Origin of the sequence: Flavobacterium supellecticarium, from assembly GCF_004801375.1 — a bacterium.
Taxonomy (GTDB): domain Bacteria; phylum Bacteroidota; class Bacteroidia; order Flavobacteriales; family Flavobacteriaceae; genus Flavobacterium; species Flavobacterium supellecticarium.
Window position 1 is genome coordinate 57,672 of record NZ_SSNZ01000003.1, and the last position, 57,671, is coordinate 115,342.

Annotated in this window: 49 protein-coding genes (2 of these 49 cut by a window edge); 26 read left to right on the forward strand and 23 right to left on the reverse strand. The window is 39.6% G+C overall.

Going from position 1 to position 57,671, the window contains the following annotated elements:
- The 4 genes from E6C50_RS09435 to gldJ all read right to left on the reverse strand — a co-directional run.
- Nucleotides 1-105, reverse strand: partial view of an RNA polymerase sigma factor gene (locus E6C50_RS09435; protein WP_230978990.1) — the start only. The gene continues 402 nt to the left of window position 1, outside the view; 105 of the gene's 507 nt are visible here — the first part of the coding sequence; its start codon is at nt 103-105; the stop codon falls past the left edge of the window.
- A 2-nt stretch (nt 106-107) separates the two neighbouring features.
- Nucleotides 108-962 carry an alpha/beta fold hydrolase gene (locus E6C50_RS09440; RefSeq protein WP_136402989.1) on the reverse strand — a complete coding sequence of 285 codons (855 nt, stop codon included), beginning with the start codon at nt 960-962 and terminating at the stop codon, nt 108-110.
- A gap of 98 nt (nt 963-1,060) precedes the next feature.
- Nucleotides 1,061-2,344 carry a UDP-N-acetylmuramoyl-tripeptide--D-alanyl-D-alanine ligase gene (locus E6C50_RS09445; protein ID WP_136402990.1) on the reverse strand — a complete coding sequence of 428 codons (1,284 nt, stop codon included), beginning with the start codon at nt 2,342-2,344 and terminating at the stop codon, nt 1,061-1,063.
- A 71-nt stretch (nt 2,345-2,415) separates the two neighbouring features.
- A complete protein-coding gene (gene gldJ, locus E6C50_RS09450; RefSeq protein WP_136402991.1) occupies nt 2,416-4,092 on the reverse strand; it encodes a gliding motility lipoprotein GldJ in 1,677 nt (558 codons plus the stop codon).
- Between the two features lie 240 nt (nt 4,093-4,332).
- Between gldJ and porU the strand changes: the two genes are divergently transcribed.
- The 9 genes from porU (at nt 4,333) to E6C50_RS09495 (ending at nt 16,337) form a co-directional block, all read left to right on the forward strand.
- Nucleotides 4,333-8,199 carry a type IX secretion system sortase PorU gene (gene porU / locus E6C50_RS09455; protein WP_136402992.1) on the forward strand — a complete coding sequence of 1,289 codons (3,867 nt, stop codon included), beginning with the start codon at nt 4,333-4,335 and terminating at the stop codon, nt 8,197-8,199.
- A 40-nt stretch (nt 8,200-8,239) separates the two neighbouring features.
- Nucleotides 8,240-9,412 (forward strand): type IX secretion system outer membrane channel protein PorV, encoded by a 1,173-nt coding sequence (gene porV / locus E6C50_RS09460; RefSeq protein WP_136402993.1) that lies wholly within the window; start codon nt 8,240-8,242, stop codon nt 9,410-9,412.
- A gap of 76 nt (nt 9,413-9,488) precedes the next feature.
- On the forward strand, nt 9,489-9,971 hold the full coding sequence (cdd, locus tag E6C50_RS09465; protein WP_136402994.1) for a cytidine deaminase: 483 nt from the start codon (nt 9,489-9,491) through the stop codon (nt 9,969-9,971).
- Nucleotides 9,972-10,222: 251 nt separating this feature from the next.
- Nucleotides 10,223-11,221 carry a pyruvate dehydrogenase (acetyl-transferring) E1 component subunit alpha gene (gene pdhA, locus E6C50_RS09470; RefSeq protein WP_136402995.1) on the forward strand — a complete coding sequence of 333 codons (999 nt, stop codon included), beginning with the start codon at nt 10,223-10,225 and terminating at the stop codon, nt 11,219-11,221.
- A gap of 6 nt (nt 11,222-11,227) precedes the next feature.
- Complete coding sequence (locus E6C50_RS09475; RefSeq protein ID WP_136402996.1) at nt 11,228-12,856, forward strand: pyruvate dehydrogenase complex dihydrolipoamide acetyltransferase; 1,629 nt, start codon at nt 11,228-11,230, stop codon at nt 12,854-12,856.
- Between the two features lie 88 nt (nt 12,857-12,944).
- Entirely contained in the window at nt 12,945-13,907 is a 963-nt protein-coding gene (locus E6C50_RS09480) for a M28 family peptidase (RefSeq protein WP_136402997.1), read from the forward strand.
- 32 nt (nt 13,908-13,939) lie between these two features.
- Nucleotides 13,940-14,617, forward strand: coding sequence for an SDR family NAD(P)-dependent oxidoreductase (locus tag E6C50_RS09485; protein ID WP_136402998.1), 678 nt, complete (start codon nt 13,940-13,942; stop codon nt 14,615-14,617).
- A 20-nt stretch (nt 14,618-14,637) separates the two neighbouring features.
- Nucleotides 14,638-15,237 carry a SprT-like domain-containing protein gene (locus E6C50_RS09490; protein WP_136402999.1) on the forward strand — a complete coding sequence of 200 codons (600 nt, stop codon included), beginning with the start codon at nt 14,638-14,640 and terminating at the stop codon, nt 15,235-15,237.
- 38 nt (nt 15,238-15,275) lie between these two features.
- Nucleotides 15,276-16,337 (forward strand): mannose-1-phosphate guanylyltransferase, encoded by a 1,062-nt coding sequence (locus tag E6C50_RS09495; RefSeq protein WP_136403000.1) that lies wholly within the window; start codon nt 15,276-15,278, stop codon nt 16,335-16,337.
- Nucleotides 16,338-16,392: 55 nt separating this feature from the next.
- On the opposite strand, the gene E6C50_RS09500 is transcribed toward E6C50_RS09495, so the two are convergent.
- The 7 genes from E6C50_RS09500 to gcvP form a co-directional block, all read right to left on the reverse strand.
- Nucleotides 16,393-17,157, reverse strand: a complete 765-nt coding sequence (locus E6C50_RS09500; RefSeq protein ID WP_136403001.1) for an ABC transporter ATP-binding protein — start codon at nt 17,155-17,157, stop codon at nt 16,393-16,395.
- A 2-nt stretch (nt 17,158-17,159) separates the two neighbouring features.
- The gene (locus E6C50_RS09505) at nt 17,160-17,903 is read right to left on the reverse strand and encodes an MlaE family ABC transporter permease (protein ID WP_136403002.1); all 744 of its coding nucleotides are present in this window, start codon (nt 17,901-17,903) and stop codon (nt 17,160-17,162) included.
- Between the two features lie 72 nt (nt 17,904-17,975).
- The gene (locus E6C50_RS09510; RefSeq protein WP_136403003.1) at nt 17,976-18,824 is read right to left on the reverse strand and encodes a glycosyltransferase; all 849 of its coding nucleotides are present in this window, start codon (nt 18,822-18,824) and stop codon (nt 17,976-17,978) included.
- Nucleotides 18,824-19,348 (reverse strand): class I SAM-dependent methyltransferase, encoded by a 525-nt coding sequence (locus E6C50_RS09515; protein ID WP_136403004.1) that lies wholly within the window; start codon nt 19,346-19,348, stop codon nt 18,824-18,826. Before E6C50_RS09515 ends, E6C50_RS09510 begins: the two co-directional genes overlap by 1 nt.
- A 2-nt stretch (nt 19,349-19,350) precedes the next feature.
- Nucleotides 19,351-20,412, reverse strand: coding sequence for a 3-oxoacyl-ACP synthase III family protein (locus E6C50_RS09520; protein ID WP_136403005.1), 1,062 nt, complete (start codon nt 20,410-20,412; stop codon nt 19,351-19,353).
- Nucleotides 20,413-20,536: 124 nt separating this feature from the next.
- Nucleotides 20,537-20,917, reverse strand: coding sequence for a group III truncated hemoglobin (locus E6C50_RS09525; RefSeq protein WP_136403006.1), 381 nt, complete (start codon nt 20,915-20,917; stop codon nt 20,537-20,539).
- Between the two features lie 59 nt (nt 20,918-20,976).
- A complete protein-coding gene (gcvP, locus tag E6C50_RS09530) occupies nt 20,977-23,826 on the reverse strand; it encodes an aminomethyl-transferring glycine dehydrogenase (RefSeq protein ID WP_136403007.1) in 2,850 nt (949 codons plus the stop codon).
- A gap of 192 nt (nt 23,827-24,018) precedes the next feature.
- Here gcvP and E6C50_RS09535 point away from each other — a divergent pair, with 192 nt between their 5' ends.
- Nucleotides 24,019-24,834, forward strand: coding sequence for a UbiA prenyltransferase family protein (locus tag E6C50_RS09535; RefSeq protein WP_136403008.1), 816 nt, complete (start codon nt 24,019-24,021; stop codon nt 24,832-24,834).
- 45 nt (nt 24,835-24,879) lie between these two features.
- On the opposite strand, the gene E6C50_RS09540 is transcribed toward E6C50_RS09535, so the two are convergent.
- From E6C50_RS09540 to E6C50_RS09575, 8 genes are all read right to left on the reverse strand, one after another.
- Nucleotides 24,880-25,329, reverse strand: a complete 450-nt coding sequence (locus tag E6C50_RS09540; protein WP_136403009.1) for an SRPBCC family protein — start codon at nt 25,327-25,329, stop codon at nt 24,880-24,882.
- Complete coding sequence (locus tag E6C50_RS09545) at nt 25,326-25,760, reverse strand: hypothetical protein (protein WP_136403010.1); 435 nt, start codon at nt 25,758-25,760, stop codon at nt 25,326-25,328. The genes E6C50_RS09540 and E6C50_RS09545 overlap by 4 nt, the downstream gene beginning before the upstream one ends.
- A 4-nt stretch (nt 25,761-25,764) precedes the next feature.
- On the reverse strand, nt 25,765-26,151 hold the full coding sequence (locus E6C50_RS09550) for a hypothetical protein (protein ID WP_136403011.1): 387 nt from the start codon (nt 26,149-26,151) through the stop codon (nt 25,765-25,767).
- A 17-nt stretch (nt 26,152-26,168) separates the two neighbouring features.
- The gene (locus tag E6C50_RS09555) at nt 26,169-26,519 is read right to left on the reverse strand and encodes a hypothetical protein (RefSeq protein WP_136403012.1); all 351 of its coding nucleotides are present in this window, start codon (nt 26,517-26,519) and stop codon (nt 26,169-26,171) included.
- Between the two features lie 61 nt (nt 26,520-26,580).
- The gene (locus tag E6C50_RS09560) at nt 26,581-27,084 is read right to left on the reverse strand and encodes a GbsR/MarR family transcriptional regulator (RefSeq protein WP_136403013.1); all 504 of its coding nucleotides are present in this window, start codon (nt 27,082-27,084) and stop codon (nt 26,581-26,583) included.
- Nucleotides 27,085-27,173: 89 nt separating this feature from the next.
- Nucleotides 27,174-29,201, reverse strand: a complete 2,028-nt coding sequence (locus E6C50_RS09565) for a M3 family metallopeptidase (RefSeq protein WP_136403014.1) — start codon at nt 29,199-29,201, stop codon at nt 27,174-27,176.
- A 97-nt stretch (nt 29,202-29,298) separates the two neighbouring features.
- Nucleotides 29,299-29,781, reverse strand: a complete 483-nt coding sequence (gene purE / locus E6C50_RS09570; protein WP_136403015.1) for a 5-(carboxyamino)imidazole ribonucleotide mutase — start codon at nt 29,779-29,781, stop codon at nt 29,299-29,301.
- Between the two features lie 18 nt (nt 29,782-29,799).
- Complete coding sequence (locus E6C50_RS09575) at nt 29,800-30,957, reverse strand: 5-(carboxyamino)imidazole ribonucleotide synthase (protein ID WP_136403016.1); 1,158 nt, start codon at nt 30,955-30,957, stop codon at nt 29,800-29,802.
- Nucleotides 30,958-31,178: 221 nt separating this feature from the next.
- Between E6C50_RS09575 and E6C50_RS09580 the strand changes: the two genes are divergently transcribed.
- Nucleotides 31,179-32,726 (forward strand): T9SS-dependent choice-of-anchor J family protein, encoded by a 1,548-nt coding sequence (locus tag E6C50_RS09580; RefSeq protein ID WP_136403017.1) that lies wholly within the window; start codon nt 31,179-31,181, stop codon nt 32,724-32,726.
- Between the two features lie 51 nt (nt 32,727-32,777).
- On the opposite strand, the gene E6C50_RS09585 is transcribed toward E6C50_RS09580, so the two are convergent.
- Entirely contained in the window at nt 32,778-33,317 is a 540-nt protein-coding gene (locus tag E6C50_RS09585) for a hypothetical protein (RefSeq protein ID WP_136403018.1), read from the reverse strand.
- Nucleotides 33,318-33,436: 119 nt separating this feature from the next.
- Between E6C50_RS09585 and E6C50_RS09590 the strand changes: the two genes are divergently transcribed.
- The 9 genes from E6C50_RS09590 (at nt 33,437) to E6C50_RS09630 (ending at nt 44,900) form a co-directional block, all read left to right on the forward strand.
- Complete coding sequence (locus E6C50_RS09590) at nt 33,437-33,967, forward strand: phosphoribosyltransferase (RefSeq protein WP_136403019.1); 531 nt, start codon at nt 33,437-33,439, stop codon at nt 33,965-33,967.
- Nucleotides 33,968-34,015: 48 nt separating this feature from the next.
- The gene (locus E6C50_RS09595; protein ID WP_136403020.1) at nt 34,016-34,588 is read left to right on the forward strand and encodes an adenylate kinase; all 573 of its coding nucleotides are present in this window, start codon (nt 34,016-34,018) and stop codon (nt 34,586-34,588) included.
- A 146-nt stretch (nt 34,589-34,734) separates the two neighbouring features.
- Nucleotides 34,735-35,958: a hemolysin family protein gene (locus E6C50_RS09600; protein ID WP_230978994.1), complete on the forward strand. Its 1,224-nt coding sequence runs from the start codon at nt 34,735-34,737 to the stop codon at nt 35,956-35,958.
- Between the two features lie 43 nt (nt 35,959-36,001).
- On the forward strand, nt 36,002-37,003 hold the full coding sequence (obgE, locus tag E6C50_RS09605; protein ID WP_136403022.1) for a GTPase ObgE: 1,002 nt from the start codon (nt 36,002-36,004) through the stop codon (nt 37,001-37,003).
- Between the two features lie 191 nt (nt 37,004-37,194).
- The gene (locus E6C50_RS09610; protein ID WP_136403023.1) at nt 37,195-39,342 is read left to right on the forward strand and encodes a S46 family peptidase; all 2,148 of its coding nucleotides are present in this window, start codon (nt 37,195-37,197) and stop codon (nt 39,340-39,342) included.
- A gap of 161 nt (nt 39,343-39,503) precedes the next feature.
- On the forward strand, nt 39,504-41,741 hold the full coding sequence (locus tag E6C50_RS09615; protein ID WP_136403024.1) for a hypothetical protein: 2,238 nt from the start codon (nt 39,504-39,506) through the stop codon (nt 41,739-41,741).
- Nucleotides 41,742-41,785: 44 nt separating this feature from the next.
- Nucleotides 41,786-42,799 carry a hypothetical protein gene (locus E6C50_RS09620; protein ID WP_230978991.1) on the forward strand — a complete coding sequence of 338 codons (1,014 nt, stop codon included), beginning with the start codon at nt 41,786-41,788 and terminating at the stop codon, nt 42,797-42,799.
- Between the two features lie 47 nt (nt 42,800-42,846).
- On the forward strand, nt 42,847-43,542 hold the full coding sequence (locus E6C50_RS09625) for a tetratricopeptide repeat protein (protein ID WP_136403025.1): 696 nt from the start codon (nt 42,847-42,849) through the stop codon (nt 43,540-43,542).
- 2 nt (nt 43,543-43,544) lie between these two features.
- A complete protein-coding gene (locus tag E6C50_RS09630) occupies nt 43,545-44,900 on the forward strand; it encodes a UDP-N-acetylmuramate--L-alanine ligase (protein ID WP_136403026.1) in 1,356 nt (451 codons plus the stop codon).
- 101 nt (nt 44,901-45,001) lie between these two features.
- On the opposite strand, the gene E6C50_RS09635 is transcribed toward E6C50_RS09630, so the two are convergent.
- Nucleotides 45,002-50,758 carry a TcdA/TcdB catalytic glycosyltransferase domain-containing protein gene (locus E6C50_RS09635; RefSeq protein WP_136403027.1) on the reverse strand — a complete coding sequence of 1,919 codons (5,757 nt, stop codon included), beginning with the start codon at nt 50,756-50,758 and terminating at the stop codon, nt 45,002-45,004.
- A gap of 466 nt (nt 50,759-51,224) precedes the next feature.
- Between E6C50_RS09635 and radC the strand changes: the two genes are divergently transcribed.
- Nucleotides 51,225-51,923, forward strand: coding sequence for a RadC family protein (gene radC, locus E6C50_RS09640; RefSeq protein ID WP_136403028.1), 699 nt, complete (start codon nt 51,225-51,227; stop codon nt 51,921-51,923).
- Here the strand turns inward: radC and E6C50_RS09645 are convergent.
- On the reverse strand, nt 51,915-52,328 hold the full coding sequence (locus E6C50_RS09645) for a Fur family transcriptional regulator (RefSeq protein ID WP_136403029.1): 414 nt from the start codon (nt 52,326-52,328) through the stop codon (nt 51,915-51,917). The two genes, radC and E6C50_RS09645, sit on opposite strands and share 9 nt — an antisense overlap.
- A 279-nt stretch (nt 52,329-52,607) precedes the next feature.
- Here E6C50_RS09645 and E6C50_RS09650 point away from each other — a divergent pair, with 279 nt between their 5' ends.
- Genes E6C50_RS09650 through E6C50_RS09670 form a run of 5 tightly spaced genes read left to right on the forward strand, consistent with a single transcriptional unit; the run spans nt 52,608 to nt 56,483 of the window.
- Nucleotides 52,608-53,237: an ABC transporter ATP-binding protein gene (locus tag E6C50_RS09650; RefSeq protein WP_136403030.1), complete on the forward strand. Its 630-nt coding sequence runs from the start codon at nt 52,608-52,610 to the stop codon at nt 53,235-53,237.
- Nucleotides 53,234-54,484, forward strand: coding sequence for an ABC transporter permease (locus E6C50_RS09655; RefSeq protein ID WP_136403031.1), 1,251 nt, complete (start codon nt 53,234-53,236; stop codon nt 54,482-54,484). The genes E6C50_RS09650 and E6C50_RS09655 overlap by 4 nt, the downstream gene beginning before the upstream one ends.
- A complete protein-coding gene (locus E6C50_RS09660; protein ID WP_211089533.1) occupies nt 54,477-55,022 on the forward strand; it encodes a hypothetical protein in 546 nt (181 codons plus the stop codon). Before E6C50_RS09655 ends, E6C50_RS09660 begins: the two co-directional genes overlap by 8 nt.
- A 9-nt stretch (nt 55,023-55,031) precedes the next feature.
- Nucleotides 55,032-55,721, forward strand: a complete 690-nt coding sequence (locus E6C50_RS09665; RefSeq protein ID WP_136403032.1) for a YjjG family noncanonical pyrimidine nucleotidase — start codon at nt 55,032-55,034, stop codon at nt 55,719-55,721.
- An 18-nt stretch (nt 55,722-55,739) separates the two neighbouring features.
- Entirely contained in the window at nt 55,740-56,483 is a 744-nt protein-coding gene (locus E6C50_RS09670) for a hypothetical protein (RefSeq protein WP_136403033.1), read from the forward strand.
- Here the strand turns inward: E6C50_RS09670 and E6C50_RS09675 are convergent.
- Nucleotides 56,480-57,671 carry the 3' portion of a replication-associated recombination protein A gene (locus E6C50_RS09675; RefSeq protein ID WP_136403034.1) on the reverse strand. Its footprint extends 86 nt past the window's final position, so only the last 1,192 of its 1,278 coding nucleotides appear in the window; the start codon falls outside the window, past its right edge; the stop codon is at nt 56,480-56,482. The genes E6C50_RS09670 and E6C50_RS09675 overlap by 4 nt on opposite strands.

A 57,671-nucleotide genomic window follows, 5' to 3' on the forward strand; every position in this document is an offset into this window, starting at 1 on the left:
TTCCATATGGTTTCCGGTATATCCCAAACAGATCCGGTGTATTTTGGCCGAGTAGGTCGCATATAATTCCCGGAATTGACTGTCTTGCTGTTGTTCTGTCGACACGCTTATTTTTGATTTAGAAAGTTGTCTATTGCGCTGTAAAACCATTCCGGAGCGTCGTACATTATAAAATGCTTACTGTCGGCGACCTTAATCGTTTTGTTTTTTAAAGCGGCATATTGCTCGTTATAGATTTTTTCGCTGTTTTCTTTTGTGTTAAAGATACTGGTTAAAATCAATACCGGACTTTTGATTTTTGCAATATCCGTGCGAAGGTCGGTTAACGACATTTCCACAATGGTAGATCCCAATGTTGTACGATCGCTGGCAAAGCTCCATTCGGCGATCTGTTTGGCTCTTGCCGTATCGCGAACCTGATACAGCATCATTTGAGTCATATTGGCAACATAGTTGTCGTTTGGAATGGATTTGAAATTATTGATCACCGCTTCTTTGTTAAAACGCGGATCATCTTTTAAAGAGGCTACCGTTGTTTCCGGTTTGGTCAGCGCCGAGATAAACGGAACACCGTCTACGCAAACGATTTTGCCAAAAAGATCCGGTTGCGAACTGCTTACCCATAGTGCCATAAAAGCACCCAGACTATGACCGATCAGCATTGGTTTTTTTAGTTTGTTGGTTTTGATATATTGAATCAGTTGATCGTGTACGGTTTGTAATACCGGATCCTGAATCGGTTTTACACCGGCAAAACCAGCGAGCGTCAGGATATGCAATTGATAGTTGTTCTTTAAATGATCAGCGGTTTCGTTCCAAACAGCGCCACTGCAGGAATAACCCGGAATAAGAAGTATCGGTTGTCCTTTGCCAATCACTTTTACGTCGAAAGCCTGTTGTTGCGCAAAGCCAAATGAAAGGTTGAAAAGTAGGAATAAAGTAAGAATTGCATTTTTCATCATAACTGCGTTTTAAGATTTGTTTTCTTTTGATGCAGTTGTGATACGATTGTTACAAAAAGAGATAAAAAAAAATCGCTGCAAAAAATGCAGCGACTGTTTTATAAGAGTTCCAGTGTTCGTTCGAGCGCCATTCCACGAGAACCTTTTATCAGGATCGTATGGGCTTTTGGAATCTCGTTTTGAAATGAATGGGTAAAATCGTCAAAACTTGAAAAGAAATGCAAATGTGGCTGATCAATTTTTGACGCAAAGAAATCCTTACCGATAAAATAGGTTTTGATTTCCGGCGTATGACTCACCAATGAAACGATGTTCTGATGTTCTTTCAGGCTTTCCGTTCCCAATTCAAACATATCGCCCAAAATGGCAATTTTCGAGCCGTCTTCGAGTTGCGCAAAGTTTTCCAATGCTGCGGTCATACTACTCGGATTGGCATTATAGGCATCCAGAATGATATGGTTTCCGTTTTTCTCGATTAGCTGCGAGCGGTTATTGCTCGGGATATAATTTTCGATGGCCGTTTTGATGGCTTCAGTAGGAACATTAAAATAGTTTCCAATACTGATAGCTGCATTGATGTTGTTGGCATTGTAAATCCCGATTAGATGCGATTGTATTGTAATGTTTTCCACGCCGATTTTTACCATCGGATTAGCCGAAACGGATTGAATCACAACATTACTATTTCCTTTTTGTGAAAAGGTATAACGGGTAATATTTTTTGTTTTTTCGTCCTGAATCGGATCATCCAGATTGACAAAAGCGGTTTTTTCGTTTTGTTCCAAATACTGATACAATTCGCTTTTTCCTTTGATTACGCCTTCCGTTCCACCGAAACCTTCCAGATGGGCTTTCCCGAAATTGGTAATATAACCGAAATCTGGTTGGGCGATTCGGCATAGCATTTCGATTTCTTTCTGATGATTGGCACCCATTTCAACGATTCCGATGTCGGTGTCTTCGTTAAACGATAAAAGCGTAAGCGGAACACCGATATGGTTGTTTAGGTTACCAACGGTTGCTTTGGTTTGATATTGCTGTGATAACACTGCATTGATCAGTTCTTTTGTAGTGGTTTTACCATTACTGCCGGTAAGCGCAATAATCGGTAAGCCCAATTGGATACGGTGGTAGTTGGCCAATCCCTGTAGTGCTCTTAGGCTATCGGGAACCAAAAGCATTTTGTTTTCGTCGGTAAAGTATTTTTTATCGTCAATTACAACAAATAAGGCCCCTTTGGTAAGCGCTTCGGCGGCAAAGGTGTTCGCGTCGAAGTTGTCGCCTTTAAGGGCAAAAAACAACGAATTAGGTTCTATTTTTCGGGTGTCGGTACAAATGCTGGAACACTGTAAAAAACACTGGTAAAGTTCTTCTATTTTCATGTGGTGAAAGTACTAAAAAAATAAAAGCCCTAAAATAGTTTAGGGCTTTTAAAGTATGTATGAAAATTTAATTATCCTCTGGCTTTTTTCTTACCTGATTTAGGACCTACTTTAGACATTGCACATCGGAATCCGATATAGTCTGTAGCCATATCCTGCGGGTAATATCTTCTTGATGCAGGATCTAACCAGTAAGCTCTGTCTCTCCAGGATCCACCTTTGTAAACTCTACTGTCGTCGTTTACTAAAGTTGTTCTCTTATCAGAGTGGTCATATTTACGAACAAGGTTACCAAGACTGTCTTTTGTTACCGAGTGTTTCGGTGAATCGTACATTCTGTTTTTGTCGTCTTTTTTCTCGTCAGTTCCTTCTTCTTCATTTCCGAAGTTGTAGAAACGAGTCGATTGTTTATCACCATCTCTGTAGTTTCTGTTATCACTCTTCGAGAAGTTTTGTCTTAAATACGTTTCGTTGTCGTCGATCGGCACCTGAGCAATTTGTCCCGGGAAGTTACGTGCTACGATTCTACCGTTACTTAGCGTGTCATACGCAATGTTTTCAGTAGTAACCATTTCTACTTTACCGTCTTCACCGATTTTGTTTTTCATATAGATGTTACCTCTATAGTAGTTGAAGTCATTCGCTTCATCATCTACAATTGGTCGGTAAACATCGGCAACCCACTCGGCTACGTTACCAGCCATATCGTATAAACCGAAATCATTTGGCGGGTATTTTTTAACTTCGTTAGTGATGTCAGCGCCATCATCAGACCATCCGGCAATTCCTCCGTAGTCTCCTTTTCCTTGTTTGAAGTTCGCTAACTGGTCACCTCTGTATTGTCTTTTTCCAGAACGGGTGTATTGTCCGCTCCAAGGGTATTTTTTCTTCCCTTTGTACGTGTTGTACTCACGGATTCCTCCTAATGCAACAGCAGCATATTCCCACTCTGCTTCAGTTGGTAATCGGTATTCCGGTAAGATGATACCTGTCGTTCTTTGGGCGTAAACGTTTTTGGCATCTTCTTTTGCGGCTAATTTATTTCGTTGTCCTTTGTAAACAAGCTCTTCGTTTCCTCCATAAGTTGAAGTAGGGGAAGCTAAATACGATTCCGTACTAAAAGTGCTCTCTGCTTTTGCTTCCGTAATTTTAGCGTCTTTTTTCAGGTATCCTTCGCGCTCCAGAATGGCCTCATTCACACGGTCTGTTCTCCATTTGCTAAACTCAACTGCCTGAATCCAGTTTACACCAACTACAGGGTAGTTTGCATAAGCAGGGTGTCTAAGGTAGTTGTTTGTCATTGTTTCGTTATATCCTAAACGATTTCTCCATACCAAAGTATCCGGTAAAGCACCAACATAAATGTTTTTGTAGTTTTCATCTGTCGGTGGGAAAATGGTTTTTAACCAGAATAGGTACTCCGTATACATAAAGTTCGTTACCTCGGTTTCATCCATGTAAAACGACTGTACGTGTTGTTGGTTTGGAGTGTTGTTCCAATCGTGCATCGGGTCATCTTGCACTTTACCCATAGTGAATGTTCCACCTTCTACGGCAACCATTCCAGGAGGGGTTTCTTGCTTTTTGTACTTCGCATTGTATTGGAAACCACCTTTCTTATCGTTGATTTTCCAACCAGTAGCTGCAGAAGTTCCTTTTGACCCCGATTTTTTACTACAACTAGTAAAACCAATCGATAGCGATAATGCTGCCATCAATTGTAAAGCCATAATTCTGTTGATTTTCATACTTTCAGTTAGGTATAATTTTAGTGCCGCAATATAATCATTAACCGTTAAACGGCAACAATTTTTTTGTGATTTATTAAAACTAATTATAATTTTTTGTTAAATCTAATATAAAGAACGCCAGTTGTATTCAGATATTGTGTAAGCGACCTTTTTATTTATATGTAGTTTGAAATTAGTTTTTCCAAAAAATATTTTTTCTCTTTGTAATATCTCTGTAATTAATACGTTTTGATCTTGATGAAAAAATATATACTCTTTATCTTTTTGTTTACGAGTCTGCTATCGTTCGCGCAGCAGAAAGAGCATATTGTAATTGAATGGAAACCGGCTGCAGGAATACAGTATGAGACCGTTAATTATAAGGTGCCGCAATTTGCGGCGGAGAACTTCGAGTTTAATGCCGATCTGAAGAGCATTCGTTTTAAAAAAGCAATTCCGGTTACTGGTACTATCGATACCCGATCATTGAAAATTTCGAATGTGGTTTACGAATCCATTAGTCGTAGCGATCTTAATGATCTTTCAGTGGCGTCTTTGCCGGATAAACTGAATGAAAAACTGGAGCATTTTATCGCAAGAGATGAACAAAAAGCAGTGCTGATTTTTTCTCCTATTATTAAGGTAGGCGAAATGTTTAAAAGAGTGGTGTCGCTGGATGCCGAATTTTCCAATGGTGGTTCATCCCGAATGGCTTCTCTGAATATGAATGTGGCTGCGGTTACGAATTCGGTGCTGGCCTCGGGTGATTTTTATCGTTTTTATGTCGAAAAATCAGGAGTTTATAAAATATCAAGGGCTTTTTTACAGCAACTCGGTATGAATACCGGAGTGGATCCGAGAAATATTAAAATCTACGGGAATGGTGGGCGCATGTTGCCACTGTTGAACAGTACGCCTTATCCGGATGATCTGGAAGAAAATGCAATTCAGGTGATCGGTGAAGGGGATGGCGATTTTGGAGAATATGATTATATCATTTTTTATGCCGAAGGCCCGGAAGGTTGGAATAAGGAGAGTCTTACGAATGTGAATCTGTATGCCGATCGTTCGCATTATTATATTACGGCAAAAGGTGGTCCGGGTAAACGGATCAATACCAATGTGCAACCGTCGCAGGCTACAACGGTGACCTATAATCAGTTTGATGATTATCAGTTTCACGAAGTGGATAAAGTCAATATCGGCCGATTGGGGCGAAAATGGTTTGGAGAAATGTTTGCCATTGAAAACGAACAGACGTTTAAATTTCAGATTCCAAATCTTGTGACTTCTGTTCCGGTAAAAATCCGGGTGAATATGGCTTCGGCTTCCTATGGAAATTCTTCTTTTCAGGTAAAAGCAAACGAGCAAAGTGTTGGTACAGTCAATTTTAATGCGCTGAGTCCGGATGTGCATGTGGCAGCCTATGAGACCTTACTTGAAAATACTTTTTCGGCTACGTCCGGAGATATTTCAGTAAAGCTGACATATGATAACGGAGGAGTACCTTCGTCTAATGGGTATCTCGATTATATTGCATTGGAATCGCAACGGCAATTGACTGGTTATGGAAAACAGTTTTTGTTCTACAGAAATGATGCGGCCAATAATATAGGTGTGGCCGAATATATACTGTCGAATGCTTCCGGTATCGGACAGGTTTGGGATGTGACGGATATTTATAATGTAACCAAATTTGAAAATCAGGGACAGGCTACGTTTTCGTTTAAAGCGAATCTGGGGGAAGTCCGTAAATACGTAGCGGTCGATTATAATGATTTGTATTCGCCGATGAATGATGGGGCAGGTCGTATCCCGAATCAGGATTTAAAAGGAACGATCTTTAAAAACCAACAGGGGGAATTTCAGGATGTGGATTATCTGATTATAACGCCGGCTTCTTTAAACGGTCAGGCGGAACGATTGGCAAATTATCACCGTAATAACTCCGGGTTAAATGTAAAAGTGGTTAATCTCGAAAATATCTATCAGGAGTTTTCATCCGGAAAACAGGATATTGCTGCAATTCGGAATTTTATTAAATATGTATACTGGAATGCCTCAACGCCGACTAAAAGAGTACGATATGTGAATATGTTTGGCGATGCCTCTTTTGATTATAAAAACAGAATTCCAAACAATACGAATATAGTGCCGGTTTTCCACGGGCTTAATCCAAATGATCCGAAAGTAAATAATTCGCAGAATTTCTCGGCCTACGCGTCGTTTATGTCGGATGATTTTTATGTGTTGATGGATCCGACTGAAGGCCCGATGTTAACGACTGCTGGTTTGGATATTGCAGTGGGGAGGATGTTGGTAAGTTCAAGTCAGCAGGCGAACGATATGGTTACTAAAGCGTTGGAGTATTTTGACGAACGATCCTATGGCAGATGGCGCAATAATTATGTGTTGATTTCGGATGATGCTGATAATACGACCGATGCGACTTTGCAGTTTGACCTGGATAGACTGGGGGATGAATTGTATGAAAAAAAACCATTTGTGAATGTAAAGAAAATTCATACTGATTCCTATTTACAGGAAGTGGCTGCCGGAGGGGAGCGCTATCCGAAAGCAAGACAGGATATATTGGAGGCTTTTGCGCAAGGTGCTTTGGCAGTGAATTACTTTGGTCACGGAGGGGAAGATGGGTTGGCTACCGAACGTATTTTTGATAAAGCGGATGCGCAAAATCTGACGAATCGTTTTCGTTATCCATTGTTTATTACGATTACCTGTGAGTTTACCCGTTTTGATAATCCGTATCGTCCAACGGGAGGGGAGTATATGTACTGGAATACGGCTGGCGGAGCGGTGGCTTTGGTAGCGACAACCCGGGAAATCGGAATTACTACCGGATTAAATATGAATAAATCTCTGAGTAAATTCCTGTATTCCTATGGGTCGGATGTGTACGATACGATGTCGGAAGCACTTCGCAAAACAAAAAACGAAAACCTGACCGATAACCGGAATGTGGTGTTTTTTATTGGTGATCCGGCAATGAAGCTGGCGATACCAAAACCAAAAATCCGACTTACAAAAGTGAATGATGTTCCGATTGCGCAATTTAATAATGCGTTGCAGGCACTTTCGTATGTGAAACTCACCGGAGAAGTAACCGATGAAATTGGAAATCCATTACCGTCTTATAATGGTGATCTGGCGGTGCAGATTTTTGATAAGAAAATTTCAAGAAGTACGTTAGGTAATAATGGTGCTTCCAATAGTAATGGTTTGATTATTATGAATTTTAAAACCCTGGGGGAAACTGTTTTCAGAGGAAATGCCTCGGTAACAAACGGTGCGTTCGAGTTTGGGTTTGTGATGCCTAAAGATATTCGGGTGCCAGTGGGTAACGGAAGGGTGAGTTTTTATGCGAAGAAAAAACAGATATTGGAAAATCAAACCGGTTACGATACGTTGATTCAGATTGGTGGCGTAAATCCAAATGCAGCGGTCGATAATACACCCCCAAAAGTGCGTTTGTATATGAATGACGAATCGTTTGTGTCGGGTGGAATTACCAATGCATCGCCGTATTTGCTGGCGTTTTTGGAAGACGAAAACGGAATTAATACGGCCAGTGGCATCGGACACGATATTATCGGAATTCTGGATGGCGATGAAACCAAACCGTATGTGATGAACGATTATTACGAAACGTTTCCGGACGATTATACCAAAGGAAAACTACGGTTTCCGTTCCGGAATCTGGCAAAAGGATTGCATACGCTCACGTTTAAAGCGTGGGATGTGTATAACAATCTGGTAACGGCCGAAATTCAGTTTGTGGTGGTGGGTGATGAAGGTTTGGAGCTCGATAAAGTGTTAAATTATCCGAATCCTTTTGTAAGTTATACGGAATTTTGGTTTACGCACAACAGTCCGTACGAACCGTTGGATGTGCAGGTTCAGATCATGACGATTACCGGAAAAGTGGTCAAAACAATTAATCAATCCATTATGACTGAGGGGTTTCTGTCTCGGGATATCAAGTGGGATGGAAGGGATGATTTTGGAGATCGGATTGGGAAAGGGGTTTATGTATATAAACTAACGGTTAAATCTTCGGTTTCAAATAAAAGGGCCGAAAAGTACGAAAAACTTGTAATCCTTTAATAAAATATTATATTTGTTGAATTAAATCAAATAATAGCTAATGAGAAAAATTGCAATATTATCGTTGTGTTTGTTTGCAGGCGCAACCCAATGGATGCAAGCACAGGATAGAGTTATTACAACCGGAGTTCCTTTTTTAATGATTGCTGCCGATGCCAGAGCAGCGGGTATGGGAGATATCGGGGTGTCGAGTTCTACTGATGCTTTTTCACAACAGTATAACCCGGCGAAGTATGCTTTTGCTTTAACTAAACAAGGGTTCTCTGTGAGTTATACGCCTTACCTTACCTCAATTGCCAATGACATTTCATTAGGTCAGATAACCTATTTTAATAAAATCAACGAACGTAGTGCCTTTGCCGGTAGTTTGCGTTATTTCGGATTGGGTGATATTCAGCTAACCGATGCGTTGGGAAATCAGTTGAATACCGTTAGTCCAAACGAATTCGCTTTGGATGCGTCCTATTCTTTAAAGTTGAGCGATCAATTTGCAATGGCGGTTGCCGGACGTTATATCCGTTCGAATCTGAAAATTAACGACGGAACAAATGATGCTTCTGCAGCCAATACTTTTGCCGTTGACGTGGCCGGTTTCTACCAGTCGGAAGAAATTGCGTATTCTGATTTCGACGGACGTTGGAGAGCTGGTTTTAACTTCCAGAATATGGGACCAAAAATTAGTTACGATAACGACGATCTAAGTAGTAACTTCCTTCCGGCTAACTTGAAATTAGGAGCTGGATTTGATTTTATCCTGGACGAATACAATAAAGTATCCGTAATGGGAGAAGTAAATAAATTATTAGTGCCAACACCTCCGGAAGTTACCGATCTTAATGGCGACGGTGTTATCGATAGTAACGACCGTAATATCGCAATTTCCGATTACCGTAAAACAGGATGGGTTTCCGGAATGTTTAAATCATTTGGTGATGCACCGGGTGGAATGAGTGAGGAATTAAAAGAGTTTACCTGGGCTTTAGGAGCTGAATACATGTATCAGAATTCCTTTGCCTTACGTGCCGGGTATTTCAATGAAAGCGAATTAAAAGGAGCTCGTAAATATTTTACAATGGGAGCCGGATTCAAATACAGTGTGGTAAAAGTGGATGTTTCCTATTTGTTCTCGACATCGAAAGTGAGAAACCCGCTTGAAAACACCCTGCGTTTCTCTCTGACATTCAATTTCGGAGATTCCTATGATGAATATTAGTAGATAATAATATAATAAACAAAGCGTCCAAATTCCGTTAGGAATTTGGATTTTTTGTCTAAAAGAAGTTTTTAATATGAAGAAAATAGATGTGACAACGTCATTTTGGGTGTATGGTTCTGAAGATGAATTGCCAAATGATGTAAAACCGTTAATGGAGCAAGCGGTTGCAATCCGTAAAAAAGCCTATGCGCCGTATTCGAAGTTTCGGGTAGGAGCGGCCATTTTATTGGATAATGGAAAAGTGGTGGTGGGATCCAATCAGGAAAATGCAGCCTATCCATCCGGACTTTGTGCCGAAAGAGTAGCGATTTTCCAGGCGGGTGCTTTATATCCGGAAGCGCAGATTTTAAAAATTGCGATTTCGGCTACTTCCGATGAAAAACCGGTTGAATCGCCGATACCGCCTTGCGGAGCCTGTCGCCAGTCGATTGCCGAATACGAGTTCCGTCAGGAGAAACCAATTGAACTGTATTTTATGGGTGAAGTTGGTGAGGTGTATAAATCGGATTCATTACAAAATATATTGCCGTTCCATTTCGATAAAAAATTCCTGTAAGCGGTATGTTATCGTTATAACGGTTTTGTGTGGAATTGTGAAAGAATAAGGCTGGAAGATTTTATTGTTTTAAAAAGAATGGTTGGTTTGAACTCCTTTTTTAAAACTTGACAAAAAAATAATAAAAATACATTCCTGTAAATTTTTACTTCTTCCGAGTATGTCTTATTTTTGCCGTTCGCAAAATTGTGTAAGGTGCTGTATTATGCTTTGTCAGATCAATACGGTGCAACAGCAAAAGTAAAAGCAATATGAAAGAAATCACAAAAGAAGTTTACCTTAAATGGTATGAGGACATGCAGTTCTGGAGAAAGTTCGAAGACAAACTGGCTGCATTATATATACAACAAAAAGTTAGAGGTTTTTTGCATTTGTATAACGGACAGGAAGCTGTTTTAGCGGGTGCACTTCATGCAATGGACCTGAGCAAAGACAAAATGATCACGGCTTATCGTAACCACGTACAGCCAATTGGGATGGGAGTTGATCCGAGAAGAGTAATGGCGGAGTTGTTAGGAAAAGCGACCGGAACCTCAAAAGGATTAGGTGGTTCGATGCATATTTTCTCTAAAGAACACGGATTTTACGGTGGTCACGGTATCGTGGGAGCGCAAATTCCGGTTGGAGCAGGTATCGCTTTTGCTGATAAATATTTCGGAACAGGCGGGGTTACCTTAACCTATTTCGGAGATGGAGCGGCACGTCAGGGATCGCTACACGAAGCGTTTAATATGGCAATGTTATGGAAACTTCCGGTAGTATTTATCGTTGAAAACAACGGTTATGCGATGGGAACTTCCGTAGAGCGTACGGCCAATCATACCAACATCTGGAAACTGGGATTAGGATACGAAATGCCATGTGGACCGGTAGATGGAATGAACCCGGTAAAAGTAGCCGAAGCCATGCATGAAGCGATGGAAAGAGCCAGACGTGGTGACGGACCAACTTTCCTTGAAATCAAAACATACCGTTATAGAGGACACTCCATGTCGGATGCACAACACTACCGTACAAAAGAAGAGGTGGAAGAATACAAAAAAATCGACCCGATCACACAGGTATTGGATATTATCAAAGAAAATAACTATGCTACAGAGGCTGAAATCGAAGCAATCGATCAGCGTGTAAAAGATCTTGTGGAAGAGTGTGAGAAATTCGCAGAAGAATCACCTTACCCGGATTTAAACGTAATGTACGACGTAGTATATGAACAAGAGAATTACCCATTTTTACCACATAAATTATAATCGATTATGGCAGTAGTTGTTACCATGCCCCGTCTAAGTGACACCATGACCGAAGGTGTTGTGGCGACTTGGTTAAAGAAAGTAGGAGATGTTGTTAAAGAAGGCGATATTCTTGCAGAAATTGAAACCGATAAAGCAACCATGGAATTCGAATCGTTTAATTCGGGAACCTTATTGCATATCGGAATACAAGAAGGAGAATCGGCTCCGGTAGATGCTTTATTGGCAATTATCGGTAACCCGGGCGAAGATATTTCCGCTTTATTGAGTGGTGGTGGTCAGCCTGCGGCGGCAGCTCCGAAAGAAGAAACGGCTCCGGCTTCGGAAGACGTAAAAACAGAAACAAAATCACAGGCAGCCGAAATTCCTGCCGGTGTAAAAATAGTTACGATGCCGCGTTTGAGTGATACGATGACCGACGGTACTGTAGCAACCTGGTTGAAAAAAATCGGCGATAGCATTTCGGAAGGGGATATCCTGGCTGAAATCGAAACCGATAAAGCAACCATGGAATTCGAATCGTTTAATGCCGGTACGCTTTTGTATATCGGTGTTCAGGAAGGACAGTCGGCTCCGGTTGACAGTATTCTGGCGATTATTGGCCCTGCCGGTACCGATGTAAGTGCGCTTGCTGCCAATTACAAAGCCGGTGGTGCGGCAGAAACCGTTGCTGAAACCAAAACAGAAGTAAAAGAAACAACTGCCGAAACAGCAGCACCTCAGGCTACAACAGCTAACGGACGTGTATTGGCATCGCCTTTGGCTAAAAAAATCGCACAGGAAAAAGGTGTTGATTTGGCTCAGGTAAAAGGAACCGGTGAAAACGGACGTATTGTTAAAAAAGACGTGGAGAGCTTTACACCTCAGGCGACTTCGATACAACCGCAAACAGCAAGTGCACCGGCTGCTACAGCTGCGGCACCTCAGGTGAAACCGTTTGTTCCGGCTGGAGAAACCTATGTGGAAGAAGTGAAAAACTCACAAATGCGTAAAACGATTGCCCGTAGATTGGCCGAATCGAAGTTTACAGCACCACATTATTACCTGACGATCGAAGTGGCTATGGACAATGCGATGGCTTCCCGTGAAATGATTAACGGATTGCCGGATACTAAAGTATCTTTTAACGATATGGTGATCAAAGCATGTGCAATGGCGTTGAAAAAACATCCACAGGTAAATTCACAATGGAAAGACGATGTAACTGTAATCAACCACCATGTAAATATTGGTGTAGCGGTAGCGGTAGAAGACGGATTAGTAGTTCCGGTATTGCGTTTTGCAGACCAGATGACTTTATCTCAAATCGGAGCTAACGTAAAAGATGTTGCCGGAAGAGCTCGAAATAAAAAACTACAACCAGCCGAAATGGAAGGAAGTACGTTTACCGTTTCGAATCTGGGAATGTTCGGAATTACCGAATTTACATCGATTATCAACCAACCGAACTCGGCTATTTTATCCGTAGGGGCGATTGTTGAAAAACCGGTAGTTCGCAACGGACAAATCGTTGTGGGAAATACAATGAAAGTAACCCTTGCGTGTGATCACAGAACTGTTGACGGTGCAACCGGAGCACAGTTTTTACAAACTTTAAGACAATATCTGGAAAACCCGGTGACTATGCTGGCATAATCTGGAATATTCCAAATAAATCAATCCCGTCTTGATATTCAGGACGGGATTTTTAGTATTTTAGCGAAAGTGTAAAAATACTCCCCACATGAAAAAAACACTTTATCTTTTACCATTTGTATTACTGGGATGTGCTACCTCGAATACCAAAAGTGACAAAGGAACTACGGCTACAGTTTCTGCTTATGAAGTGAAACAACAAGATGTCGCTCATACGTTGCAATACCTGGCATCCGACGAACTGGAAGGTCGCGATAGTGGTAGTAAAGGAATTGAAAAAGCGGCCATTTATCTGGAAAATCTGTTGCGTGAAAATAATATTAAACCGTATTTTAAAACCTATCGGGATACGTTGACCAACTTCCATAAACCGGCTTTTAATATCGTGGGGTTTATCGAAGGAAATGATCCAAAACTTAAAAACGAATTTGTGATCATTGGAGCGCATTACGATCATATCGGACGCGTGTCGACTCCGGTTAACGGGGATGATATTGCCAATGGTGCCAACGATAATGCCTCCGGAACAACAGTAATGTCGGAAGTAGCCAAATATTTTGCGAAAAATAAAACAAATAAAAGAAGCATATTGGTGGTCTTCTTTTCGGCGGAAGAAAAAGGGTTGTTGGGATCGTATCATCTGGCAAAAAAATTAAAAGAGCAGCATTTTAATCTGTATACGATGCTGAATTTTGAAATGCTGGGTGTACCGATGAAGCGGGAATTTTCGTCCTATATAACCGGTTTTGGAAAATCGAATATGTCGGAAAAAATTAACGAGTATACGCAAAAGAAAACCGTAGGTTTCCTCGAAATCGAATTGCAATACCGCCTGTTTATGGCTTCGGATAATTATCCGTTTTTTGTGGAATTTAACGTGCCGGCACAAACCGTTTGTACGTTCGACTTTGAAAATTATTCCTACTATCATCACCCGTCGGATGAATTTAAGTTGATGGATACGGCGCATATGGCGGCCTATGCCAAAGAAATCATCCCGGCAGTAGCGGGAATGACTAATTCCAAAGAAAAAGAGATTAAACTAAATTAAAAGCATACAATCGAACACGATTTTACAATACAATGAAAAACATAATTATAACAGGGACAAGCAGAGGAATCGGATATGAACTGGCGTTGGAATTTGCAGCAGCGGGACATCAGGTATTGGCCTTGTCGCGAAAACAACCACAGGCATTACTCGAAAATGAAAATATCAGCTGTTTAAGCATTGATCTGTCACTGGAGGAAGATCTGGAAAAAGTACAGCAATTTATCGCATCAACCTGGAAAAAGGTGGATATCCTTATCCATAATGCCGGTGCGTTATTGCTAAAACCTTTCGGGGAAATTTCGGCTCAGGAATTCGAAAATATTTATAAAGTAAATGTTTTTGGTGTGGCCAATTTAACCCGTATCTGTATTCCGTACCTGCAAAAAGGAAGTCATGTGCTAACGATCAGCAGTATGGGTGGGATTCAGGGAAGTATGAAATTTGCCGGACTTGCAGCGTATAGCTCGAGTAAAGGTGCGGTAATCACACTCTCGGAATTATTGGCTGAAGAATACAAAGAAAAAGGAATCGCTTTTAATGTGTTGGCATTAGGTGCTGTTCAGACGGAAATGTTGCAGGAAGCATTTCCGGGATATGAAGCACCGCTAAACGCAAAAGAAATGGCCGACTATATTTTTGATTTTGCTCTAAACGGCAATAAATATTTTAATGGAAAAGTGTTACAGGTTTCTTCAACCACACCCTAAATGCGTTCAGGGGAATCCAGATGAAAGATAAATTAGCACCCTATATACCGGAACATGCACTGGATAGCGTTTTTGAGCTGATAAAGCGCAATCGTGTACATCTGAAAATCGTGAATGAAAGGGTAACCCGACACGGCGATTATCGGAAACACCCGGATGGCTATCATCAGATTACTGTAAATGCCAGTCTGAATAAATATCGGTTTTTAATGACGCTTATTCATGAAATTGCGCATTTGGTGGCTTTCGAAAAATACGGGCGTAACATTAAACCGCATGGTGACGAATGGAAAAATACGTTCCAACGGTTGATGGTGCCTTTTTTGCGACCGGAGATTTTCCCCAATCAGTTGTTACCATTGTTGGCCCGACATTTTAGAAACCCCAAAGCCAGTAGCGATACCGATGCCACATTAGCCCTTGCTTTGAAACAATTTGACCCGGCTAACGATAAAAATTATATCTTTGAAATCCCGTATGGAAGTATCTTTCGGATACATAATGGAAGGATTTTTAAAAAAGGGGCACAGCGGATAAAACGATTTGAATGTATGGAATTGAGTTCGGGTAGAGTTTACCTGTTTAATCCCAATGCCGAAGTGGAATTGTTACCCGGATAATAAATTAAAGAATTAGCCATATCATTTGGCACAATGCGATGAATAAAAATTATTATGCAATATTAATGGCCGGTGGGGTTGGATCCCGGTTTTGGCCAGTGAGTACAGTCGACTTCCCTAAACAGTTCCACGATATGCTGGGAACCGGGGAAACATTGATTCAAAAAACATTTAGCAGACTTTCCAAGATTGTACCGGAAGAGAATATATTGATTTTAACCAACGAACGCTATAATCAGTTGGTAATCGAGCAATTACCTCAGGTAAAGCAGGAACAGATCATCCTGGAGCCTGTAATGCGCAATACGGCACCATGTACCGTATTGGCTTCGTTAAAAATACAACAAAAAAATCCGGATGCCTTAGTGGTAGTAGCGCCAAGTGATCATTGGATTGAAGATGAAGATCAGTTTATAGCCAATCTTCAAAAATCATTCGATAATTGTTCTCAAAATAATGTTTTGATGACATTGGGGATTTTGCCAACTTTCCCGAATACGGGTTATGGCTATATCGAATATAATAAACTGGATAACAATCCGATTAAAAAAGTAGTACAGTTCCGCGAAAAACCGGATTATGCCACAGCGAAAGCGTTTATCCAAAGTCGTAATTTCCTTTGGAATGCCGGAATATTTATTTGGAGTATCCGTTCGATCATCGAAGCTTTTGAAACCTTCCATCCGGAAATGTTACGTCTGTTTCAAAAGGGAATGGATTTTTACAATACACCACGGGAACAGGAATTTATCAATACGATTTATCCGGATGCCGAAAACATTTCAATCGATTACGCCATCCTTGAAAAAGCGAAAAACGTATTTGTGTTACCGGCAACATTCGACTGGAATGATTTGGGTACCTGGGGAGCACTTCACGAAAAATTACCAAAGGATGATCAATTTAATGCGGTAGTGAATGCAACCATGATTTTGGAAAATGCGTCCAATAATATTATCCGTACCGAAGGAAAAAAACTGGTGGTGATTAACGGTTTAAGTGATTTCATCGTTGTAGATAAAAACGATACGCTGCTAATCTTTCCTAAAGATAAGGAGCAGGAGATTAAAAAAATAAGCAACTTATTGGATAAAAAATAAAATATAAAAAATGCCTCATTCAGAGGCATTTTTTATGAGATAAAGTGTCGTGCTTTTATAGTTCCCGATTCTGGGCTTTTCGCACTTTTTTAAACAGGTTCGATGAGTATACAAAGTCAACTATGGCTTCGTTGTCTGTTTTAAAGATTTCACGTTTGGTGCCTTCCCAGGCCAAAACACCTTCTTTTAAGAAAATAATTTTTTCTCCGATTTCCATTACGGAGTTCATATCGTGCGTATTGATCACTGTCGTAATGTTGTACTCTTCGGTGATCTCATGAATCAGATTGTCGATTACAATCGATGTTTTTGGATCCAGACCGGAGTTGGGTTCGTCACAAAATAAATATTTCGGGTTGTTTACAATCGCACGGGCAATGGCCACACGCTTTTGCATTCCTCCGGATATTTCAGATGGTTTCTTTTTATGTGCATTGATCAACTTTACACGGTCGATAACAAAATCAACACGCTCCTGAATTTCACGCGGGTTTTTATTGGTAAACATTTTTAACGGGAATCCGATGTTTTCTTCCACGGTCATCGAATCGAATAATGCACTTCCCTGAAATACCATTCCGATTTCAGTACGCAAATCGCGTTTTTCGTCGTTGGTAAGTTCGGAGTAAATCCGACCGTCAAACGAAATGGTTCCTTTGTCCGGTGTATGAATACCCAATAGGCTTTTTAATAATACAGTTTTCCCGGAACCACTCTGTCCAATGATCAAATTGGTCTTCCCGGTGTCGAAAACCGTGGAAATCCCTTTTAAAACCTTGGTGTCACCAAATGATTTCTCGATATCTTTTACTTCTATCATGATTATTTGGTTAAAAGTAATTGTGTTAAAATATAATTCGCCAGAATGATCGCGACACTGGTCCATACAAACGAGGTCGTACTGGCTTTTCCTACTTCCAATGCGCCTCCTTTCATGTAATAACCGTGGAACGACGGGATTGTTGCCAATAGTAAAGCAAATACAACGGTTTTAATAAACGCATAGATCACGTGAAACGGAATGAACTCAACTTGTAAACCGGTCATAAATTCATCACTCGATGCAAATCCACCGTAAACTCCGGCAATCCATCCACCTAAAATTCCCAAAAACATACTCAAACCGATCACAAACGGATACAATAGTAATGCAATTACTTTTGGGAATACCAGATAGTTCAGGGAATTGATTCCCATTACTTCTAAAGCGTCGATCTGTTCGGTTACGCGCATCGTTCCGATACTGGACGTAATAAAAGATCCCATTTTACCAGCCATGATGATGGAGATAAAAGTAGGAGCAAATTCCAGAATTACGGATTGACGGGTCGCAAAACCAATCAGGTATTTTGGGATTAACGGATTGGTTAAGTTTAACGCCGTTTGGATGGCTACAACGCCACCAACGAAAAACGAAATAAACGCCACAATTCCCAGTGATCCGATAATTAAATCGTCTATTTCTTTGAAAATTAGCTGCTTCATTGCCGACCATTTTGTCGGTTTGTTGAAGACTTCTTTCAACATCAGGAAGTATTTTCCTATTTGTGACAGATATCTAAGCATAATATTTAATAAATCTTGGCTAAAATACCAATAAGTTACGAGTTTTGGGGTATTGCGACGGAGTTTTTTGGCTTATGTAAGCTTGGCTTTCATTTTTTGGAAACGGTATTTTCGGATAAAACGACCTTGTTCCGGCGTTACTAAATACGGTTTTTTACCCAACCAGGCTTTTAAAAATCCAATCATATAGTCGATAAAAAGAAGTGGTTTCTTTTTGAGTAAGGCCAGTTTTAATGAGGCGATAGCGGTAATGATAAATCCGTAGCGCAGACTGTAAAATGCTGCGCCTTGTTTATAGCGAGCCGTTTTGTTGTAATTCGCTCCGGTCGGTTTCAGGTGTTTTACCTGTAAGCTTGTGTCGGTTACGACTTTCCAGTTGTAAAATTTACAAAGCAGTTCGTCTACCGTGTCCCAACCCATTGCCGGTTTTAATCCGCCAATCTGTTCAAAACAGGCTTTGCGATAGGCTTTAAAAGCACCGCGAATATGATCTTTATCGGTCAGGTTTTCCAGTATCCAATCGCCGTTTTTTTCGATATAAGCAAAACCACCAGCCATACCGATTTCGGAATCGCTTTGAAAAATACGGATAATCGTTTCGAAATAATTCGGTGGCAAAATCAGGTCGGCATCCAGTTTTACAATAAAATCATAGTTGTCGTTTAGTTGTTCGTATCCTTTTTGAAACGCCTGAATAACTTTGCTTCCGGGTAAATGGATCGCATCCGATTTTTTTTCGATTATCGAAATCCACGGAAAACGTTCGGCTAAATCGCTCACAATGGCATGGGTGTTATCGGTAGAATTATCGTTTACGACCACAACCTGTTGCGGAAGTACGGTTTGTGCCGCCAACGATTTCAGCGTTAGTGAAATAAAGGCTTCTTCGTTGTGTGCCGGAATAACGATATAGTACCTCATTATTTTACTTTTTCAGCATAAACAATATAATAACGCGGTGTAAAACGACGTAATAACGGGCGAATTCCGATCTGTTTTACCGGGTTGGTGAATTTTTCGCGATCCAGGATTTTCCAGCCGGTTTTTTCCAGTAACCAATCCAGTTGCCAGTCTTCGAATTCATGGTAATGACGATCCCACATATCGGTTTTACTGCGGTAAGCTGGCGAAAACCACAAACGCATCGGAATGGAAATAACCAATTTGTCTGATTGAATGTTTTGTAAAACCGTAAACGGATTTAACAAGTGCTCGAAAATTTCAAAAGCCGTCGTCACCGGATAGTTGCCTTCCGCAAGTGCCCGCTGATCAATATCCAGATCTTCGCCTTTGGTATTGGTTACGGTATAGCCGTTTTCTTTCATAATCTTTGAAAACGGGTTGTCAACGCCCAAATCCAGAATGGCTTCCGAAGGGGAAATGTGTTTTTGTAAAAAGGCTAGTGTATGTTTAAATCGCTTGTTCGGAAATGTTTTTTCGTACATAATTATAATCGGTAGACGAAGGCATTTATGTTCATTCCTGCGCCTACGGATGCAAAGATAATAACATCTCCTTTATGAAGTTCCTGATTTTCAATTTTTCCTTTTATCAATAAATCGTATAAGGTCGGAACGGTAGCCACACTCGAATTTCCGAGTTTGTGAATGCTCATTGGCATTATGCCTTCCGGTGGCGTTTGCTTGTACAATCGGAAAAACCGCTGGATAATGGCTTCGTCCATTTTTTCGTTGGCCTGATGAATCAGTACTTTTTTGACCTCTTCGATTGCAATACCACTTTTGTCCAGACATTCTTTCATGGCTTTTGGTACCTGATTTAAGGCAAATTCGTAAATCTTGCGACCATGCATTTTGATATAGCGGACATCGGGATCGTGTTCGGTATTAAAGGAATTTCCGAAATATAGAAAATAGGCTTCGTCATGGGTAAAAGAAGCGGTTTCGTGCGCAAGCATTCCAATATGATCATCGTGGGTTGCTTCTATAATCGTAGCGCCGGCACCATCGGAATAAATCATACTGTCGCGATCGTGAATGTCGACAACCCGGGATAGGGTTTCGGCTCCAATTACAAGACATCTTTTAGCCATACCGGCTTTGATATAGGCATTTGCCTGAATCATGCCTTCAATCCAACCCGGGCAACCAAACAGGATGTCGTAGGCCACACATTTCGGATTTTTAATTTTAAGGCTGTGTTTTACCCGCGCGGATAAACTCGGAAGAATATCTGTTTGTATCGCCCCTTGTTTTACATTGCCGAAGTTATGGGCAAAGATGATGTAATCTAAAGTTTCCGGATCGATTCCGGCATCTTCGATTGCTTTTTGAGCTGCAAAATAAGCAATATCGGACGTTAATAATTGATCCTCGACATACCGACGCTCTTCGATACCCGTGATTTCTTTAAACTTTTGAGCAACGACATCATTCGCATACGGAAAGGGCGAACCGTCTTCATTTAAAAACTGATGCTGGGCAAAATCGAGATTGGTTACGGTAGTATTTGGAATATAACTTCCGGAACCGATTATTTTACTGTTCATAAGGTGAATTTATACTTAATACTAAGTTATTGATTTTAAACGCGTATGTGTCGGTAAAAATTTTGTGTAAAATGATTATTATGAAATAGTTATTTAAAAGAGTTTAAAATTATTGATAGTAAAATTAATTGTGATTTTTTTGAGAAATCTTTAGCTGCATAATCGTCGCTATTGATAGTGCACGGGTCTTGATCAACTCGGAATTACTGCCTTTGAAGTGTTCGTCAACCGTTTTGTCGAAATGTTTCAGCCATATTTGAAAATGCTCCGGACGTAACGGTTCTTTTTCGTTGAGTTCCAGATGGATTTGCATGACGTTTTTTCGGTAGTTTCCCTCGCGAAGAAGTGTTTGTTCCCAAAAATCGGCCAAATGCGGAAGGTGGGCTTCCAGATCAATTTGGGCAATGTCGGTAAAGATATAGCGGATACGATCGTCGGATAAAAGTTTGTTGTAAAACTGTCGCATCAGATGGAGTAAATCGGCCCAGGTGGTAATGTCGTTCATATTGTGAAAGTATAAAAAAAGAGCCGCGATAAAGCGGCTCTTCGTATTTATATTGAATTTTAGTGTTCCATATAGGCTTCAATTGGCGCGCAAGAGCAAACTAAATTACGGTCGCCGTAAGCATCGTCAACACGACGTACGGAAGGCCAGAATTTGTTTTCGGCAATATATTCCAACGGATAAGCCGCTTTCTCTCTCGAGTAAGGGAAATCCCATCGGTCGGCTGTTAACATGGCTAAGGTGTGCGGTGCATTTTTCAATACATTGTTGGTATCGTCAGCAGTAGCGTTTTCAATTTCTTTTCGGATTGAAATCATCGCATCACAGAAACGATCCAATTCGCCTAAGTTTTCACTTTCGGTCGGTTCGATCATTAACGTTCCGGCTACCGGGAACGAAACTGTTGGTGCGTGGAAACCGTAGTCCATCAAACGTTTTGCGATATCGGTTACTTCGATTCCGTTTTGTTTGAATGAACGACAATCAACAATCATTTCGTGTGCTGCACGTCCGCATTCTCCCGTATATAAAATAGGGTAGTGTTGCTCCAAACGCGCTTTCATATAGTTGGCGTTTAGAATCGCAAACTGTGTCGCTTGTTTTAAACCTTCGGCTCCTAACATCGTGATATAACCGTATGAAATCAAACATACCAAAGCCGATCCGTAAGGTGCAGCCGAGATAGCAGAAATCGCCTGATCACCACCGGTAGCAATTACCGGGTTTGTTGGTAAGAAAGGTACCAGGTGTGGCGCTACGCAAATAGGTCCAACTCCAGGTCCACCTCCTCCGTGAGGAATCGCGAATGTTTTGTGTAGGTTCAGGTGACAAACATCAGCACCGATAGTAGCAGGATTTGTAAGTCCTACCTGAGCGTTCATGTTGGCACCGTCCATATATACCTGACCACCGTTTTCGTGGATCAGTTTGGTGATCTCGATAATGGAACTTTCGTATACACCATGTGTAGACGGATAGGTTACCATTAAACAAGACAGGTTGTCTTTATGTTGGATTGCTTTTGCTCTTAAATCTTCAACATCGATATTTCCTTCCGGAGTGGTTTTGGTTACTATGATGTCCATTCCAGCCATAGCTGCCGAAGCCGGGTTGGTTCCGTGTGCCGATGATGGGATCAAACATACGTTACGGTGACCTTCGCCTCTGGAAATATGATACGCACGAATGGCCATCAATCCGGCATATTCTCCCTGAGCACCGGAGTTTGGCTGTAAAGAGGTACCTGCAAAACCGGTTACCACGTTTAATTGCTCTTCCAGTTTTTTCAACATGGTTAAGTAACCCGTAGTTTGGTTTACCGGAGCAAACGGGTGAATGCTGTTCCAGTTGGCCATACTTAAGGGTAGCATTTCGGCAGCCGCATTTAATTTCATTGTACACGATCCTAATGAGATCATCGAATGATTTAACGCAAGGTCTTTACGCTCTAATTTTTTGATATAACGCATTAAAGCGGTTTCCGAATGGTGACTGTTAAATACGTCGTGTTGTAAGAAAGTTGATGTTCTTACCAGTTTCTCCTGAATATGGATAGCCGTATCTAAAGTGGTTACCGTTACAGTTTCTTTTCCAAGAACTTCAGCAAAAATAGCTACGATCTGGTTGATGTCGTTTAAAGAGGTGGTTTCGTTAAAAGAGATCGAAATCGTATCGTTGTCGCTATAATAGAAGTTTACTTCGTTGTTTTCGGCTACTGCTTTTACTTTGGCTGCATCAGCTTTTACTGTGATGGTGTCGAAGAAAGCGGTATTGATTTGGTTGATTCCCAGTTTGGCCAATGCATTGGCAGTAGTAACCGCCGAAGCGTGTACTTTGTCGGCAATATACTGTAATCCTTTTGGTCCGTGGTATACGGCATACATACCAGCCATAACTGCTAGTAATACCTGAGCGGTACAAATATTGGACGTTGCTTTTTCACGTTTGATGTGTTGCTCACGGGTTTGTAACGCCATACGTAATGCACGGTTACCGTTAACGTCCTGAGAAACGCCGATGATACGTCCCGGCATACTACGTTTGTATTCTTCTTTGGTGGCGAAGAAAGCCGCGTGTGGTCCTCCGAATCCCATTGGAATACCGAATCGTTGGGTGGTTCCAACTACTACATCGGCTCCTAATTCGCCCGGAGCGGTTAATTTTACCAGACTCAGAATGTCGGCTGCTACAGCAACTTTAATTTCTTTGGATTTAGCCGTATGGATAAAACCGGCATAGTCGTAAACCTGACCGTGTTTTCCAGGGTATTGTAAGATCGCTCCGAAGAAATCTTCTGAGAAATCAAATGTTTCGTGGTTTCCTACTACCAGTTCGATTCCAATTGGAGTGGAACGGGTTTCCAGTACCGATAAGGTTTGCGGTAAAATCTCTTCCGAAACGAAGAATTTATTAGCATTGTTTTTTTTCTGATCTCTTGTACGTACGTCAAAAAGTAAGGCCATCGCTTCAGCAGCAGCAGTACTTTCGTCCAGTAACGAAGCATTGGCAATTTCCATTCCGGTTAATTCGATAACCGTAGTCTGGTAATTTAAAAGTGCTTCCAAACGCCCCTGAGCAATTTCTGCCTGATATGGGGTGTAGGCGGTATACCATCCCGGGTTTTCAAAAATGTTACGTTGAATTACCGGTGGAACAATTGCCGGGTGATACCCTAAACCGATATACGATTTGAATACTTTGTTTTGGGCACCCAATTGCTGGATATGTGTTAAATATTCGTATTCTGTTAAAGCCGGATCCAGTTGTAAATCGTTTTTTAAACGGATTCCGTCCGGAAATGTTTCATACAATAATTGATCCATGTCCTTCACCCCAATGGTTTGGAACATGTGTTGAAGGTCGCTCTCTCTTGGACCTAAATGTCGTAAAGCAAATGCGTCTGTTTTCATCAGTTCTTAATGTCCTGTTTATAAACGTTTGATATTTCCGTAACACAGAATACATCAAACTGTCGTTAAGTTGTGTTTTAAGCGAACAAAAATAACTATTAATCTCTTAATAAAATTCTTTTTTAACTCCAATTTTTGTTGAATTTTCAACCAAAATTAAATGTTGTTAACAGATTGATTATTTTTGTAAGTATGCAACTACTCAAGAAATTACTTGACTTTTATATTAACGGAAGTATTCATGTGGCTATTGCGGTTTTCGCTTTGGTGCAAATGACCTTCCATTTTTTTCATATCTCATTTGACTGGGCGATGTCGCTATTTGCCTTTTGTGGGACAATCGTTGGCTATAACTTTGTGAAATACGATGCATTAGCCCGTGCGAAAAAACTCAAAATGAGTCGGCAGTTAAAAGCAATTGTTTTATTAAGTGTGGTTGCTTTAGCTGGAACGCTGTATGGTTTCTGGTTTTTGCAACGGCAAACGCAATTGGTATCGCTGGCTTTTTTGGGACTGACATTGTTGTATACCTTACCGGTTTTTCCAAAACTGGGGAATGCCCGGAATTGGGCCGGAGTGAAAATCTATATTGTGGCTTTTTGCTGGGCCGGGATTACGTTGTTCCTTCCGATTTTAAACGCCGGATTGGATTTTACGAATGATGTTTTTCTAAAGTTTTTTCAGCGTTTCCTTTTGGTGATCATCCTCATTCTTATTTTTGAAATTATCGATCTGAAGCACGACGATGTTTCGTTGCAAACCGTTCCGCAACGATTGGGCGTGAAGCGAACCAAATGGCTTAATTTATTTCTGTTGCTGCCTTTTTACGGACTGGAGTTTTTTAAAAGCGATTTTCAGGTCGTACAGTTGTGGATTAATCTTGTATTGGTAGTGGTTATTACACTTTTTACCCTTTTTTCAAGTCCGAAACGCTCCGATTATTATACGTCTTTTTGGGTGGAAAGTATTCCGGTTTTCTGGTGGGGATTGGTGTTGCTTTTTGCATAATCTATTACAAAAAAAAACTGATTTTGTTTGTGATTTTTTGAGGCTTTAATTTTCGGCCAGGTATTTTAAAAGTTTGTTCCGATTTACAATCATATCATACAGATGCTTTTTAAGAATCAGGATGTCAAACAATTTTCCAATAATTCCAAACGGTGTATGGTATGCTATTTTGTCGATCATAATCGTGATGTCATCCCGGGTTTCAAAAAGATGTTCGTGTCTGAAAAAAGTAAAATGGCCTTTTGTCATTTCGTCTGTAAAATGATCGGGCGACACCATAGTAGTAATTTTACTTTGATGGTTGAGGTACAAACCAAAATGCTTTCCACGCCAGGTTACGGTTTCATTCAGATCGATTAACCCGGATGTCTTTCCCACAATTGCCTGTTCCTGCGTTTGGGAAACCGATAGTTTATGAATGTCGATATTTCGGGCCAAATCAAAAACAATTTTTGAAGGTGCTTTAATTGGAGTGGTAATGGTAAATGTAGTCATGTGAAAAAGAATTTTAGTTTTTGAATTACCAAACCGGTAAATACAGTCGCAAATAACATAAATAAGATATTCATAAAATAACTACCAATTTTAAAATGCCATTTTTTCGGAATCGTATACATCGGATAATAGGTAATCTGAGTGGCGACTTTTCCGGTCCAGTAAGCGGCAATTAGCGCGGTTAAAGCAAAAGCAAGTCGGGTGTTTTGTTGTAAGCCGTTATAAAGAAAGATGGCAATGAGTCCGAACGAAAAATTCAATCCCTGTATATACCTTCCGTAGGTTTTGGCTATTTCCTGATTTAAGGGTTTTAATTTTGTAACATCATTGTACCAGTCAAAAACCTGGTGACGGATATATGGATAAATCATCGCGGTGAAAATCTGGCCGATTCCCGCTACGACAATCAGCCAGTTTGGAATTGTAAACATTAACTTAGGCTTTAAAAATTATTTTTTCTTCTCTTGCGGTTTGGCTCGCTTTTCGTTTTCCTCTAAAAAAGAAATAGAGGTTGAGAAAAAGCATCACCCCTAAATAGATCGCAAAACCACCAATTTTATAGCTTAAGGCTTCAATAAGTTCCTGATAAGTATTGTCGTACAGATTCATGTCGAGTATCATCAGGGCAAAACCCAGGTTGAGCAGGTAAAATCCGGTTTCGAATAGTTTGTTGGTAGCGAGGGCAATTTCTTCGCGACCTTTAAAAATGTCAAGCATATAAACTTTACTGTTTCGGAAAAGTGTTTTAGAGACATGATAGGTCAGAAAAAGTGCAATGGGTAAATAAATAACATAACCGATAAGTGTTTTGGTTGTTTCCATGGTTGTATGATTTATAGTTATTGAATTAATTTTTGAACATAGTTTTTTAGAAGGAAAAGATTGGTATAATGCAATGCGGCCAATAGAAAAAGGATGATTGCCGATTTAATTGCGATCACTTCGATGAGCATGGGTAAGCTTGTGATGGTTTGCCAGTTGGTAATTGTAATAGCGCAATAACCAATATTAACCAGGTAATATCCGGTAAGCAAAGCTTTGTTGATTTGTTGACAAAGTGCCGTATGGTCGGGTATTAATGTGGCTACAAATATATTTCCATTATCATAACAGATTCTTCCGATTTTAACGATGACTAAGCTCATCAGTCCAAGGAAGAGGAGGTAGGCTATAGTGTTATAGTACGTCATTTAAAATAATTTTATAATTATTAAACTTTCAGAAAAAAATGAAACTTTGAATTAAATTTTTTTATTTCATAATTTTGATCACCAATTTGGTTAACCAATTGTCTTTGTATTCGGTAATCTTGTCTAAAACATTGTCGGCTTTTAAAACGAAGTCGTGTAGCTTGGTGGTTTGTTCGATAAAATGTTTGGCCTCGGCCGAATTGTTTCCTTCGATAGAGGATACTTCTTTCAAAATTTTTAAAGCGGGTTTGATTTCCCGTTTGCTTCGTTCCTGTGAAATTTTAACCGCCAGTTCGTCCAGATCTTTTTCGGCGGTAAAGAATTCTTTTCGTTCGCCGGCTTTGTATTCTTTATACACAATGCCCCAATCCATCAGGCCTCTTAAATTCATACTGGCATTTCCTCTGGAAATATGAAGCGCTTCCATTATGTCTTCCATCGAAAGCGGTTCGGCCGATACCATTAACAAAGCATGAATCTGAGCCATGGTTTTGTTAATGCCCCATTGCGAACCTAAGGCGCCCCAGGTTTGTACAAATTTGTTTTTTGCTTCGTTGAATTCCATAGTTCAAATGTATGCATAATTTCTAAAGTTTCAAAAATAATTGAAAGTTTATTTTGAAAAATAACCCGAAAGCAATCGGGCTATGTTTTTTATAGTAATCCGGCGCGTTTTAAGAGTGCTTCCGGTTTTGGTTCCTGACCTCTGAATTTTTTATAAAGTGTCATCGGGTGGTCGGTTCCGCCTTGTGATAAGATGTTGTCTTTGAAGCGTTGTGCGACTTCCGGATTAAAGATTCCCTGTTCCTGGAAATAAGCAAAAGCATCGGCATCGAGAACTTCGGCCCATTTGTAGCTGTAATATCCGGATGAATAACCACCCTGGAAAATATGCGAAAAAGCAGTACTCATCGCATTTTCGGCTACATCGGGATAGAGTTTGGTCGAAGCAAATTGTTCGTTTTCAAAAGCTTTTACATCGCGGATTCCGGACGGATCTTGTCCGTGCCATCCCATATCCAATAATCCAAAACTGATTTGGCGTAAGGTGGCCATTCCTTCCAGAAAACTGGCACTTTCTTTTATTTTTTCGACGTATTCCATTGGAATGATTTCACCGGTCTGATAGTGTTTTGCAAACAAAGCTAAGGCTTCCGGTTCGTAACACCAGTTTTCCATTACCTGACTTGGTAATTCTACAAAGTCCCAATATACACTGGTTCCGGATAAGCTCGGATAAGTAGTATTAGCCAGCATTCCGTGTAGTGCATGACCAAATTCATGGAATAAAGTGGTTACTTCGTTAAAAGTGAGTAACGACGGTTTGGTAGGTGTTGGTTTGGTAAAATTACAAACAATCGATACATGCGGTCGTTCATTTACTCCGTTTTGAACCGACTGGTGTTTAAATGAGGTCATCCAGGCGCCATTGCGTTTTCCTTTTCTTGGGAAAAAATCAGCGTAAAAAATGGCAACAAGATTTCCGTTATTGTCGTTTACTTCAAATGTTTGTACTTCTTCGTGGTATTTATCGATGTCAAAAATCTCGGTAAACGTGATGCCAAATAGTTTTTGTGCTACGGTAAAGGCACCGTTTAGTACGTTTTCTAATTTAAAATACGGTTTTAGCGTTTCGTCGTCGAGGTTGAAAAGTTCCTGTTTTAATTTTTCGGAATAATAGGCGCCATCCCATTTTTCCAAATGATCAATAGGATCCAGTTTTTTGGCAAAATTGGTTAATTGTGCAAATTCCCGTTCGGCTGCCGGTTTGGCTTTCGACTGTAAATCATCCAAAAAGGCGGTTACTTTTTCCGGACTTTGCGCCATACGTTCTTCCAATACAAAATGGGCATGCGTGGCATAACCCAAAAGATTGGCTCTTTCGTGACGTAGGTTTGCAATCCTGATCACGATTTCCTGATTGTCGAAAGCATTATTCTGGAATCCTTTACGGCCAAATGCAATGCTGATCGCTTTACGTAGTTCGCGATTGTGTGCGTAAGTTACGAATGGTAAATAACTCGGATGATCCAAGGTGAAAATCCAACCTTCCTTATCCTGACTTTTTGCGATGGCATGGGCCGCTTCGATAGCGCCTTCCGGTAAGCCGTCAAGATCTTTCTCGTCGGTTAAATGTAATTGGTAGGCGTTGGTTTCGGCTAACACATTTTCACCGAAGGTTAACGATAGTTTGGCCAGCTCGGCGTCGATTTCGCGTAAACGGGCTTTTTTGTCTTCTGATAATAAAGCTCCGTTTCGGGAAAAACTTTTGTATTTTTTAGTTAAGAGCGTATGCTGCTCGGTAGTAAGATTAAGTTGATCAATTTGTTCGTATACGGTTTTAACGCGTTGAAATAAATCGGCATTTAAAATAATGTCATTTCCAAATGCGGTTAAAACCGGCGATACGTCCTGTGCGATTTTCTGCATTTCATCACTGGTTTCTGCGGAATTCAAATTGAAGAAAATGGACGATAGTCGTTCCAAAGCATCTCCGGAATATTCCAGTGCTTCAATGGTATTGGCAAAAGTTGGTGCTTCCGGATTGTGAATTATAGCGTCGATTTCGGCACGTGCAGCAGCGATTGTTGCAGTGAATGCCGGAACGTAGTCCTCAATTTTTATTTGCGAAAAGGGCGCGGTGTTGTATTTAGTAGAAAATCTTTCGGTTAAAATACTCATATATAGTACTGTTAGCTTTAATTAATGATGTACGTCTGTGTAAGACAAGGTACAAATTAGCTTTTTCTAATCCAAATCCGGTTGGCGAAAGCGGAATTTATTTTAATTCTTCAGAGGCTTTTAAAACGGCTTGTTTCAGACTTTCTTTATAAGCGGTGATTTTATCCAGAACGGCATTGTCGTGACTTCCGATAATCTGTGCTGCAAGGATACCGGCATTTTTAGCACCGTTTAGCGCTACGGTGGCTACCGGTACACCACCTGGCATCTGAAGGATCGAAAGAACACTGTCCCATCCGTCTATCGAATTGCTGGATTTTACCGGAACACCAATTACGGGAAGGGGCGACATTGAAGCAACCATTCCGGGTAAATGAGCCGCTCCGCCAGCTCCGGCTATAATAACATTGATACCACGTTTGTGGGCATTCGTGCTGAAATCAAATAATTTTTCCGGTGTACGGTGTGCCGATACGATATCGACTTCTGTTGTAATTCCGAATTCTTTTAATATGGTGATGGCATCCTGCATTACCGGCATATCCGAAATGCTACCCATGATGATGGCTACTTTGCTCATAGTGATGTGGTGTTTTAATTAGGAGTGACTAATTACTTTGATCGTATTTTTGACTATTTCTGCGGTTTTGCGGGCTTCGTCTATATTTTCGTTTACAATGGTTACGTGACCCATTTTTCGGAAAGGACGGGTTTCTCTTTTTCCGTAGATATGCGGCGTTACGCCATCGATAGCTAATATTTTTTCAATGTTTTGATAGATAACCGGACCGGAATAACCTTCTTCGCCAACTAGGTTTACCATAATACCGGCAACTTTGCTATCGGTATTGCCTAAAGGTAAATCAAGAATAGCACGAATGTGTTGTTCAAATTGCGAAGTATAGCTGGCCTCGATTGAGTAATGCCCGGAATTGTGTGGTCTCGGTGCTACTTCGTTTACCAGAATAGCGTCGTCTTCGGTTTGGAACATTTCGACTGCCAATAAACCAACATGGTTGAATTTTTCGGAAACCTGTAACGCGATAGCGCGTGCTTTTTGTGCAACTGTTTCGTCAATACGGGCCGGACAGATTACATATTCGACCTGATTGGCTTCCGGGTGGAATTCCATTTCGACTACCGGATAGGTCTTAATCGATCCGGATGGGGTACGACTTACAATTACGGCCAGTTCGTTTTTAAATGGTATCATCTGCTCGGCGATGCATTCGGTATCGGGTAGCGAAGTAAGGTCGGAAGCGGTACGGATAATTTTTACACCATTACCATCATAACCAAACTGGGCACTTTTCCATACAAATGGTATGTTGGTTTCGTTGTTTTCGACCGATTGGATCAGACTGTTTTTATCGGTAAACCTACGGTAAGGTGCTGTAGGAATATTGTTTTCGGAATAAAAATCTTTTTGTCGGCCCTTATTTTGGATTAGCCGCAGGGTTTTAGGAGATGGATAAACGGCCAGTCCTTCCTGCTCGAGTTGGTCTAAAGCGTCAAGGTTGACATTTTCGATTTCAATGGTTAGAAGGTCTGTTTTTTTACCAAAACGGTATACGGTTTCGAAATCCATCAGGTCACCCTGAAAAAAACGCGTTGCCCCATATTGCGATGGTGCTTCGGCACTTGGATCAAGGATATAAGTCTGGATGTCAAACTTCCGGGTTTCGGTAAGTAGCATTTTGCCTAACTGTCCGCCACCAAGTATCCCTAATTTAAAATCAGAAGAAAAATAATTCATTGTGTTGTTGTTTGTGCAAAGATACTTATCATAATAGAAAACACAATCGATAATTTTTGTTTTTCTGTTTCTGTGGATTTTGTATGATTTTATTTAAAAATAACAGATTGTATATTTTGTAACTTTTGAAAAATAAACGGTTATAAATGTATGTTTTGATTGTTAATTAAATAATATTATTGTAAATTGTGTACTTGTTTAATTGAAAAATACTTAAAATTATGATGAAAAGACTACTTTTAATGCTAGCTTTTGTCCCATTTATAAGTCACGGACAATTCCTGCAAAACTTCGACGGAGGAACGACTATTCCTGCCGGATGGACTGTTGTTAACGGTGGTGATACCGGAACCTGGGTAATTGTTAATTTTACCGGGGCGACCGGTATTAGTGCGCATAGTGGAACCAATGCAGCCGCTATCGGTTATGGGTCAACTGCTCACGATGATTATTTGGTTACTCCGGCTGTAACGGTTACGGCAGGTGTATCGGATTTCTTAACTTTCTGGGCAAGAAGCCGTGATCCGCTATATCCGGAAACAATCAGTGTGAAGGTTTCAACTACAGGAACTGCTGCGGCCAACTTTACAGCTACGCTAGATGCGAATGTGGCTCCTGCGAGTGGTGCTAATTTTTTTAAATATCAGTACGACCTAACGGCTTATGTGGGGCAAACGATTTACATCGGGTTTCATTCTACCACAACTGATATGTTCTATTTTGATCTTGATGATGTAGAAGTAACGGCTTTACCAAGTTGTTTGGCGCCTACAAATCCGATTGTTGGTGCTGTAACTGAAGCCACTGCTGCTATATCCTGGACGCCGGGAGCGGGAACATCCAATTTTGAGGTACAATACGGAGCACCTGGTTTTACGGCAGGTTCCGGTACGGCTGCACCACCGGTTACAGGGGCTACAGCTACAACTTTATCAGGATTAACGCCTAATACAGCTTATGAATATTATGTTCGTGCTAACTGTGGAAGTGGCAATTTTAGTGCCTGGGTAGGTCCGAGAGCATTTACAACAAGTTGTGCATCGGTAACAGCGTTTCCTTTTACAGAAAGTTTTGATGCCGCTACCATTCCATCATGTTGGAGTAATCAAACGGTTTCCGGAACGGCAAACTGGGCGTATGTAACGGCAAATGGAAATAGCTCCATTACACCGAGAACAGGTGCCCGTATGGCGGAGTTTAGAACCACTACAACCGGAAACAAAACAAAATTAGTGTCACCTCCATTGGATTTAACTGCAGTATCCAGTCCGCAAGTGAGTTTCTATTATGCTAACGTGAACTGGTTTGGTGATATCGATGAGTTACGTGTTTACTACAAAACAAGTTCAAACGGTGCATGGACTCAAATCGGAGCAGACTATACTACGGAACATACAACCTGGACTCAGGTGACTTTATCGTTGCCAAATCCGTCAGCTACTTATTATATTGCTTTCGAAGGAACTTCAAACTGGGCAAGAGGTCTTAATCTCGATGATGTAACGGTGAGCAGTGCTTTATCGGCTGCTACATTTGATAAAGGAAATTTCAGAGCCTATCCGAACCCGGTTAAAAATATGTTGAACTTAGCATATGATCAAACAATTTCAGCTGTTGAAATTTACAATTTGTTAGGGCAAAAAGTATTGTCGCAAAATATAAACCTTTCCGAGGCTCAGGTAGATATGAGTAATTTATCTGCTGGAAACTACCTTGTGAAAGTATTTACCGGAGATGTGGTAAAAACAATTAAGATTATCAAAGAGTAATTTTTGATAATTAATCCTGAGAAACGACTCTTTTTATAAGGGTCGTTTTTTTTATATCTTTTTAAGGATTTTTCGTGCTACACTTTGGTAGGCCGGCGAATGATCGGGGAAACCTTGTTGTAACAGTTGTTTTAATTCCGGGTAAATCCAGGGATTCTCTTTACCTAATAAATATAAGGATTGAATTGCGTAGGCTTTTGAGGCGACTTTGGTGTCGTTGATCAGCCAGTCAAAACAGGTTTCGGTAATGATTTCAATGTTTTTATCGGAAAGGAGTTTTGTTTTGCGATTGTCATAGTCGACAAGAAACAGTGCGATTTTGGATATCGAGCGCAGTGCGCTTTCATTGCGGAATTGTGGTAATATTGTGCAAAAAATGTCTTTTTTGGGAAAAATCAGGTTGAGTTGTTGTTCGAGTACCAACTCCATAATCCAGCAGGCTTTGTGGTGGTTTTTGTCGGTTATTGTTATTGCAGTCCTAAACAGATCGTTAAATAATGATGGATTGTTGAAGATATAAGCAGCGTTTTCTTCCCGGCTGGCACGATGAGCGGTACTGTTTGTAATTTTGGTATATAAAATTTCGTTCATTTTTTTCCTGAAATCTTCATCGAAAATACAAAATAATTCAAAAATTTATAATTCTTAATTGTTAATTATCAATTGTCCAACGGCAATTAGTATCTTTGCCAATTATTCTAAAGGTTACAATGGAAATACGACTTCACGACAAACAATTTGTCCCGTTTCTTTCGGCAAAAGAAATCGATGCCGCTATTGCGAAAATGGCCGATGCCGTTGCAAAAGATATGAATGGTGAAATACCGGTTTTTGTAGGTGTACTTAACGGAGCCTTTATGGTGGTGTCCGATTTTATGAAGCACTATAAACACGATTGTGAATTGAGCTTTGTCAAAATGGCTTCTTACGACGGAATGCAAACTACACACGAGGTAAAACAACTGATCGGGTTAAATCAGGATATTACCGGAAGATCGGTAGTAATCATTGAAGATATCGTGGATACCGGAAATACCATAGTGGAATTACAGAAAATGTTTGCAGATAAAGGTGTGAAGCAATTGAAATTCGCCACGCTTTTCCTCAAACCGGAAGCCTATGATAAGGATATTGCGATCGATTATGTTGGATTGGAAATTCCAAATAAGTTTATCGTCGGATTCGGATTGGATTACGACGGATTAGGGCGTAATATCCCGGAAGTCTATCAATTAAAATAACACAGAAAAAATAACTATAAAAACCATCATAACAACAATTTAATTAAAATGATTAATATCGTATTATTTGGAAAGCCCGGAGCCGGAAAAGGGACACAAGCCGAATTTTTAAAAGAAAAATACAACTTAATACACATTTCTACGGGTGACGTTTTTCGTTATAACATTAAAAATGAAACCGTATTAGGGAAGGAAGCCAAGACCTATATCGATCGTGGTGATTTGGTTCCGGATAGTCTTACTATTAAAATGCTTCAGGATGAGGTGGAGAAAAACCCGGAAGTGAATGGTTTTCTTTTCGACGGTTTTCCAAGAACAATTGCGCAGGCCGAGGCTTTGGATGCGTTCTTAAATTCCAAAAATTGGGAAGTAACCGCAACGATTGCTTTGGAAGCTGATGATGAAATTCTGGTACAACGATTGTTGGAAAGAGGAAAAACATCGGGAAGACCGGACGATCAGGATGAAGAAAAAATCAGAAACCGTTACCAGGAATATAACGAAAAAACAGCGCCGCTAATTGAATATTACAGTGCACAGCAAAAATTCCACGCGGTGAATGGAATCGGTTCCATTGCCGAAATTACCGAAAGACTAAGCGATGTAATTGAAAAATTATAAGCCGTTCCGGTGAACAATAAATAGAATACTAACAATAAAAAAAGAATAAAAAGTCAGGTAAAACTGATATCATAACTAATATACAATCCTAAATTTTGGAAATAATAATAATTTTCTTTCTAATCCTTTTAAACGGAGTTTTCTCCATGTCGGAAATAGCACTTATTTCAGCTCGTAAAAACCGTTTGGAAACGGCCGCGAAAAAAGGAAACACCAGTGCGAAAACAGCTTTAGAACTGGCTAATTCACCCAATAAATTCCTGTCGACCGTTCAGATCGGAATTACACTAATCGGAATTCTAACCGGTATTTATAGTGGTGATAACGTTACCGGTGACGTAAAACTGTTTTTAGACGGATTTGAAATGTTCAGACCTTATTCGCAAACACTGGCTGTAGGGATTGTAGTTGTGATTTTAACATTTTTCTCCCTGGTTTTAGGAGAATTACTGCCCAAACGAATCGGATTAAATTACCCGGAAGCGATTGCTAAAACGGTAGCGGTTCCGATGAAAGTGGTTTCGATTGTAACGGCACCTTTTATCTGGTTGTTGACCGCATCGACCGATTTTGTACTAAACGTATTGAAAATTAAGCCAACGGCCGATGGGAAAGTAACCGAAGAAGAAATTAAAGCCATCATTAAAGAAGGTACCGAAGGCGGGGAAGTACAGGAAATCGAACAGGACATCGTGGAACGTGTTTTCCATATCGGTGACCGTAAGGTGAATTCCCTGATGACGCACCGTAAAGCGGTGGTGTATCTGTCGTTGGAAGATGATGTAAACGAACAAAAAGAAAAGGTACTGGAAGAAATTCACTCCGTATATCCGGTGTGTGAAGACAATCTGGATGAGGTCGTTGGTGTCGTGTTGTTAAAAGACTTGTTTACGAGTTTTGAAAAAGGCGATTTCGACCTGAAGGCAATTGTAAAAGAACCGGTTTACCTTATTGAACATACGTCGGCCTATAAAGCGCTGGAGCTTTTTAAGAAAACAAAAGTACATTATGCCCTGATTACCGACGAATATGGTGTGGTACAGGGGATTATTACATTAAACGATATTCTGGAAGCGCTCGTTGGTGATGCCGCCGAGTTCTACGAAGAAGAATTCCAGTTGGTAGCCCGTGAAGACGGAACCTGGCTGGTAGACGGACATTATTCGTTGCACGACTTCCTGACCTATTTCGATATGGATGATCTGATTAACGATTATGACGTTACAACGGTAAGCGGATTGATCATGACCGAATTGTCCTATATTCCAAAAGTTGGTGAAAAGCTGATCTGGAATAAAATGGAACTGGAAGTAATCGACATGGACGGTGTGAAAATCGATAAAGTATTAGTACGCTCATTAAAAGAGTAAGCTGCTTTTTAGTGCTTACTATTGAAAAACAAAATAAAATTAAATGACAGAAGGGAATTTTGTAGACTACGTAAAAATTTATGTTTCTTCCGGTAAAGGAGGGAAAGGGTCTACGCATTTGCATCGGGAGAAATTTATTGAAAAAGGTGGTCCCGATGGTGGAGACGGTGGTCGTGGCGGACATGTATATCTGGTAGGGAACAAAGGTCTTTGGACATTGTTTCACCTTAAATTTGCACGCCATATCAAAGCCGGACACGGAGGAGACGGTGGTAGTGCGAGAAGTACCGGTGCCGATGGTGAAGATAAGTATATCGAAGTGCCATTGGGAACAGTGGTGCGCGACAAAGAAACCAATGAAATACTTTTTGAAATAACCGAAGACGGTGAAAAAAAGATCCTTGTAAAAGGAGGTAAAGGTGGTTTGGGGAACTGGCATTTTAGAAGTTCGACCAATCAGACACCACGTTATTCGCAACCGGGTATGCCGGCCGAAGAAATGGATGTTATCCTGGAATTAAAAGTATTGGCCGATGTCGGATTGGTTGGGTTTCCGAATGCCGGGAAATCGACCTTATTATCGGTATTAACCTCCGCAAAGCCAAAAATTGCCGATTATCCGTTTACGACCTTAAAACCAAATCTGGGAATTGTGGCGTACCGTGATTTTCAGTCGTTTGTAATTGCCGATATTCCGGGAATTATTGAAGGTGCGGCCGAAGGTAAAGGATTGGGGCATTATTTCCTACGACATATCGAACGAAATTCGACTTTGTTGTTTTTGGTTCCGGCCGATGCTGCTGACATTAAAAAGGAATACGATATTCTACTCGATGAGTTACGCCGTTACAATCCGGAAATGTTGGATAAGGATCGTTTGGTAGTGATTTCGAAATCGGATATGCTCGACGACGAATTAAAAGCCGAAATGAAAGCACAGCTGGATAAGGAATTTAAAGGAATTCCGTATTTGTTTATCTCGTCGGTTGCCCAACAGGGATTAACGGAGTTAAAAGATAAATTATGGCAAATGCTTAATCAGTAATACGATAGCTGTAAAAAATAGTAAAAAGAGGTCTCCGTTTTAGAGGCCTCTTTTTATTTTATGTCAGTTTTGATCAATAGATAGTAAAATAAAAAGTTAAAGTTATTTTGTTATAGATTTTTATAAACCCTTTTTTTTATAAAATTCTTAAAAAGAGGTATATTCGCGTCACTAAAAATAACAGATTTATTATGAAAAAAATTATTTTATCCTTAATTGCTACGATACTGCTTGTACCTGCAAGTGTTAGAGCAGACGAAGGGATGTGGTTTTTGATGTTTATCGAGCGTTTAAACCACAGGGATATGCAAAAAATGGGATTGCAGTTAACGGCTGAGGAAATCTACAGTATTAACCACCACAGTCTTAAAGATGCAATCGTTCAGTTTAACGGAGGTTGTACTGCCGAAATGATTTCTAAAGACGGATTGGTATTAACAAACCACCACTGTGGTTATGATGCAATCGCAGAATTGTCTTCTCCGGAAGCCAACTACCTTAAAAATGGTTTCTGGGCTGCCAACAGAAAAGCAGAACTAAAACCGAAAAGCTTATTCGTTCGTTTCTTCGTTCGTATGGACGATGTGTCAAAAAGAATTTTATCGAAAGTAAACGATAAAATGACTGAGGCTGAGCGTGAAGCAGCAATCAACAAAGAAATTGCACTTATTGAAAAAGAAAACAACGAAGGTGGGAAATACACCGTTTCTGTACGTCCGTTTTTCCAGGGTAACGAATATTACTATTTCGTGTATCAGGATTATAAAGATGTACGTTTAGTAGGAACGCCTCCTGAAAATATTGGAAAATTTGGTGGAGATACCGATAACTGGGAGTGGCCACGTCACACAGGTGACTTCTCTATGTTCCGTGTGTATGCAGATGCAAACGGAAACCCGGCTGAATATTCTCCAAACAATGTGCCATTACAACCAAAACACCACTTACCGGTTAACCTTGGTGGTGTAAAAGAAAATGATTTCGCAATGATCTTAGGATATCCAGGTAGAACAAACCGTTGGATGCCAGCTGGCGGAATCGAGCAAAACGTAAAATTCGCTTACCCGGCTTGGGTTGAAGGCTCTAAAATGGGAATGGATAAAATGAAAACCCATATGGATCAAAGTGATGCGGTACGTTTAATGTATGCGTCTAAATATGCTTCATTGGCAAACTACTGGAAAAACCGTCAGGGAATGATCGATGCGTTAACAAAATTCGGTACTGCCAAAACAAAAGCAGCTCAGGAAGCGAAATTCGACAAATGGGCGAATCAGAAAGAAAACAAAGAAAAGTATGGTCATGTGGTGGAAACCATCAACAAATACTATGCTTTAACTAACGAAAAAGCACGTCATGATAACTATTTAATGACGATGTTGCGTTCTAGTGCTTTCGGAACAATCTCAAGAACTATGGGTAGACAATTGGAAAATTACGCAAAAGCGGATGAAGCCAAACGTAAAGAAATGTACCCGGGTCTTGTTGAAATGATCGACGAATTCTACAAAGAAGCGTATATTCCGGCTGAAAAAGATATCCTTGCGGGTCAGTTAAATCTATATGCTACAAAAGCAGGATATACATTGGCGCCAATGGTAGAGAAATTAGGAAAAGAGAACAACAACAATTTTACAAAATATGTTAACAATGCATTCGATAACAGTGTGTTCGCTTCTCCTGAAAAAGTAAAAGCGTTTTTACAAAACCCTAACGCGACTACGATTACAAACGATCCGTTAGTAGTATTGTCGAATGACTTATTAAACCACTACAACGCAAAATCGGAAGTGATCGCTAAAGCACAAAACGATTTCGGAGCGTCTTTCCGTTTATTGGTTCAAGGACTTCGCGATTCAAAATTGGCTTCTATCAAATATCCGGATGCAAATTCAACACTACGTTTAACGTATGGAAAAGTTCGCGCTTTACCTGCTGACAAACGTAATGATGCGAAAGTAAATAACTATACGACTATGGACGGTATGGTTAAAAAATACAAAAAAGGCGACGAAGAATTTGACTTACCGGTTCGTTTAATGGAAATGAACAAAGCAAAAGACTACGGTCGTTATGCCGATAAAGACGGTTCTATGCACGTAAACTTCTTAACCGATAACGATATTACAGGTGGTAACTCAGGTTCTCCGGTATTAAACGGTAAAGGGGAATTAATCGGTTTGGCATTCGACGGAAATATCGAGGCTATGGCTGGTGACGTGATCTTTGACAAAAACTTACAAAGAACAATCAACGTGGATATTCGTTATGTATTATGGGTGATCGACAAGTTCTCCAATGCAAAACACATCGTTGACGAAATGACAATCGTGAAATAATTCCGATTCGTTTTCAAACTATAAAACCGCTTCAATTGAAGCGGTTTTTTTATGCCCGTACAGCAATAAATTTCCGAAAAATTATTTTGTCAGTATCGGTACGAATTTTGTAAGTTTAATACCGTATTTAAAACAATACTTTACCTTTAAAACAGATGCCAATGATTCGGAATTCTTTAAAAAAATGGTTGCTGGGTTGTAGTCTTTTAGCTGGCGTAACCTATACGGTTATTTACGCCTGCTCGGATATTGGGGATTGGGGATATTATTACCTGTCCAACTTTACTCCGGAGGCCTATGTCGATAAATCGTATTCACCCTTGTTTTATTCGGGTGATATTTTCTATACAGGCTATGATGGTGATTTTACAGGACGGTTTAATGATGCTATTGTGACGGAATGGGATGGTTATCTGAATGGAAAGATTAAAAAAGAGGATATTGCCTATTTTATTGCAAACGATAGTGCGAGTACCGAATTGCTAAACCTGTATCAGGTTGCCGTTAATAAAAAGAAGCTGACTTTTCCCGACCGGAAGATTGATCTGAAAAATAAAAAGGTAAAAGACTTTTTAGAGTTTATGTATTATGCCCGGCAAATTGAAAAGCATACTACAATTTCATATGATTACTGGGATTATGACAACCGTACCATTCCTCAGGTAGCACCGGAGTTGATTCGTACGGTGGAACAGAAATTTGAACAAACACAGGATGCGTTCCTGAAAAATCGCTATTGGTTTCAAACGATGAAGGCTTATTTTTATAGTAATTCCAAACCTAAAACCATAGCTTTTTTTGAGAAGACCCAAAACAGTGTGCCTAAAAACACGCTGTATTACCGTGGACTTTCGTATGTTGCCGGGTGCTATTACAAACAGCAAAACTATGTAAAAGCCAATTACTTCTATGCGGTGGTATTCGATAAATGTCCGGCACTTCGTCAGACGACGGCCTATAATTTCCACCCTCAGGAACAATCCGATTTTAACGCTTCTTTACAGTTGGCGCAGCATACGGATGAAAAAACGGCATTATGGGCACTTTTGGGGTATTATGCCGATGAACAAAAAGCGATAGCCGAGATTTATAAGCTAAATCCAAAAAGCGAACATCTGGAATATCTGTTAACACGTCTTGTGAATAAAGAAGAAATCCGACTAAACGACGATGAGTTTAGAACAATTCCGGAATATAAAAAGAAAATCAATGAAAAGCTGAATAAAGAGATGGTTGCTTTGGTTGATAAAATTGCGGATGAATCCCAAACAGCAAAACCCTATTTGTGGAATAGTGCGGCAGGTTACCTGAATATCTTTAAAGGCGATTATAAAAGAGCCGCCAAATTGTTTGATAAAGCCGAAAGTCAGGCACCGAAAAGTGAACTTTCTGACAGACAATTTCGTCTTTTAAAATTGATCAATACTATTAGCACAACCACTAAAATGAATGCGAAATCGGAAGCAGCACTGCTAAAAGAGCTTAAATGGTTGTATCTGGAACTTCCGAAGGAGGAAAATGAGCTTGCCTATTTTCGTTATAATAAAGCCAAAGAATGGAGTGCCCGTTATATTGCATCGTTGTATGCCTCCCAGAAAAATGGTGTAATGGCAGAATTGTTTTTACGCGATAAAACCTATTATCATAAACCGGAAAGTCAGGAAGCTATGAAAGCTTTTTTAAGTAAATCCAATAAGAGCGAATGGGAGCAAATGGCCGTGAAGCTTTATAATGTGACCTTGTCGGATATTTATGATTATCAGGGTGTGATTAGTGCTTATAACAATAAAATCGATCAGGCAATTACTTATATGGAACAGTCCGAAAGAAGTAACGATTCGTTGTGGGGTAATCCGTTTAATGGTAAGATCAAGGATTGTAACGATTGTGATCATGCGGCCTACCAAAAGGTGAAATATACCAAGCTTTCTTTTTTACAAAAAATAAAGGAAATGCAGGATAAACTGGCAAAAGGTGAGGACGTATATAGTAATAACCTTTTATTGGGAAATGCCTTTTATAATATGACCTATTATGGTAATGCCCGTGCTTTTTATGATGACGTTATCATGGCGCAATGGGGAAACTATATTGATGAATTTTATCAACCGATTCTGTTAAGTACCGCACTGGCGAATGCGTATTATAAAAAGGCCTTTGCGGCAGCAACCAATCCGGAGCAAAAAGCAAGATGTATGTATATGATGGCCAAATGCGAACGGAACGATTTCTATTCCAGGCGTTATCATACCACGGATACTTATTACCGACAAGCGGAAGTAAGCTTTTTAGCCTGGGATGGGTTTCAAAAACTAAAATCAGATTATTCGAATACGCAGTATTATAAAGAAGTGATCAAAGAATGTGGCTATTTCCGGAAATACCTCGGAATGGAATAATTCCAAAAGTTGAAAACATAATGCCTTCAATAGTTAAATAGAAAGTGAAGCAAATAATTGCCATTATCCTATTCGTAGGATTATTTTCGGCTTGTTCGGACAGGTCGGAAAAAGAGGAACCCAACGTAGCATTCTATTACTGGAAAACGGTTTTTAAAGTTACGGAAAACGAAAAAAAGGTATTGTCGGAAAATAACGTCGGTAAAATCTATATCCGTTATTTTGATATTGGGCTTAGAGGGAAAGAAGCCATACCGGTCTCACCGATACGCTTTTCCGAAAAACCGGATCCGTATAAAATTGTTCCGGTGGTGTATATCAAAAATGAAGTCATGCTCGAACCTACAGTCGACCTGCAACAGTTGGCTGAAAAGGTCAATACCTATATCGGAAAAGTCAATGCCAAATACGGAATTGTGTGGGATGAAATTCAGGTGGATTGCGACTGGACGTTAAATAGTAAAGACCGTTATTTAAAATTTGTCGAACATTTAAAGTCGGTTAGCGCCAAAAAGTTGTCGGCGACTATTCGGTTACATCAGGTGAAATATTTTAATAAAACCGGAATTCCCAATGTTGATAAAGGCGTGTTGATGTATTACAATATGGGAAGTATCGCGCCCGATAACCGGAATTCCATTTACGATCGGGAAGTAGCACAAAGCTATATCAAAAGCCTGAAAAAGTTTCCATTGGCACTCGATGTGGCTATACCAATATATAGTTGGGGAATTCATATCCGGAATCATCGGGTGATCAAAGTGATCAGTAAAATTGATGAGGTGGCTCTTGAAAACGATCCACATTTTAAGAGAACGGATGGCATGTATTTTACCGTAGTGGAAAGCGTGATCCGCGGTGGCAATTATTTTAAAGAAGGCGATCAGCTTAAGATCGAATCAATTTCTAAAGACGATCTGGAAAATATGGCCGATGATCTACGTGATAATCTGGCAAACCACCCGGATGAAATTATATTTTATGACTTGGACGACTTTAACATAACTCCTTATCATAAGGAACAAAATATCTTTAAAAAAGTAGCGGCTTGGTTTTAGTTTTTAGAGGTTTGGAAAATGATCAAGATATATAGTACTTTTGAAACATGAGGCGATTCGTTTATATAATACTACTACTGCCTTTTGTAGTTTGGTCACAAGGAAATTTTGAAAAGGGAATTCTATTGTTTGATCAGGCGCGCTATGAAGAAGCACGGCCTTATTTCAGTGCGATTGTCAAAGAAGATCCGGACAATGCTAAAGCAAACGAATATTTAGGTGATATTGCGGCGCATAAGCAACAATGGGACGAAGCTATTTCGTATTATCAACAACTAAAAGTGTGGTATCCTAAAAATGCAGAGTACTATTATAAGTATGGCGGTGCCATGGCGATGAAAGCAAAGTCGGTGAGTAAGTTCAAAGCATTGGGGATGATCGATGATATTGAAGAAGCCTTCCTGACAGCTGCTAAATTAAACCCGAAGCATATAGAATCCCGTTGGGCTTTGGTAATTTTTTATCTGGAACTTCCCGGAATATTGGGCGGAAGTGAAAAAAAAGCACAACGTTATTCCGATGAGTTAATGGCAATTTCACCGGTGGACGGTTATCTTTCCAAAGGTCATATAGCCGAATATTTTAAGCGTTATTCCGAAGCGGAAAAATATTTTATCAAAGCGGTGGCTATTGGTCAGTCAAAAGTGACCTACCAACGTCTGGCCGATTTGTATAAAAATAAAATGAAGATGCCGGAAAAAGCAAAACAAACCTTAGATTTGTATCAAAAGAAAAAAACATAAAAATGCGTACACATTTTATCGCTATCGGAGGAAGTGCCATGCACAATCTGGCACTGGCTTTACATAGCAAAGGATATAAGGTAACCGGAAGTGATGATGCTATTTTCGAACCTTCCAAAACCCGTTTACAAAACAAAGGATTATTACCGGAAGAAATGGGATGGTTCCCCGAAAAAATCACATCCGATATCGAAGCGGTTATTTTGGGAATGCATGCCAAAGCCGATAATCCCGAATTGTTGAAAGCTCAGGAATTGGGATTGAAAATTTATTCCTATCCGGAATTTTTGTACGAACAGTCAAAAGATAAAACCCGGGTTGTCATTGGTGGTTCCCATGGGAAAACGACCATTACTTCGATGATTCTTCATGTAATGCATTATCATAATATCGAGGTGGATTATATGGTAGGCGCACAATTGGAAGGATTTGATACGATGGTTCACCTAACGGCGGATAATGATTTTATCGTCTTGGAAGGTGATGAATACTTATCGTCTCCAATGGATCCGCGACCGAAATTCCACCTTTACCAACCGAATATTGCATTGATCAGCGGAATTGCCTGGGATCATATCAATGTGTTTCCGACCTATGAAAATTATGTAGAGCAATTCTCGATTTTTATCCGGAAAATTACTAATGGCGGTATATTGGTTTATAATGAAAATGATCCGGAAGTAAAAAGAGTAGCGGAAGAAGCGACCAATCCAATCCGTAAAATTCCATATCATACCCCCGATTACACCGTGGAAGACGGAACAACGTTATTGGCAACACCGGAAGGACCAATGCCAATCGAAGTTTTCGGAGCGCACAATTTGAATAATCTTGCCGGAGCAAAATGGATTTGCCAGAATATGGGTGTCGATGAAGCCGATTTTTACGAAGCCATTGCAAGTTTTAAAGGCGCTTCCAAACGTCTGGAAAAAATCGCGGAAGGTAAAGGTAAAGTGGCTTATAAAGATTTTGCGCATTCACCAAGTAAAGTAGCCGCGACGACTAAGGCCGTAAAAGAACAATATCCAAACCGGAATCTGATTGCCTGTTTGGAGTTGCATACCTATAGTAGTTTGAATGCCGAATTTTTAAAAGAATACCAGGGAGCACTCAATGCTGCCGATACCGCTGTTGTGTTTTATTCGCCGGAAGCGGTTCAGATCAAACGACTGGAAACGATAACCTATGAACAGATTGCTAAAGCATTCAATAGGGAAGACCTAATTATTTACACCAACCCGGAAGATTTCAAACAGTATCTTTTTAATCTTAACCTGGATAATACGGTACTTTTATTAATGAGTTCCGGAAATTACGGCGGACTGGATTTCGACGATGTAAAGAAATTGATACTGTAAAAAGAAATCTTAGAACTGCTGATTTTTATTATTTAAGGCAGTTCTAAGATAACTAAAAGCGATACTGTACAAAACAAAAACAGAAAGTTTTGTGTGCGGTTTTATACAACAAACGGGATCGTAAGTGTCTCATGGATATAGTTTTTGCAAAGTTCCAATAAGGCACTTATTTTTAAAACATTATTAGTATCTCTTCGCAATACGATATCCGAATTGGCTATTGCCTGTGTGATATTCTGATTAAAAATATCTTTAAAGAAAATTATTAGTTGTTCATTTGGATCAGTATTGATAAGTGTTACTAATAACGCATTTCGTTGTTTACTAACAACCAGTGTATACGTTTTTCCAAAGTCAGATAAATCGATAGTGTTTTTAATATTAATTAAAGAATGTCCGTCAAAAACGATCATTGGCTTTTCGGTATTACACATAAAATTCTGGATGCTAATAGTGTGTATTGCGTGGTTTGTAGCTACCGTCCATGAAAATTCTTTGAATTCCTTCGGGATAGTAATTATTTCTGTTTTTAAATTTGCGAATAATATTCCTTTTTTATTGCTTTGGTTCATAAATAAGGTTCCTGCCTTATTAATACAAACGACATCATCTGCTAAGACAAATTTTTCTTTGTAGATGGTGCTGAAGAAATGAAAATCGAATGTCTGTTTAAACATTTCTTCATTGTATAGATTCCATTTGTCAAAATCGACCTGTGTAACTACACCTTTTTTGAGATAGTCGTCATAGTAAAATGAAAACCCGTCTTTAGTAGAGAACAGTACATTAGTGATTGCGTTATCCGCTAAAGTGAACCCTTCTATATAGATAGATTGTAGTATAATACCTTCTAAAGAGAGCACAGGTGTTAATTTAGTATCTAATAAAAAGGTAACGTTGCTGAAATATAAAAGTTTGTAGTCTTCAAAATGAATGCGTTCTACCGTTATGTTTGAGTGGTCATCATTAGCGGTAACAGGCGGTTGCAGGTATAATTTGATTTCCTGAGCATATTCGAGCTTTCGCAATGGAATTTCACTAACAATATAGGTGTTACCACCTCCTCTTCCGTAAATGGTTACTTGTGAATTTTTCCCAACAATAAAGTTGTTTGGTTTATTGGAGCCGCCTCTAATGGTTGCTTCTCTATGCAGATTAAAGTTAAAAGCGGGACATTTTACGGTATTAAAATTAGTAATAGACGCTTTTATAGCTGTTGCATACCGGCCTCCATCATAAATATCCTGATAGTTGGTAATATCCAGATCGACTTTGAAATTTAATTGCAATTGAGAAAGATCTAAAATGTTATTTCCAGTCCCGCCAATTAGCTTGTAGGTTCCTGTTTGTCCAAATGTTACAGTATTGTTTCCTAATCCGGTATCAATTGTAAATTGATAAGAAGCAAATCGTTCGATCGTTTCGGAAGCTTTTTCAGGATCGGACCAGTCAATAATATTGGGGATCATAAAGATATTGTCGCCATTATTACCCGTTACTTCACAGGACAAGCCATCTTGTTGAATAGAATTGTATTCCGGAGCGGTATAAAAAGTTTCCCAGTATCCGCCGCTTTGTCTTTTGTTCCTGTCATCATATAAAAGCCAATCGGATATATATTCTACTTGCGACATTAATTGAAAACGCGTTCCAAATCCTAATATTACCAATTGAATAATCCCGGAGCCGATGCTAAAAGGTAAATTATCCGGATTGATAAACTCTTCCCGGGCAAATGGAGGAATAGGAGAGGTAGAAGGATAACCATAATCGACTTCTTTTCGTACTTGTTCCGGCGTTTTATCGGGATGATGTCCATAATGAAAAGCATTATCACAGGATTTTGTGTAGCTTAATTGATAGGGTTTTTTCTCATTGTCGGTAAGTGTTAATTTAATATTGCCAAGAATCTGATTCCGAGAAAGATCGATTACTCCAGGAGCAGGCTTGTTGCTTTTTAAGTTGGCGAAAGCACGCATATTATCCTGCCATTTTATAAATTGATAGTAACGTTCATGAGCATTGGCCAGATTTTGTACAAGCGCGTCAATTCCTAATCCCAAAGCACTAATGATAAGTACCGGTACAGCTACTTCGGGCACCGCAAAAGAAGCTAAGGTGAGTGCTGCTACTATAGAATCTATAACCAATTGACTGATTGCTACTGCACGTTGTGATCCTTCTGACGAGTTCAGATATGTAACATCCTCGTATAATCCCCATATATTTAAACCAATCAACGGAAGTTTTAGGAATATACTAATTGAAGTTAAAAGTTTTCCAACGATTCCACCTACCTGTAACGCCGTTCGTTCGCATAGATTAGCAATAGTTCCTTCTATCGAAAACGTAAAAATGGTGCCTGATTCTGCGAGTGAGTCTTCAATAATTGTCATTGCTACAGTTCCCAGTATAGCGTCAGCCAGTTGTTTACCGCCCAATGCCACCGAGACAATGTCGTAACTACTGCCGTGTCCGCCTCGAAGAGCTGTAGCACCTCGTATTAAACCCATTAAACCTAAACCAACTCCGCCCAAAACCACGGCTGGTTCCGTTGCTTCTGCTAAGGTATTCACATGATTATTTACTATTCTTTCAAATTCGGTACAATCGAGTGAAAGTGAGACTTCTTTTCCGGTTTTTTTATGAACTAAGGTTGTTTGATAGAAGTGATCGTCTAATTTTTTAATGTTGCTATTTTTGAATTTATAGTTTTCGAGATTTAGTCCTAAATTATCCAGTAAATTGTCTAGTTTGATAGAAAAGCGATCAAAAGCATCAGCTATTTGTTCTGCCGATCTTAAAATGTCATAGTGTAAGGGTTCTGTATGTCCTGTGGCTTTTCCGTCGGTAAGATACGCCGCCAGTAATACGCCACCGTCTGTGGGTAATTTTCCGTTGGCCTCTAAAGTTTTTAGTCTGTCAATTGTAACCGTATCAATTTCGTGATTGTAAATGAAATGGTATAATTTCTGAGCATTAAAAGAAACTTTATCCCAGAAGTCCGAATCTTCGAAAGGCGTTTTTTCATCTACAGGATTCAAATTGTATTGACAGCCCATAGCAGCTAATTCAGTACGTTTAAAACTAATGTCCTTAAATTTTACAAAGCCATGTTTGTGGTCTAGATCTTTTAGGATATCTATTGTTAGCGAAACACCTCCCTGTTTAATGATGTCGGTAAAATAGCTTAATTCTTTAAAAATAGTCAAATCGGCATTTTGATAGCTGGTAATATAGACGTCATTATGGGTTAATTCGTAATAATCTCCTAACCCGGTTATTAAATCCAAATGCTGTTGAATAAAAAGGCCTGTTTTTTCCAGACTTTCGAAACTTACGAAACCGATATTAGAATCATAAAAAGTGTAAGTGTCTCCTTTAAGACTCAAGGTCATTCCGTGATTGGGTGTAACCAGCAAAAAGCGGCTGTCTTTTTGAAAAGGGAGCTTTGTTATTGCAGTGGCTAATTGGTCTACAGAAGCAGTTCCGGCATTTTTGAATAGTGTCTCTTTTTCATCAAAAAAGACGGCATTTACAGATCGGTTTAGGTTTCTTAATTGTTCTGAAAACTGTTTGTAAAGTTGTGTATCAGCTACTGATAGTGTATTGTCCAATCTGTTTTGCTGTAATGCGGATACTGCTGCTATATCGGCTGCGAAAATATCGTTGGCGTTTAAGTCGTCAGCTAATCCCTGAAGTATGGATAATCCCAAGCATAAACCTTCCGGATATTCAAAGGATGATAACAAGAGATCTTGCGGTATGAATTGTAACGTTTTGGATTCAAGGTTGTTGGCTAATTGATAAAAATGCAGGGCTTTGGTTTCAAAATATTCCTGAAACTTTAGTACGCGTTGAATCCGTCTGAAAAGTACATTCTCGGCCTCCGAATACAGATAGTCATAAGCGGAAGAGTTTATTAGTTCAATAGCATTTTGTATCGAGACCGTAGGATAACGATTTGCTAAATAAAGCGCATAATCAGGAAAAAGTTCTTGTATTTGGACTGATTCCAGAAATGAAGCTGTAGAGCGATTGTATCGTGAAGCAAAAAAATCGTATAAGGTTAATCGTATTGCTGTTGGTCCGCATAAATCATCATTATTGTTGTCACTATTATTCATGAATCGTCCCAAGCGATATTGACATTGGGCTTCTATTGTCATGTTTTTTAAGTTAGTAGATTCAGCATCCAAATAATGGTAAAAAGTAGTAAAAAAGGTGGTATCTCTGTAAGCTCTTAAACTTTCAATTGTTCTGTGGATGGATAAAGCAGGTAGTATAAACTCAATTTTTGTGTTAGTCTCAATTACATGTTCTATGATCGCCTGTAGTCCGGCAGAATCGGAACGAGAACTAACGACTTGACGGGAAGTATAATACTGTTGTGGGAGATAGGCTCCATCTGTTAGTTTGACATAATCTTTAAAAATAGAGTTTCGTTCAATGGTTTTAAAAAAACCTTCAATAGGCACCCCTTCTATTGCCGACCATATTGAGTCGATTATTACCTGATCTTCTACACTTGAATTATTATAACAGAGATCGGGAGTTTGTGTAGATTGGTGTATTTTTAGTTCTACAGTACGTTCTTTAATTGCTCCCAGTACTAATCTATAATCTTTACAGATGTTAATAATTCGAGGTTCCTCTTGTCCCGGAACGGGAACTTCTCTCAGCACATGTAATTCAATTATATTCATTATACTCTGGTTAAATTCAGGTAAAGTGCCGGTCTCAATGATGTTTCCGCCTTGTAATTTTAATACCATTAAACTGAGAAGATTATGGGCACATCGATAATCCATACGTAATAATAGCTCCCGATTGTAGTAACGATCTAATTCAGGTACTGCTCCGAAAGCATCCTGTACGTCATTTAAGGAAAAATTAGGGTATTTTCCGGTAAATTCACTCCGAATCATATCTAGTCGTTCGTGATAGAGAGTTGTTTTTTGGGCGTAATTTTCTAGTAATTCTCTAGGAACATTTAATTGTTCTGCCATGAATTGTAAGCGCAATCTGTCCCACTGTTCACGAGGCTGATCTTTGATGAAATGATATGCGTTGTCTTGAAGAAGAATTCCTTCTGATGCAATGTCGGCTTTAAACGCCTCGATATAAGCACGGGTTTCTATTTCTAATTGCATATGTTCCTCTAATAGGGTTGCATGCTGTAGTAATAATGCAAGAGTCGGATTCTGAAGATAGGCCTGATGTATTTGTGCTATTTGTTCTTCTATAGTTTTGAACCGTTCCAGATCAGCTATTCTTTCCGGATGTAAGTTTCTCCATTTTTCTATTGCTTGACGAGTGGCGGTCTTATAGATTTCAACATATAAATCATATACAAGATAATTATTTTGATCTATCCACAAACGGATGGTAGAAGGATTGGGCTTTCTGCTTTGGGCTATTATCCAGGCTTCTATATTTCCCATATCGTATCCCGTAAAAGTAGGCGAGATGTTTACTAGATGAAATACATCTTCCACATCGGGATGCTGAATCCCTAAAGCAAGAATGTTCCGCTGTACAATGGACTTCTCACCCTGAAAGATAGTATTGTACATTAGAAGGGTAAGGGGAGAGTTAAAGAGTTCTTGAATAAAAGTAAGGGTCACATTTTCTGTAACTTCGAGATCGTTATGAATTGTAGATAATAACTTAAAACCTTCTTCTCCTTGCCGTTGGAGATCGGGTAACGCATGATAAGTACCCAGATGCTCTCTAAGCGATGTAAATATCGGACTATTACAATATTCTTTAAGTCTTTCTCGAAGTTCGGGTGTTTGCGATAAGTCTATAATCTGGCTTACGAAATCATCCCAAGTAATAACTGCCGGTGTTAACATAAATCTGAAATTTTAAGTTTATAATGAATGTGATATAATGTATAACTTATTCTTTTTTGAAGGGATTTGTCTTTAAGAGGAGGGAAAACCAGAGTTGTTTTGGTATGTACGTACTGATCGTATTTTAAGACGAAGTCGCTAACTTAGATTTTTTAAATTCGAGGAAAATCACTATAATCTTACGATTGTTAATAACTTGTTTTAAAGAGAAATATTCAAATGTAGATTTGTTTGTTGTAACTTTTTGAGGTTTATTTGAATTGTCCTTTTATTTTAAGTAATTGTCTATGAAAAGGTTTGTTTATTGCGATCTCTTGTCTGTTTTAAAAGGGAATTAAAGGGGGAAATGTGGCTGTTATTGGGTAGGTTAGGAATAGAAAAACCAGAAAAAAAATCATAACTTTATTTTATTAGAGAAACGGATTTTAAGCCAAACTAGTATTGTAAGCAAATAAATATACGCCAAATGGAAATAATCAATTACATCCCAATTAAAGACTGGGCTCCTTCCGATCAGCCCCGAGAAAAACTAATCGAAAAAGGTAGAACCAATTTAAGTAACACCGAATTACTAACCATCCTGATACGATCCGGTAGTGAAAAAGAAAGCGCCCTGGATCTTTCGAAAAAAATTATGAGATGTGCGGGTAATAACTTAAACACCCTAGGGAAACTATCCGTAAAGCAATTAATGTCCTTTAAAGGTATCGGACAGGCGAAAGCAGTAACCATAATAGCCGCTTTGGAATTAGGGAGAAGAAGAAAAGCAGAAGCAAGTCAATGGAACCTCCCGATTATTATGTCCAGCAGATCCGTTTTCACAATCATGCAACCCATCATCGGAGAACTGAGCCATGAAGAATTCTGGATTCTCCTTTTAGACAATTCTAATAAATTAATTCATAAATACCAAATCAGTAAAGGCGGTTTGACCGCTACTCTCGTAGATCCAAGACTAATCTTTAAAACAGCACTCGAACATAGCGCAACCGGTGTGATCCTGACTCATAATCACCCTTCGGGATCTCTAAAAGCCAGTGAAACCGATATTAATATTACCTATAAACTAAAAGAAGCCGGAGATTATCTCGATATCATGGTACTCGATCATATTATCGTAACCGAAAGCGAATACTTTAGTTTTCGGGATGAAAAATTACTCTAAAGCATTACATTCCGGACAAACCCCACTAATTAAAATTTGTTGCTCCCGAACAGTATATCCGGAAGGTAAATTAATCCGGATAGCAATAGAATCCATACAAGTTGTTTTTTTACATTTTTCACAGCTAAAGTGAACATGATCGTGATTGTGTTGTGACTGATCTTTGGATTCACATTCCTTACATAAGGCATATTGAATCACCCCATCAAGGTTTGTAATTCTGTGGAGTTTTCCCTCGTCAACGAGTCGGTCTAATGCCCGGTATATTGTAACCCTGTCATATGTGTTTCCAAAATGATTGTGGAAATCTTTATGGGCTAAGGCCGTATTTTGTGCCTTCAATAGCTCTAGTATCGCAGTTTTGGTACCTGAGCTACGTTCTCTTTTGATTTTTTTTTCAGCCATCTTTAAAATGAACAGGTTGTGCTATTGTTTTGTAAGCCATTGCAACAAAATTACAAAAAATCAAAATACGATGCTCTGGTGTCGGAAAGGCTCTTTTTTTAAACGAATAGATAGTGCAACTGATATAAGAAACACAGGCTTTTTAGTTATAATATTCATAATAAAAAGAACAGGAACTAATTTTTTGTTATTTTTGATTGGCTTAGTATAAATAGCTCTTGAAAGAGCTATTTTTTCTTTTAAAAAAGACCATATTGCACATATTAAAAGCATTTGATAATGATTGCTACTAAAAATATTACGTTCTCATACGGAAAAGGGACTTCTTTTGTATTTCCCGATATTAGTTGTTCCGATGGCGATACTATACTAATTACCGGTGGATCCGGAAAAGGAAAGACAACATTGTTACATCTTTTGGGTGGACTTTTACGACCTCAGGCAGGCGAAATCCTTATAAATACTACCGATATTGGAATATTGTCTGAAAAAAAACTGGATCATTTCAGAGGGAAGAATATCGGACTGGTTTTGCAACAATCCTATTTTATAGCCTCATTGTCTGTATTGGAAAATGTAGCATTGGCTTCCTGGCTGGCTTCGGGTAAGCAACAAATCGAAAAGGCTAAACAGTTATTACAATATCTTGACCTTGAAAATCATATCCATAAGTTGCCTTCCCAACTCAGTATTGGTCAGCAGCAACGGGTTTCGATAGCCAGAGCGTTAATCAACGAACCAAAAGTGCTTCTGGCAGACGAACCGACTTCGAGTCTGGACGATGAAAATGCACTCAAAGTTGCCGATTTATTGGATAATCTGGCCAAAGAATACCGATCGGCACTAGTAATTGTGACACATGATTCCCGATTAAAACAACGCTTTACCAATCAAATTACATTGTCATGATTACAAAATTAGCCTGGAGAAATACGTGGTTTAAACCTCTCAATACAACGCTCAGCATTATTTTGCTAACAGCCAGTGTAGCGATTATCACTGTATTAATTCTGTTGCAAAAACAATTTGAAGAAAAATTTTCGAGCAATGCCGATGGAATCGATTTGGTTTTAGGCGCGCAGGGAAGTCCGTTACAACTTATTTTATCTTCCGTATATCAGGTGGATGCGCCTACCGGTAATATCGATTATCAGGAAGCTAAAAAATGGATGACGAACCCTTTTGTAAAGTCAGCCATTCCACTGGCTTTTGGCGATAATTACCACGGTTTTAAAATTGTTGGAACCACTACCGATTATATGGAAAAGTATGCTGCAAAAGTAGTGTCGGGTAAAGCCTTTGAAAAGGATTTTGAGGTTGTTGTTGGAAGCGAAGTCGCTAAAAAACTTAACCTGAAAACCGGAGATAAATTTTTTGGTTCTCATGGCGATGCCGAAGAAGGTGAGGTTCATGAGGAACATGCTTATCATATCGTTGGTGTATTGTCGGAAACCGGAAAAGTAATCGATAACCTGATTCTTTCCAATATTCAAAGTGTTTGGGCGATGCACGATTCGCACGAACATGGCGAAACCGAAGTGCACGATCACGATCACGATCATGCGGAAGCCGATCATCATCACGATGCCGTTGTGATTAGCGAGGAAGGAAAAGAGATCACGGCAGTTTTATTAAAGTTCCGAAATAAAATGGGAATTGTAACCTGGCCGCGAATGATTCCGCAAAACACCAAAATGCAAGCCGCTTCTCCGGCTATCGAAATCAACCGACTGTTTACGTTGTTTGGTGTCGGACTTCAGGCTTTGCAATACCTGGCGTATGGAATTATGCTGATATCCGGAATTAGTATTTTTATTGCTTTATATAATACTTTAAAAGAACGAAAATATGAATTCGCCTTATTGCGAGTGAACGGAGCAACCCGTTTTCAATTGCTGTATCTGGTCGTTATTGAGAGTTTGATCTTATGCGTACTGGGTTATCTTTCCGGCACAATAGTTGGAAGAGTAGCATTACTGTTTATTTCCGGTTCCTCAGAAGAAGAATTCAAAATGGCATTTAATCCTTTTGAGTTTGTCTGGGAAAAAGAAGGATTTTTATTTTTACTAACTATATTTGTCGGTGCCTTAGCAGCTGTTATTCCGGCTATTAAGGCCTATAAACTTAATATTTCAAAAACTTTGGCCAATGCGTAAAAAATCAATAGTAGTAATAGCCCTTACGGCACTGCTTTTAGTCCTGGAATACTGCTATACTCCGGAGAAAGCTCAGCATAATGTAACTACAGATATAAAAGTGGAAAAAGCAGGATTTGGGCGTTTTACCAATAACCGTAACACTACAGTACTGGTAAATCCGGATACGCTTACCTGGAAATTGCTGGGCGACATTAAATATGTGAAAAAACAACATAAAACATATGGAGAAGTTATGTTTCCGCAGGTAAATGCGAAACTAAAACTAACCAATAAAAAGCGCATTGTGATGAGCGGCTTTATTATCCCGATCGATAACAAATCCTATGCGTTAAGTAAAAATGTGTTTGCATCTTGTTTCTTTTGTGGTAAATCCGGTCCGGAAACCATTATGGGGATTAAATTTAAAGGGGAAACACCAAAATTAAAAACCGACCAGTATGTAACACTGGAAGGGAATTTCCGTTATAATGATGCTGATGTGGAAGACTGGGTATATCATGTAGATGATGCCGTTATCGTTAAAGGAGCCAAATAAAATACAAGCATGAGATTTACGAATAAAACCGATATTTTTTTCGATCTGGATCATACCCTTTGGGATTTTGAAAAAAATTCTGCACTGGCTTTCGAGGCAATCTTTGAAAAGCATGCAATGCCCATTTCGATGGAAACTTTTCTGGAATACTATATCCCAATTAATTTTAAATACTGGAAACTATATCAGGAAGAAAAAATTACACAACAGGAATTGCGGTATTCCCGTTTTAGAGAAGTGTTCGACCTGTTACAATATCCAATCGACGATGCGAAAATCAATCTTTTAGCACAGGAATATATCTGGTATCTGCCAAAGTTCAATCATCTTTTCGATGGTGCTATCGAAATCCTGGATTATTTAAAACCAAAATACAACCTGCATATCATCACTAACGGATTCCATGAAGTTCAGGAAGGGAAGCTCAAAAATGCCAATATCGATCATTATTTTATTACGATAACCAATTCGGAAAAAGCCGGAGTTAAAAAACCCAATCCGAAGATTTTCGAATTTGCTTTGGATCTTGCCCGAACCGATAAAGATAAAAGCGTTATGATTGGCGATAGTATGGAAGCTGATATCGAAGGAGCATTAAATGTGGGACTTGATGCCATCTTTTTTAGTGAATCTGACTATGGGGATGCTTTAAAAGTACCACAGGTGCGTCATTTGTTAGAACTTAAAAAAATACTTTAAATAGTAAACCAAACCAATATGAAAAAGACAGGCGTAATGCTGACAATCCTGTTGCTTTCGGCAACAGCATTTTCGCAACGATTAACGGATTATAAATATGTTATTGTTCCGGCTAAGTTTTCCTTTTTAAAACAAGCCAATAAATACAATCTGAATGCTTTAACCAAAATGGTTTTCGAAAAAAAAGGGTATACGGTGTTGTATGATACGGATGTTATGCCGGATGAGGTGGCTCAAAACAGATGTAATGCATTGTTCGCCAATATGGTGGAGGATAATACGGTTTTTAGTACCAAAATTAAAGTGGAATTAACAGATTGTAAAAATCAAACCGTTTTTATTTCGGAAGAAGGAACCAGCCGATTAAAAGAGTTCGATAAAGCCTATATTCAGGCATTTCGTATTGTAGGAAAATCGATTGAAGAGGGATTACAGGATGCCAAACCGCTACCAATTCCGCCAGTAAAACCTGCGCCACCTGTAACAGAGAATCTGGTTGTACAGGAAGCCGTAAAAAAAGACCCGGTAACTACCACGATTATATCCGGACAATTGTTCGCGCAGCCGATAACAAATGGATATCAGTTAGTGGATAGTACGCCGAAAATCGTCTTAAAAATATTTAAAACCAGTAACCCGGATCTGTATACCGCTAAAAACGATAGCGTTCAGGGTGTACTGATCAAAAAGAATAATGAATGGATATTCGAATACTATCAAAATGAGAAATTGGTATCCGAGAAATTGGATATCAAGTTCTAATAGTTGTATTTATCCTTCCAACGGTTTTTTAGAAAATCCCGGGTTGCATTTTCCCGGGAATTATTTCCTGGATCGTAAAATATAGTTTGCTGTAATTCGTCCGGAAGAAACTCCTGATCGACGAAATTGTTCGCATAATCGTGTGCGTATTTATATTCGTCTCCATAGCCCAATTCTTTCATCAATTTGGTAGGCGCGTTGCGCAAGTGTAACGGAACCGGTAAATCGCCGGTTTGTTTGACCAGTTGCTGCGCTTTCCCAATAGCCAGATAACTCGCGTTACTTTTGGGTGATGTAGCCAGATAAATGGCACATTGACTCAATATGATGCGACTTTCCGGATAACCAATTGTTGTTACTGCCTGAAAGGTGTTATTGGCCATAATTAAAGCTGTAGGATTGGCATTGCCAATGTCTTCCGAAGCCAGAATCAGCATGCGACGTGCAATAAATTTAACATCTTCACCACCTTCAATCATTCGGGCCAGCCAGTATACCGCACCGTTTGGATCGCTACCGCGGATGGATTTTATAAAGGCTGAAACAATGTCATAATGTTGTTCTCCGGTTTTGTCGTACAATACGGTGTTTTTCTGAACCAGTTGCATGACTTTTTCATTAGTGATTTCAATCGTATCGCCTTCGGATGCATTGATCACCAATTCGAAAATGTTGAGTAGTTTGCGCCCGTCTCCGCCCGAAAGTCGTAGTAACGCTTCGGTTTCCAACAAACGAATATTTTTTGATTTTAAAATCGTATCTTTTTCAAGTGCCCGGTGTAATAAGGCTTCAAGATCTTCTTTGGAAAAGGCATTCAGAATATAAACCTGACATCTTGACAATAAAGCAGGAATGACTTCGAAACTCGGATTTTCGGTCGTCGCTCCAATAAGGGTTACCCAACCCTTTTCGACAGCTGCCAATAAGGAATCCTGTTGTGATTTACTAAACCGGTGGATCTCATCGATAAATAGTATCGGATTTTTAGCTGTAAACAATCCACCGCTTTGTTTGGCTTTATCGATCACCTCACGTACGTCTTTTACCCCGGAATTAATGGCGCTTAAAACATAAAACGGGCGTTTGCTTTCCTGTGCCATGATTTGGGCAAGGGTTGTTTTTCCGGTTCCCGGTGGTCCCCATAAAATTAACGACGGGATTATACCCCGTGCAATCTGGTGGGTTAGA

What these genes read in the sequence shown, in the direction of transcription:
- E6C50_RS09440 (WP_136402989.1), bottom strand. Translation starts at nt 962, where the DNA reads ATGATGAAAAATGCAATTCTTACTTTATTCCTACTTTTCAACCTTTCA.
- E6C50_RS09445 (WP_136402990.1), bottom strand. Translation starts at nt 2,344, where the DNA reads ATGAAAATAGAAGAACTTTACCAGTGTTTTTTACAGTGTTCCAGCATT.
- gldJ (WP_136402991.1), bottom strand. Translation starts at nt 4,092, where the DNA reads ATGAAAATCAACAGAATTATGGCTTTACAATTGATGGCAGCATTATCG.
- porU (WP_136402992.1), top strand. Translation starts at nt 4,333, where the DNA reads ATGAAAAAATATATACTCTTTATCTTTTTGTTTACGAGTCTGCTATCG.
- porV (WP_136402993.1), top strand. Translation starts at nt 8,240, where the DNA reads ATGAGAAAAATTGCAATATTATCGTTGTGTTTGTTTGCAGGCGCAACC.
- cdd (WP_136402994.1), top strand. Translation starts at nt 9,489, where the DNA reads ATGAAGAAAATAGATGTGACAACGTCATTTTGGGTGTATGGTTCTGAA.
- pdhA (WP_136402995.1), top strand. Translation starts at nt 10,223, where the DNA reads ATGAAAGAAATCACAAAAGAAGTTTACCTTAAATGGTATGAGGACATG.
- E6C50_RS09475 (WP_136402996.1), top strand. Translation starts at nt 11,228, where the DNA reads ATGGCAGTAGTTGTTACCATGCCCCGTCTAAGTGACACCATGACCGAA.
- E6C50_RS09480 (WP_136402997.1), top strand. Translation starts at nt 12,945, where the DNA reads ATGAAAAAAACACTTTATCTTTTACCATTTGTATTACTGGGATGTGCT.
- E6C50_RS09485 (WP_136402998.1), top strand. Translation starts at nt 13,940, where the DNA reads ATGAAAAACATAATTATAACAGGGACAAGCAGAGGAATCGGATATGAA.
- E6C50_RS09490 (WP_136402999.1), top strand. Translation starts at nt 14,638, where the DNA reads ATGAAAGATAAATTAGCACCCTATATACCGGAACATGCACTGGATAGC.
- E6C50_RS09495 (WP_136403000.1), top strand. Translation starts at nt 15,276, where the DNA reads ATGAATAAAAATTATTATGCAATATTAATGGCCGGTGGGGTTGGATCC.
- E6C50_RS09500 (WP_136403001.1), bottom strand. Translation starts at nt 17,157, where the DNA reads ATGATAGAAGTAAAAGATATCGAGAAATCATTTGGTGACACCAAGGTT.
- E6C50_RS09505 (WP_136403002.1), bottom strand. Translation starts at nt 17,903, where the DNA reads ATGCTTAGATATCTGTCACAAATAGGAAAATACTTCCTGATGTTGAAA.
- E6C50_RS09510 (WP_136403003.1), bottom strand. Translation starts at nt 18,824, where the DNA reads ATGAGGTACTATATCGTTATTCCGGCACACAACGAAGAAGCCTTTATT.
- E6C50_RS09515 (WP_136403004.1), bottom strand. Translation starts at nt 19,348, where the DNA reads ATGTACGAAAAAACATTTCCGAACAAGCGATTTAAACATACACTAGCC.
- E6C50_RS09520 (WP_136403005.1), bottom strand. Translation starts at nt 20,412, where the DNA reads ATGAACAGTAAAATAATCGGTTCCGGAAGTTATATTCCAAATACTACC.
- E6C50_RS09525 (WP_136403006.1), bottom strand. Translation starts at nt 20,917, where the DNA reads ATGAACGACATTACCACCTGGGCCGATTTACTCCATCTGATGCGACAG.
- gcvP (WP_136403007.1), bottom strand. Translation starts at nt 23,826, where the DNA reads ATGAAAACAGACGCATTTGCTTTACGACATTTAGGTCCAAGAGAGAGC.
- E6C50_RS09535 (WP_136403008.1), top strand. Translation starts at nt 24,019, where the DNA reads ATGCAACTACTCAAGAAATTACTTGACTTTTATATTAACGGAAGTATT.
- E6C50_RS09540 (WP_136403009.1), bottom strand. Translation starts at nt 25,329, where the DNA reads ATGACTACATTTACCATTACCACTCCAATTAAAGCACCTTCAAAAATT.
- E6C50_RS09545 (WP_136403010.1), bottom strand. Translation starts at nt 25,760, where the DNA reads ATGTTTACAATTCCAAACTGGCTGATTGTCGTAGCGGGAATCGGCCAG.
- E6C50_RS09550 (WP_136403011.1), bottom strand. Translation starts at nt 26,151, where the DNA reads ATGGAAACAACCAAAACACTTATCGGTTATGTTATTTATTTACCCATT.
- E6C50_RS09555 (WP_136403012.1), bottom strand. Translation starts at nt 26,519, where the DNA reads ATGACGTACTATAACACTATAGCCTACCTCCTCTTCCTTGGACTGATG.
- E6C50_RS09560 (WP_136403013.1), bottom strand. Translation starts at nt 27,084, where the DNA reads ATGGAATTCAACGAAGCAAAAAACAAATTTGTACAAACCTGGGGCGCC.
- E6C50_RS09565 (WP_136403014.1), bottom strand. Translation starts at nt 29,201, where the DNA reads ATGAGTATTTTAACCGAAAGATTTTCTACTAAATACAACACCGCGCCC.
- purE (WP_136403015.1), bottom strand. Translation starts at nt 29,781, where the DNA reads ATGAGCAAAGTAGCCATCATCATGGGTAGCATTTCGGATATGCCGGTA.
- E6C50_RS09575 (WP_136403016.1), bottom strand. Translation starts at nt 30,957, where the DNA reads ATGAATTATTTTTCTTCTGATTTTAAATTAGGGATACTTGGTGGCGGA.
- E6C50_RS09580 (WP_136403017.1), top strand. Translation starts at nt 31,179, where the DNA reads ATGATGAAAAGACTACTTTTAATGCTAGCTTTTGTCCCATTTATAAGT.
- E6C50_RS09585 (WP_136403018.1), bottom strand. Translation starts at nt 33,317, where the DNA reads ATGAACGAAATTTTATATACCAAAATTACAAACAGTACCGCTCATCGT.
- E6C50_RS09590 (WP_136403019.1), top strand. Translation starts at nt 33,437, where the DNA reads ATGGAAATACGACTTCACGACAAACAATTTGTCCCGTTTCTTTCGGCA.
- E6C50_RS09595 (WP_136403020.1), top strand. Translation starts at nt 34,016, where the DNA reads ATGATTAATATCGTATTATTTGGAAAGCCCGGAGCCGGAAAAGGGACA.
- E6C50_RS09600 (WP_230978994.1), top strand. Translation starts at nt 34,735, where the DNA reads ATGTCGGAAATAGCACTTATTTCAGCTCGTAAAAACCGTTTGGAAACG.
- obgE (WP_136403022.1), top strand. Translation starts at nt 36,002, where the DNA reads ATGACAGAAGGGAATTTTGTAGACTACGTAAAAATTTATGTTTCTTCC.
- E6C50_RS09610 (WP_136403023.1), top strand. Translation starts at nt 37,195, where the DNA reads ATGAAAAAAATTATTTTATCCTTAATTGCTACGATACTGCTTGTACCT.
- E6C50_RS09615 (WP_136403024.1), top strand. Translation starts at nt 39,504, where the DNA reads ATGATTCGGAATTCTTTAAAAAAATGGTTGCTGGGTTGTAGTCTTTTA.
- E6C50_RS09625 (WP_136403025.1), top strand. Translation starts at nt 42,847, where the DNA reads ATGAGGCGATTCGTTTATATAATACTACTACTGCCTTTTGTAGTTTGG.
- E6C50_RS09630 (WP_136403026.1), top strand. Translation starts at nt 43,545, where the DNA reads ATGCGTACACATTTTATCGCTATCGGAGGAAGTGCCATGCACAATCTG.
- E6C50_RS09635 (WP_136403027.1), bottom strand. Translation starts at nt 50,758, where the DNA reads ATGTTAACACCGGCAGTTATTACTTGGGATGATTTCGTAAGCCAGATT.
- radC (WP_136403028.1), top strand. Translation starts at nt 51,225, where the DNA reads ATGGAAATAATCAATTACATCCCAATTAAAGACTGGGCTCCTTCCGAT.
- E6C50_RS09645 (WP_136403029.1), bottom strand. Translation starts at nt 52,328, where the DNA reads ATGGCTGAAAAAAAAATCAAAAGAGAACGTAGCTCAGGTACCAAAACT.
- E6C50_RS09650 (WP_136403030.1), top strand. Translation starts at nt 52,608, where the DNA reads ATGATTGCTACTAAAAATATTACGTTCTCATACGGAAAAGGGACTTCT.
- E6C50_RS09655 (WP_136403031.1), top strand. Translation starts at nt 53,234, where the DNA reads ATGATTACAAAATTAGCCTGGAGAAATACGTGGTTTAAACCTCTCAAT.
- E6C50_RS09660 (WP_211089533.1), top strand. Translation starts at nt 54,477, where the DNA reads ATGCGTAAAAAATCAATAGTAGTAATAGCCCTTACGGCACTGCTTTTA.
- E6C50_RS09665 (WP_136403032.1), top strand. Translation starts at nt 55,032, where the DNA reads ATGAGATTTACGAATAAAACCGATATTTTTTTCGATCTGGATCATACC.
- E6C50_RS09670 (WP_136403033.1), top strand. Translation starts at nt 55,740, where the DNA reads ATGAAAAAGACAGGCGTAATGCTGACAATCCTGTTGCTTTCGGCAACA.